We start from the raw sequence: 50,650 nt of genomic DNA, 5'->3' as shown, positions 1-50,650 counted from the left end.
GCCGGGGGAGCGCGGGCAGAGGAGCCGTCCACGAGTCGTCGCTGCCGGGCAGCCCCAGCGCGTGCGCCATCGCGGCGGCGATGCGCGCGTGGCCGAGCGGATTGGCGTGCAGCCGGTCGCTGCCCCACAGCCGTGCGTCGGTGATCGCCGTGTGCGCGAACGAGTCCACCACCAGGACGCCGTGGCGCGCGGCGGCGGCCACGATCCGGGCGTTCAGGTCGACCACCCGGGGCAGCAGCGGGCGGGCCAGCGGCACGAGCCTGCCGAAGTCCGGGAAGGTGACGGTGACGACGGTCGCGCCCGCGCCGGTGAGCGCGGCGAACATGTCCTCCAGCGCGCCCGCCACGGCGGTGGCGTCGAACCGGGGCCGGATCAGGTCGTTCATGCCCGCCATGACGGTCGCCAGGTCGGGCCGGAGCGCCAGGGCGGGGGCGAGTTGCTCGTCGCGGATCTGGGCGGCCAACCGGCCGCGCACGGCCAGGTTCGCGTACAGCAGGCCGGGCTCCTCGCGGGCGAGGTCCTCGGCGAGCCGGTCGGCCCAGCCGCGCAGGCCGCCGGCGTCGTCGCCGTCGCCCAGGCCCTCGGTCTGGCTGTCGCCCAGGGCGACGTAACGCGCATAACTCATCGGGGTTTCCTGTCGGTGCTCATCGCGGAGTCCTCTCGGCTCATGGCCCTGCGGGGGGTCGCCGGCGTGGTCGCGGGGGTGGGGTGGCGGCCTGGACGGTGGTCGGTGGGGCGGCGGCCTGGATGGTGGCGGGGGTGGTCGTCCGGGGGTGTTCGTCCGGGGGTGCTCTCAGGGTGCGGTGGAGGCGTGCTCAGTGGTGGAGGCGCGCTCGGTGAGGACGCGGGCGGCGGACACGCACCAGTCGCGCACCTCACGCTCCAACCGGCAGCCCGCCAGGCACGAAAGGTACGGGCCGACGCGGTCGCCGTGGCGCAGGAACTCCTCCTCGGCCGTGTCGCCCCGCAGGTGGCGCAGCGTCTGCTCGAACAGCTCCAGCTTGGCCGCGGCCTCCTCCGCCCGCTCGCGGAGCTGGGCGATCACGGGGGCCGGGTCGAGCCGGTCCACGGCGTGGACCTTGACGGTCAGGTCGTAGCGGATCAGCAGCGGCTTGCCGGGCGTGGCGGCGAAGGCGGCCAGCTCGCCGATCCCGGCCTCGGTGACCGTGAAGACCCTCTTGTTCGGGCGGCCCCGCTGCACGACCTCGCGCCCGCTGACCAGGCCGTCGGCCTCCAGCCTGGTCAGCTCGCCGTAGAGCTGCTGGGGGGCGGCGTACCAGAAGTTGGCGACGCCCACGTCGAAGATCTTGGCGAGCTGGTAGCCGCTGTACTCCCCGTCGAGCAGCGCCGCCAGGACGGCGTGTCGCAATGCCATCGGCTATCTCAGATGGTCATGTCGATGACTAGTCACGGACATGACTATAGGGAAGGCGCCGCCGGCACGCCAGGTCCTTGGCGCGTTCGGAATCCGGCGACGGTCTCCTCCTCAGGAAGGAGGCGTCAATCAAAGTTGACATACTTTGGTCGTCAATTTAGGTTGACGGGTGCGGAACGCCCGCGGCTGTTCGTTGGGCGCTTCAGGATGAATCGAGATGTGTCGTGAAAGGAGGCGTAGTGATCAAGGACCTGCTCGCCTACGTGCGCCCGCACCGGAAGATCCTTGTCATAGGCGCGTTAGTCGGCCTGGTCGGCTCGGTGGCGGGGCTGGCCATGCCGTTGCTGGCCAAGTACGTGGTGGACGCCTTCGGGAGTGGCGGGTCGATCGCCGGCCCGCTCATCGGGCTGACCGTGGCCGTCGTGGTCGGCGCCGTGGTGTCGGCCGGCGGCAACTACCTCATGGAGCGCACCGGCGAGGGCATCGTGCTCGACGCCCGGCGCGGGCTCGTCGACCGGATGCTCCGCCTCCGGGTGGCCGACGTGGACCGGCTCAAGCCCGGCGACCTGCTGTCACGGGTGACCGGCGACACGACGCTCCTGCGCTCCGTCCTGACCAACGGCATCGTGAACTCCATCGGCTCGGTCTTCATGCTCGTCGGAGCCGTGATCATGATGGCCGCCATGGACGGCGTGCTGCTGCTCGTCACGTTGCTCGTCATCGTCGTGGTCGGCGGCATGACGGGCCTGATCATGCCGAGGATCCAGCGGGCCCAGCAGGAGGCGCAGGCCGCCGTGGGCGACATGGGCGCCGTGCTCGACCGGGCGCTCCAGGCGTACCGGACGGTCAAGGCGAGCGGGGCGGAGGAGCGCGAGATCGCGGTCGTCGGTGACGCCGCCGAGCGCGCTCGCGACCGAGGGCTTCAGGTGGCCGGGTGGACCTCGCTGGCCGGGGTGGCCACGTGGATGGCCGTGCAACTCGCGTTCCTCAGCGTGCTCGCGGTGGGCGGCGCCCGGGTCGCGTCCGGGACACTGGAGATCTCCTCGCTGATCGCGTTCCTGCTGTACCTGTTCTACCTGGTGGCGCCGATCGGGCAGCTCGTCGAGGGGGCCGTCCAGCTCCAGCAGGGCCTGGCCGCGATGAAGCGCATCAAGGAGATCGAGAACCTGCCCGCCGAGCCGGTCGCCGTGCCGGCTCCCCCCGTGGCCGCCCCGGCGGCGGAGCCTGTCGGGGTGCGGTTCGAGGACGTGGCGTTCCGGTACGGCGAGGACCGGCCGGCCGTCCACGACGGAGTGACGTTCGAGGTGCCGGCCGGCGGCCTGACCGCGCTCGTCGGGCCGTCGGGGGCCGGCAAGTCCACGGTGTTCGCCCTGCTCGAACGCTTCTACGACCATCAGGCCGGGACCATCCTCGTCGGCGGGCGGGACATCCGCGACTGGCCGCTCGGCGAGCTGCGCGGCGCGTTCGGTTATGTCGAGCAGGACGCGCCCGTGCTCGCCGGCACCCTGCGGGAGAACCTGCTGTTCGCCGCCCCCGGCGCCGCCGAGGACGAGCTGTGGAGCGCGATCGCCCGCACCCGCCTCGACGACCTCGTGGCCCGGCTGCCCGAGGGGCTGGAGACCCCCGTCGGCCACCGCGGCGTGCTGCTGTCCGGCGGCGAGCGGCAGCGGGTCGCGATCGCGCGGGCGCTGCTGCGCAGGCCGCGGCTGCTCCTGCTGGACGAGGCCACCTCGCAGCTCGACGCGGTCAACGAGCTGCGGCTGCGCGAGGTCATCGCCGAGGTCGCCACCGAGACGACCGTGCTCGTCATCGCGCACCGGCTCTCGACGGTGACCAACGCCGGCCGCATCATCGTCATGGAGGGCGGCGGCGTACGGGCGTCCGGCACCCACGAGGAGCTGGTCGGCCACGACGACCTCTACCGGGAGCTGGCCGCCACCCAGTTCCTGGTGAGCTGACCCGTTGTGGGCAGCCCGTTGCAGGTGCGGACTCCGCTACCTGCAACGGGCCGCTGGACGGGGCTCGTTGTGGGTGCGGACTCCGCTACCTGCAACGAGCCGCTGAACGCGGCTCGTTGTGGGTGCGGACTCCGCTACCTGCAACGAGCCGCTGAACGCGGCTCGTTGTACCCTGCCAGAGACATATATGAATGCCTTCATTCAGGAGGTCGTATGACCCGGACCGTGCGCGCGCCGCGAGGCACCACGCTCACCGCGAAGGGGTGGCCGCAGGAGGCCGCCCTCCGGATGCTCCAGAACAACCTGGACCCGGAGGTGGCCGAGCACCCCGAGCAGCTGGTCGTCTACGGCGGCTCCGGCCGGGCGGCGCGCGACTGGCCCTCGTTCGACGCGCTGGTCAGGACGCTGACGACGTTGGAGGGCGACGAGACGCTGCTCGTCCAGTCCGGCCGGCCGGTCGGGGTGTTCCGCACGCACGAGTGGGCGCCGCGGGTCCTCATCGCCAACTCCAACCTGGTGCCCGACTGGGCGAACTGGGAGGAGTTCCGGCGGCTGGAGGCGGCCGGGCTCACCATGTACGGGCAGATGACCGCGGGCTCCTGGATCTACATCGGCACCCAGGGCATCCTGCAGGGCACGTACGAGACGTTCGCCGCGGTCGCCGAGAAGAGGTTCGGCGGGACGCTGGCCGGGACGGTCACGCTCACGGCGGGCCTCGGCGGCATGGGCGGCGCCCAGCCGCTCGCCGTCACCCTCAACGGCGGCGTCGCCATCTGCCTCGACTGCGACCCGCGCTCGGTGTCGCGCCGCATCGAGCACCGCTACCTCGACGTGCGGGCGTCGTCGCTGGACGAGGCGCTGCGCCTGGCCTACGAGGCGCGCGACGCCCGCCGGCCGCTGTCCATCGGGGTCGTCGCCAACGCCGCCGAGGCCGTCCCCGAGCTGCTGGCCCGCGGCGCCGAGATCGACATCGTCACCGACCAGACCTCGGCGCACGACCCGCTCATGTACCTGCCGCTCGGCGTGGCCTTCGAGGACATGGCCGCCGAGCGCGACAAGGACCCGGCCGCCTTCACCCGGCGCGCCCGCGAGTCGATGGCCCGGCATGTCGAGGCGATGGTCGGCTTCAAGGACGCCGGGGCCGAGGTGTTCGACTACGGCAACTCCATCCGGGGCGAGGCGCGGCTGGCCGGCTACGCGCGGGCCTTCGACTTCCCGGGCTTCGTGCCGGCCTACATCCGGCCGCTGTTCTGCGAGGGCAGGGGGCCGTTCCGGTGGGCGGCGCTGAGCGGCGACCCGGCCGACATCGCCGCCACCGACCGCGCCATCCTCGACCTGTTCCCCGACAACGAGCCGCTGGCGCGCTGGATCCGCGCCGCCGGGGAGAAGGTCAGCTTCCAGGGGCTGCCGGCGCGCATCTGCTGGCTCGGCTACGGCGAGCGGCACCTGGCGGGCGAGCGGTTCAACGACATGGTGGCCTCCGGGGAGCTCCAGGCGCCGGTCGTCATCGGCCGCGACCACCTCGACAGCGGGTCGGTCGCCTCGCCGTACCGGGAGACGGAGGCGATGGCGGACGGCTCGGACGCCATCGCCGACTGGCCGCTGCTGAACGCCATGCTGAACACCGCCTCCGGCGCGGCCTGGGTGTCGATCCACCACGGCGGCGGGGTCGGCATCGGGCGCTCGATCCACGCGGGCCAGGTCACGGTCGCGGACGGCACGGCCCTGGCGGGGGAGAAGCTCAACCGCGTGCTGACCAACGACCCCGGGACGGGCGTGATGCGGCACGTGGACGCGGGATACGAGGAGGCGGTCGAGGTGGCGCAGGCCCGGGGGGTGCGCGTCCCGATGCGGGAGTCGTGAAGGCGTCCCGGCGCGTGGCGGGCGGACGGCTCTGCGCCCGCGCCGGGCACCGCCGATCCGGTGACCTGGGATGAAGATGTGGCACCCGTGGTGTTAGAGGTGGCGTGGTGGGTGGATATCACGGGGCGATGGAGCTGCTGCTGGGCGGCCGGAGACTGTCGCCCGTGCAGCGCAGGATCGCCCACTACCTGTCCGAGCATCTCGACGAGGCCATCTTCCTGTCCAGCGTCGAGCTGGCCGAGCGGGCCGGGGTCAGCCAGCCGTCCGTGACCCGGTTCGCCATGGTGCTGGGGTTCGCCGGATACCCGGAGCTGCGGCAGGCGCTGCGGCCGATGGTGATGGGCGGCGCGGCCGAGGCGCCGCAGGGCAGCCTGCTGCGCGGCGCCATCGACAACGAGATCCGCAACCTCACCCTGCTGCGCGAGCGGCTGTCGTCGATGCCGTTGAAGGAGGCGGGGGAGGCGCTGGCCGCGACCGAGCCGCTGGTCGTCCTCGGGCTGCGCGTCTCCTCGGGGCTCGCCACCACGTTCGCCTACTACGCGCGCCGCATCCATCCCGACGTGCGGCTGCTGACCCACGGCGGTTCGGAGCTGGCCGACGGCCTGCACGCCGCCCGCCGGGCCGGGGCCGAGTGGGTGGTGGCGGTGCTGCTGCCCCGCTACCCCGTGGAGGCGGTCCAGGCGCTGGAGTACGCGGACAAGCTGGGCCTGCGGACGGCGGTCATCACCGACAAGCCGGGCGTCCCCGCCGAGATCGTGCTGGACGCCCCCGTGGGGGACCGGCTGGTGTTCGACTCCCACGCGGCGCCGCTGGCCCTGGCCATGGCCCTGGTGGAGGCCATGGCCGACGCGGCGCCGCTGCGCACCCAGGCGCGGCTGGAGGAGTACGAGCGGATGACCGACGAAACCGGGACGTTCGTCCAGGGCGACCTGCCGTAGGGATCCCGGTCAGCCGGCGATCGCCCGCAGGGAGCGTACGGACCAGGTGACGGTGAGCGCCGACAGCGCGAGCATGATGCCGAACGCGAGCGGGACCGACGGGTCGGTGAGGTGGCCGGCGAACAGCGCCCGCCCCGCCACCACCGGGTGGTACATCGGGTTGAACAGGGCCACCGTCCGCATCCACTCCGGGGCCAGCGTCATCGGCAGCAGCGCCCCCGACAGCAGCATGACGGGCAGGGCGAAGAACTGCATGGTCTGGGCCATGCCGTTCTCGTCACGCAGCGACAGCGCCAGGCCGTAGCCGATGCCGGAGGCGAACAGCCCGGTCAGGGCGATGAGCACCACCATGACGGCCAGGCCGGGCAGGTCGGCCCGCATGCCCATGGCGAGGGCGATGAGGATGACCGCGACGCACTGCGCCACCAGCACCACCCCGTCGCGCAGGGTACGGCCGAGCACGATCGACGGGCGCCAGGCGGGGCTGACCGCGATGCGCTCCAGCACGCCGCTGCGCAGCTCGTAGATCATGCCGTAGCCGACGCCGACCGCGCCGAACAGCGCGGTGATCACCAGCATGCCCGGCGTGAAGGAGGTCAGCGCGGCGGCCGTCGACCGCCGGGCGGAGCCGGCCACCAGGGGACCGAACAGCAGCAGGTACACGACCGGCTGGACGATGCCGAACAGCGGCCAGATCGGGTTACGGAAGGTGTTCCGCAGCTCGTAACCCAGGAAGAGCAGGGTGTGGCGGATCACGCGGCGGCTCCCGTGTCCCGGAGCGAGCGGCCGGTCCTGGCCAGGAAGACGTCGTCCAGGGTGGACCGGTCGAGCGCGATCGAGGCCAGGCCGAGGCCGTGCTCCTCCAGGTCGCGCAGCATGGCGGGCAGGGCGTGCTCGCCGTCGTCCACGTACACGCGCAGGACGTCGTCGTCCACGCGGGTCTCCCGGGCGTACGGCTTGAGCGCCTCGGCGGCCCGCCCAGGGTCGCTCACCCGCAGCGTCACCACGTCGCCCGACACCTCGCGCTTCAGCTCGGCCGGGGTGCCGTGGGCAACGATCAGGCCGTGGTCGACGATGGCGAGCCGGTCGCAGAGCGCGTCGGCCTCGTCCAGGTAGTGGGTGCTGAGCAGGACGCTCGTGCCGCGCTCGCGCAACTGGCGGATGCGGTCCCAGAGGTTGGCCCGGTTCTGCGGGTCGAGGCCGGTGGTGGGCTCGTCGAGGAAGAGCAGCGGCGGGCTGTGGACGAGGCCGAGCGCGATGGCCACCCGCCGCTTCTGGCCGCCCGACAGGGTGCGGGCGGGCCGGTCGGCCACCTCGGCGAGGTCGAACCGGTCCAGCACGCCGGCCGTCGCCTCGGCGGCGCGGGCGACCCCGTGGATGCGCGCGGCCATCGTGATCTGGGCCCGCGGCGTCGCGGTCTCCTCGACGCCGCCGGCCTGGCTGACGTAGCCCAGCCGGCCGCGCACCCGGCCGGGCTCCTTGAGCAGGTCGAACCCGGCGACCGTGGCGGTGCCGGCGTCGGGGGTGATCAGCGTGGCGAGCATCCTGATCGTGGTGGTCTTGCCGGCGCCGTTGGGGCCGAGGACGCCGAAGATCTCGCCGGTCTCGACGGCGAGGTCGACGCTGCGGACGGCCTCGACGGTCTGGGTGGCGCCTCGGCGGCCCCGGCTGGTGAAGGTCTTGCGTAAGCCGTGCGCGTCAATGATCATCTGATGTTTCCTCAAGGTAGTTCGTCGGCCTCCACCTGCGGGATCGCCTTCTCGGCCCAGGCGAGCTGGGCGGCGTACATGGCGGAGGTGAGGCGGAGGTTCTCGTCCACGTGCTGGGGCGCGCCGTAGCGCTGCTTGGCGCCGAAGATGTGCTCGATCATGGTGATGTTCGTCCGGAGCTGCTGGATCCTGCTGTGCAGGCCGTCGAGCAGCTCCTCCTTGCTGAGCCGGTCCATGAACGACAGCGCCACCTGGAACGGGTCGATGATCGGCTTGACCTCGTGCCAGGAGACGAGCAGTTGCCGGTGGAACTCCGTCCGGCCGGCCTCGGTGATCCGGTAGACGGCCTTGGCGCCCTTGGAACGGCCGCCGGTGCTCTCCGGCTCCGTCACGATCTCCAGCAGCCCTTCCTCCGCCATCTTGGCCAGGCCGTGGTAGATCGAGCCGAATGCCACGTTGGCCCAGGAGTCTGCGCCCATCACCTCCAGCCGCCTGCGGACCTGGTAACCGTTCATCGGCTCGTCGAGCAACGTGCCGAGGATGAGAATGCGGGTCGACGTCGACATGCTCAAGTTTGTGTTCAAATTTGAGCATCTGTCAAGGTCGTAAACTGCTCCGCATGACCGAACGACCAACGGCGCTGGTCACCGGCGCCTCCCGGGGCGTGGGCGAGGCCGTCGCCCGGGCGCTGGCACCCACGCACCACGTCCTGCTCGGCGGCCGCGACACCGAGGCCCTCGGCAGGCTGGCCGGCGAGCTGCCCGACGCGCGGCCCTGGCCCGTCGAGCTCACCGAGGTCGGCCCCGCCGACGTCGAGGGCGTGGAGCGGCTCGACCTGCTCGTCCACAGCGCCGGCATCGCCCTGCTCGGCCACGTCGCCGAGCTGCCCGCCGACGCCTGGCGCCGGACGATGGAGCTCAACGTCGTCGCGGTGGCCGAGCTGACCCGGCTGCTGCTGCCGGCGCTGCGGGCCGCCCGCGGCCACGTCGTCTGCGTCAACTCGGGCGCGGGGCAGCGCGCGAACCCCAACTGGGGCGCGTACGCGGCCAGCAAGTTCGCCCTGCGGGCCTTCGCCGACGCGCTGCGCCTGGAGGAGCAGGAGCTGCGGGTGACGACCGTCTACCCGGGCCGCGTCGACACCGACATGCAGCGCAGCGTGCGCGAGCAGGAGGGCGGCGCGTACGAGACGGACCGCTACCTGCGGGCCGACACCGTCGCGCGGGCCGTGCTGGCCGCCGTCAACGCCGGTCCCGACGCCCACCTGACCGAGATCACGCTGCGCCCGAGCGCCGGGCCCGTCACCTGATCCCCCTCCCGATCCGCTGAATGGCTTCATTCACTACAGTGGGGCCATGCTTGACGACCTCGCGCGCATCGGACGCGACCCCGCCACCAACGGATATGTCAGGGACGCCTGGTCGGCCGCCGACCTGGAGCTGCGCGCGTGGTTCCAGGGCGAGGCCGGCCGGCGCGGGCTCGACACGCGCGAGGACCGCAACGGCAACCTGTGGGCCTGGTGGGGCGACCCGTCACGCGCGCCGGGCGTCGTCACGGGCAGCCATCTCGACTCCGTACGGCAGGGCGGCGCCTTCGACGGCCCGCTCGGCGTGGTCTCCGCCTTCGCCGCGCTCGACCTGCTGCGAGAGCGCGGTGTGCGGCCCGCCAGGCCGCTGGGCGTCGCCTGCTTCACCGACGAGGAGGGCGCCCGGTTCGGCGTGCCGTGCGTCGGGTCACGCCTGCTGACCGGGGTGCTCGCGCCGGACCGGGCGCTCGGGCTCACCGACGACTCCGGCGACACGCTCGCGGACGTCCTCACCCGGGCCGGCCGCCGGCCCGGAGACCTGGGCAAGGACGACGAGACCCTCGCCACGGTCGGGACGTTCGTGGAGCTCCACGTCGAGCAGGGCCGGGGACTGGCCGGCACGGACAGCCCGGTGGGGGTGGCCAGTGCGATCTGGCCCCACGGCCGGTGGCGCTTCGACTTCCGCGGCCGGGCCGACCACGCGGGCACCACCCGGCTGGAGGACCGCGACGACCCGATGCTGCCGTTCGCCCGCATGGTGCTCGCCGCACGGGAGGCGGCCGGCCGGCACGGCGTCGTCGCGACCGTGGGCCGGGCCCGGATCTCGCCGGGCAACACCAACGCCGTCCCCGGGCTGGTGTCGGCCTGGCTCGACGCGCGCGGAGCGGAGGAGCCGGCCGTGCGCGCCCTGGTGGCGGAGCTGGCTGAGCAGGCGGGCGTGGCGGCCCGGGAGGAGTCGTGGACCCCGGTCGTGGACTTCGACACGCGCCTGCGCGACCGCCTGGCCGCCGTCGCCGGCCACGCCCTCGCCGGCCACGCCGGCGCGGAGGGGCCGCCGGTGCCGGTGCTTCCGACGGGGGCCGGGCACGACGCCGGCATCCTGGCCGCGGCGGGGGTGCCGACCGCGATGCTGTTCGTCCGCAACCCCACCGGCGTGTCCCACTCGCCCGAGGAGCACGCGGACCCGGCCGACTGCCAGGCCGGGGTGACCGCGCTCGCGAGCGTCCTGGAGGACCTGTGCCGCTGACGTACTGGTGCGAGCGCGCTTGGCTGCCCGAGGGCGTCACCGAGGGCGTGCTCGTCGAGATCGAGGGCGACCGCATCGCCCGGGTCACCCGCGGAGAGCCCGGAGGCGCCGAGCGGCTCGCCGGTCTCACCATCCCGGGCCTGGCCAACGCCCACTCCCACGCCTTCCACCGGGCGCTGCGCGGCGCCACCCAGACAGGGACGGGCGACTTCTGGACCTGGCGCGACCAGATGTACCAGGTGGCGGCCCGCCTCGACCCCGAGTCCTACCTCGACCTGGCCCGCGCCGTCTACGCCGAGATGGCGCTGGCCGGGATCACCTGCGTCGGGGAGTTCCACTACCTGCACCACGGGCCGGACGGGCGGCCGTACGACGAGCCCAACATCATGGGTCACGCGCTGGTCGAGGCGGCCCGCGAGGCCGGGCTGCGGATCGCGCTGCTCGACGCCTGCTATCTGACGGGCGGGTTCGGCGCGCCGCTGGCCGGGGCGCAGATCCGGTTCGGCGACGGCGACTCCGAGCGGTGGGCGGTCCGGGCCGAGGCCCTGGCCGCCGCCTACGCGGGGCGGCCCGACGTGGAGATCGGCGTCGCCGTCCACTCCGTGCGCGCGGTGCCGCCGGAGCACGTGCCGGTGGTCGCCGAGTTCTCCCACCGGCGTGCCGTCCCGCTGCACGCCCACGTCTCCGAGCAGCCCGCCGAGAACGCGGCGTGCGTCGAGATGTACGCCGCCACCCCCGTGCGGATCCTGCACGAGCACGGCGCGCTCGGCCCGCGCTCCACCGCCGTCCACGCCACCCACCTGACCGAGGTGGACGTCGAGCTGCTCGGCCGCTCCGGCACCCACGTCTGCATGTGCCCCACCACCGAGCGCGACCTCGCCGACGGCATCGGCCCCGCCCGCGCCCTGTGCGAGCGCGGCTCGCCGATCACCCTCGGCTCCGACAGCCACGCCGTGATCGACCTGTTCGAGGAGGCGCGGGCGGTGGAGCTGGACGAGCGGCTCGCCACCCACCGGCGCGGCCACTGGCGGGCCGACGAGCTGCTGACCGCCGCCACCGGCACGGGCCACACCTCGCTCGGGTTCCCCGACGCGGGGATGCTCGTCCCGGGCGCGTGGGCCGACCTGGTGTCGGTGCGCCTCGACTCGGTCCGCACGGCCGGCGCGGGCGGGGAGGCCGCGGTGGAGGCCGTCGTGTACGCGGCGACGGCGGCCGACGTCCACTCGGTGATCTCAGGAGGCCGCCGCGTGGTGAGCGAGGGCCGGCACGTGCTGGGCGACGTGGGCGCGATGCTGGCCCGCGCGATCGGCCGGGCGACGGGACGACCGTGATGACGAGAGCCGCCCCCCGCGGGGCCGCCAGGGGAGGCACACCATGACCACGACGCTGATCGACGGGATCGGGCTGCTCTACACGGCCGACCCCGAACGCGAGGAGATCGAGGACGCGGCGCTCGTCGCCGAGGAAGGCCGCGTCGTCTGGGTCGGCCCCGCGGCCCGCGCGCCCGAGGCCGACCGGCGTTTCGACGCCGGCGGCCGGTGCGTCGTCCCCGGGTTCGTCGACAGCCACGCGCACCTGGTCTTCGCCGGCGACCGGACCGCCGAGTTCGAGGCCCGCATGTCGGGCCGCCCGTACGCCGCGGGCGGCATCAGGACCACGGTCGAGGCCACCCGGAACGCCGGCGACGCCGAGCTGGCCACCCACGCCGCCGCCCTGGTGGCCGAGATGCTGGCGCAGGGCACGACCACGGTCGAGATCAAGAGCGGCTACGGCCTGAGCGTCGAGGACGAGCGGCGCTCGCTGGAGATCGCGACCGCGCTGACCGACGAGACGACGTTCCTCGGGGCGCACGTGGTGCCGGCCGGGACGTCGGCCGACGACTACGTGCGGCTGGTCACCGGGGAGATGCTGGCGGCCTGCGCGCCGTACGCGAAGTGGGTGGACGTCTTCTGCGACCGGGGAGCCTTCGACGGCGACCAGACGCGGGAGATCCTGCGCGCCGGGATCGCGGCCGGGCTCCAGGCCCGGGTCCACGCCGGGCAGCTCGGCCCCGGCCCTGGCGTGCGCATCGCCTGCGAGCTGGGCGCCGCCTCGGCCGACCACTGCACGCACCTCACCGACGAGGACGTGGACGCGCTCGCCTCCTCCGGCACGGTGGCGACGCTGCTGCCCGGGGCCGAGTTCTCCACCCGCTCGCCGTACCCCGACGCCCGGCGGCTCCTCGACGCCGGGGTGAGCGTCGCGCTGGCCACCGACTGCAACCCCGGCTCGTCGTTCACCTCCTCCATGCCGTTCTGCGTGGCGCTCGCCGTGCGGGAGATGGGGATGACGCCGCTGGAGGCGGTGCGCGCCGCGACGTACGGCGGGGCGCGCGCGCTGCGCCGCGCGGACGTAGGCTGGATCCGTCCCGGAGCGCGGGCCGACCTCGTCGTCCTCGACGCCCCCTCGTACGTACACCTCGCCTACCGGCCCGGCGTCCCCCTCGTTCACCAGGTGTTCCAGGCCGGTCTCCTCCTTGAGGAGGACCCGCAGAACCGTCCGCTGGTCGTATCCCTTTAGGGAATCTTTGCATCTCGCCGGACGTTGGCGGTTTATACACGCAGCTGCGGAACGAGGTGCCTGGGGATGGCAAGGCCTACGGGGAGTCGCACGCAGGAGCAGCACGTCGCCGAGCGCGATCTGCTGGGGACCTATCTGGCCGAGATCGGCCGGGTCCCGCTGCTCACGGCGGAGGAAGAGGTGGAGCTCGCCAAGCGCATCGAGGCGGGACTCTTCGCCGAGCAACTGCTCGACAGAGGGGGCTCGGAGCCGCGGATCGGGGACGCGGCGGACGAGGAGCTGGAGCGGCTGGCGGTGTCCGGCCGGCGGGCGAAGGACGAGTTCATCCAGGCCAACCTGCGGCTCGTGGTCGCGGTGGCGCGGAAGTACTCGGGACGGGGCATGCCACTGATCGACCTGGTCCAGGAGGGCAACCTGGGGCTGGTCCGGGCGGTGGAGAAGTTCGACTACAAGCGGGGCTACAAGTTCTCGACGTACGCCACGTGGTGGATCCGGCAGTCGGTGGGGCGGGCCATCCACGAGCAGGCGCGGCCGGTGCGGCTGCCCACGCACGCCGGTGAGCAGATGACCCGGCTGATGCGGGTGCGGCGCGACCTGCTCGCCGAGTTCGACGTCGAGCCGACCGACGACGACCTCGCCGGCATCCTGGAGCTGCCGATCGAGCGGGTGCGCGAGCTGCGCCGCTGGGCCTCCGACCCGGTGTCGCTGCAGCTCGGGGTGGGCGACGAGGACGAGACCGAGCTCGGCGACATGATCGCCGACGAGACGTGGGCCGACCCCGAGCAGCAGGCCATCGACATCCTGGAGCGCGAGCGGCTCGACGAGTGGCTGACCGGCCTGGAGGGCGACACGCGCGACATGCTGCGCTGGCGCTACGGGCTGGTCGACGGGCGCGAGCACACGCTGACGGAGGTGGGCGAGCGCTACGGCATCGGCCGCGACCGCGCCCGCCGCATCGAGCGCGACGCGCTGGCCCGCCTGCGCCGCATGGCCACCGCCGCCGCCTGACGCACCCCTTCACGGAGCGCGCCGACCGGCGCGCTCCAGGCGTCCTCAGGCGGTGGCGGGGCCGAGGATCCGGTGGAGGAAGTTTTCGACGGCCGCCTCGGCCGCCTGTGGCGCCTCGGGGTCGCCGTCGCGCGCCACCAGCAGCGCGCTCTCGTTGATGGCCGCCAGCAGCATGTGCGCGTGCAGGTCGGCGAACTCCTCCGGGACCGCCTTCGTCGCCTGCAGGGCCGCCTTCAGCATGCCGAACGCGTAGCGCTCCTCCATGGCCCGCCAGCGCTCCAAGCCCAGCACCGAGGGCGCGTCGATCAGCACGATGCGTCGCACGACGGGGTCGCCCGCCAGCCGCACCCACTCCAGGCACCCCGTCACCAGGGCCCGCCGTGGATCGTCGACGCCCCGCACCGACGCGATGATCGCCCGGCCCACCTCCGCCTCCACGGCCTCCAGCACCGCCTCGAACAGCGCGTCCTTGCCCGCGTAGTGGTGGTAGAGCGCGCCCCGGCTCAGGCCCGACTCGTGCAGCACGGCCTCGATCGAGGTGCCCTCGTAGCCGTGCTCGGCGAACAGGCGACGGGCGATGGCGACGACCCGTTCGCGCGTGGCGGCGCCGCGCTCTGCCCTGAGATTCATGCCTCCACTCTAGACATACCGACTCTTGGTCGGTTATTTTCCAGACCGACAGTCGGTATGTCTAGAGTGGAGGACACCATGGCCAAGGCCGCCGGGCTGACCTACGTGGACGAGGGCGACGGGCCCGTGACGCTGTTCCTGCACGGCGTGGGGACCGGCTCGCACCTGTGGCGCAACGTCATCGCCGAGCTGCGCGGCGAGCGCCGCTGCGTGGCGCCGGACCTGCCCGTGCACGGCGGCAGCGAGATCCGCGAGGACCTGTCGCTGCCGGCGCTCGCGGAGGCGATCGAGGAGTTCTGCGCGGAGCTGGGGCTCGGCGAGGTCGACCTGGTCGCCAACGACACGGGCGGCGCCGTCGCCCAGATCCTCGCCGTCCGGCACCCCGAACGGCTCCGTACGCTCACCCTGACCAACTGCGACGTCCACGAGGACACGCCGCCCCCGGCGTTCGTGCCCACGGTCGAGCTGGCCGCGCGCGGCGAGCTCGTGCCGCTCGTCGAGACGCTCCTCGGCCGGCCCGACCTGCTCTCGGTCACCGCGTACGGCGTGAGCTACGAGCATGTCGAGGACCCGGCGGCGGTCGTCGAGGCGTACCTGCGGCCGATCCTGTCCAAGCCCGGAGGAGGCGAGGCGTTCGAGCGGATGCTGACCTCGGTCGACGCCAAGGACATGATCGCCATCGAGCCGCTGCTGACCGTGCTGGCCATGCCCGCGCTCGTGGTGTGGGGGACCGGGGACGTCTTCTTCGACGTGAAGTGGGCGCGGTGGCTGCGCGACACGATCCCCGGCGTCCGCAAAGTGGTCGAGATCGAGGGCGGCCGGTTGTTCTTCCCCGAGGAGCGGGCGGCCGAGCTCGTCCCCCATCTGCGCGCGTTCTGGGAGTCGGAGGGCCGGGCGCCGCTCAGCGCTCGGGCGCGGGGGTGATCTGGAAGAAGGCCGCCTTCCACTCGCCGTCCGTGCGCACCAGCGCCGTCGTCGCGTAGACGCGCATCGTCCGCTCGGTGGTGCCGCCCACGAGCATGTCGATCTCGACCGTGCTCGTGTGGACCGCGCTGTCCTCGGTGAGCATCACGACCTTGTGGTCGGACTGGTCGGTGCGGGTGTACGGGTTCCGGTTCTCGGCGAACCCCTTGAGCGTGGCGTCGCGATCGGTCACCACGCCCCAGGGGGAGACGCTCACCACGTCGGCGGTGAGGAAACGGTCGTAGAAGGCGGCGTCGCCGTTCCTGTTCGCCTCCCACGCCTTCTCGGTCAGGGCGATCAGCTCTTCCATGGGGAATCTCCTCGGGTCGGGAGTACACCGGTTTAACCGGTGTCAGTGTTACAGTGCTGGAGTGGATGGCGCAAGCGGGACGACAGCGAGCGCGAGCGGGATGACGCTGACGGGCGGTGACGGGCAGCGGTTCCGGTTCGACGCGGGCACGCTCTGCCTGGAGTTCCTGCTCAGCGGGGCGGTGGAGCCGTGGGAGCAGTTGCGCGAGCCCGGGGATCTGGCGGCGTGGATCGCCCGGACGCGGCTCGGGATCGAGGGGCCGGTGGTGGCGGGGCCCGGCGACCTGCCGGCGGCCAGGCGGCTGCGGGCCGCGATCTGGCGGCTGGCCGTACGGGCCGCCGGCGCCGAGGGCCTCCCGGGCGTCCCGCCCCCGATCGAGGACCCGTACGACGAGGTGGCGGGGAAGGCGGGGGACGACCTTCAGGTGCTGAACGAGGCGGCCGCGGCGCCGCCACCCGCCCCGGTGATCGGGGGGAACCGGGAAAGGGGGTGGGCCTACCCCGTGACGGGGCCGCAGTTCCTGTCGGCGGTGGCCCGCGACGCGATCGAGCTGTTCAGCGGCCCCCGAGCCGGGCGGGTGCGGATGTGCGCGGGGGACAACTGCCACCTGATCTTCCTCGACACCTCGCGTCCCGGCGCCCGCCGGTGGTGCTCCATGAGCCGCTGCGGCAACCGCCAGAAGCTCCGCACGCGGCGCTCATAGGTCCACCGGCCGCGCAGGCTGGAGCGCCGCCGAGGCGGGACGGGACAAGCGGTCAGGCCAGGGGGGTCAGGTAGCGGTCGAGGTCGTCGAGGATCTTGCCGGCCGCCGTGACGCCGATGCCGAGCATCCAGATCTCGTCGTCCACGTTGTAGGCGTGTCCCGCCTTGACGGCCGCGAGGTTCTTCCACAGCGGGCCGCCCGTCACCGCCGCCTGGCTCTTGGCGGCCGCGTCGCCGTACGCGCTGTAGAAGACGGCGTCGGCGTCGGCCTGGGCGATGTTCTCCTGGCTGAGCTTGCCGAAGCGCTTGTCGGCCTGGCTCGCCAGCATCTGCGCCTCGGGCCGGGGGATGCCCGCATCGCCGACGACGATGCCGCTGAACGACTCCGGGCCGTACATGCGGATCTCCGTCGGCATGAAGCGGACGATGCTCACCTTCAGCGAGGTGAACTCGGCGCCCACCTTACGGGCCCGTGCCTCGTAGGCCGACAGCAGCTCGGCGGCCTTCTCCTTCTTGCCCAGCGCCTCGGCGTCGAGCAGGAAGTTCTGCTTCCAGGTGACGCCCACCTTCTCCGTGAACACCGTGGGCGCGATCTTGCTGAGCTTGTCGTAGAAGGCGGCCTGGCGGAACTTGGAGCCCAGGATCAGGTCCGGCTTCAGCGCCATGATCGCTTCGAGGTTGAGCTGCTGGAGCGTGCCGACCGGCTTGGTGGCCGACAGCGCGGACCCGAGGTACTTGGGCCACGCCTGGTTCTCGGCGGCCTGCGCCGCGCCCACCGGCGCCAGGCCGAGCGACACCATCGTGTCGAGCTTGTCGGTGTCGAGCACCACGACCCGCTTGGGCTCCGCGGGCACCTTGGTCTCGCCCATGGCGTGCTTGACGGTTCGGGTCGGGCCGGCCTCCTGCGGCGCCGTGGAGGTGCCGCAGGAGGCGAGGGCGAGAAGGGGGAGCAAGGCCGCGGCGGCCAGGCGGAGACGCATGGGCATTCCTTGATCGTTTAGGTAAGGCAAACCTAAGTGTAGTGGTCACCGCGCCCCAAATGCCGTGTGTGAAAAGGCCGAAACACCCTCGAAACACCACTGTGGCGAGATTCACGAACGCGAAACACACCTGGTCGAGCCATGAAACTCCGGACGAACACGCTGTGGCCACACGTCATATGTAAGGAGGGTCGCGTCGTGAAGATCGACAGCGGCACGACTGCCTGGATGCTCACGGCCACCGCGTTGGTGCTGCTGATGACTCCGGGCCTCGCGTTCTTCTACGGGGGCATGACCAGGGCCAAGAGTGTCCTGAACATGATGATGATGTCGTTCGTCGCCATCATCACAGTGACGATCGCCTGGGTGCTCTACGGGCACTCGCTGGCGTTCAGCGACAATTCGATGTCGTGGCTGAACCAGTTCGTCGGTGGCCTCGACCACGTCGGCCTGCAGAGCCTCGTCAACACGGCGACGAAGGGCGACGGCACGGGCATGCCCAGCCTGGTCTTCTCGGCCTTCCAGCTGACGTTCGCCATCATCACGGTCGCCCTGATCAGCGGCGCGATCGCGGACCGCGCGAAGTTCGGCGCCTGGGTGCTGTTCAGCTTCGTGTGGGCCACGATCGTGTACTTCCCCGTCGCCCACTGGGTCTGGGGCACCGGCTGGCTGAACACCCTCGGTATCGAGGACTTCGCCGGCGGCACGGTCGTCCACATCAACGCCGGCGCGGCGGCCCTCGCCCTCGCCCTGGTCCTCGGCAGGCGCAAGGGCTGGCGCAAGGAGCCCATGCGCCCGCACAACCTGACGCTGGTCCTGCTCGGCGCCGGTCTGCTGTGGTTCGGCTGGTTCGGCTTCAACGCCGGCTCCGAGCTCGCGGTGGACGGCACGGCCGGCCTGGCGTTCATGAACACGCAGATCGCCACCGCCGTCGCGGCCGGCGCCTGGCTCGTCGTGGAGAAGATGCGCGACGGCCACGCCACCAGCCTCGGCGTCGCCTCCGGCGCGGTCGCCGGCCTGGTGGCCATCACGCCCGCCTGTGGCTTCGTCGACCCGTGGGCCGCGCTGCTCATCGGCCTGATCGCCGGAGCGGTCTGCGCCTACGCCGTCGGCCTGAAGTACAAGCTCAACTACGACGACTCGCTCGACGTGGTCGGCGTCCACCTGGTGGGCGGCGTCATCGGCGCCGTCTCCCTGGGCTTCCTGGCCGCCTACCCCTTCCTTGAGCAGCAGAACAAGGGCCTGTTCTACGGCGGCGGCCTGACCCAGCTCGGCCTCCAGGTGCTCGGCCCGGTCGCTATCGGCGGCTACTCCTTCGTCGTCACCTGGGTGCTCGGCAAGATCATCGACAAGGTGATGGGCTTCCGGGTGCCGGAGGACCAGGAGGTCACCGGCATCGACATCACCACCCACGCCGAGACCGGCTACGACCTCGGCACCGTCCACGCCTCCGGCGTGGCATCCCCCAGCGGGCCCGCCGTCAGCCCGGCGCCTAAGAAGGTGGACGCATGAGACTCATCACCGCGGTCATCAAGCCCTTCAAGCTCGATGACGTGAAAGCCGCCCTGGAGCAGTTCGGCATCAAGGGCATGACGGTCAGCGAGGCCAGCGGCTACGGCCGGCAGCGCGGCCACACCGAGGTCTACCGGGGCGCCGAGTACCAGGTCGACCTGGTGCCCAAGGTCCGCCTGGAGGTGCTGGCGGACGAGGACGACGCCGAGGACGTGATCGACGTCATCGTCAAGGCCGCGCAGACCGGGAAGATCGGCGACGGCAAGGTCTGGTCGGTTCCCGTGGACACGGTCATCCGCGTCCGCACCGGCGAGCGCGGCCTGGACGCCCTCTAGGCACAGGCGGAAGGACCATCCGGCGTGGACGACGGCGTCCGCGCCGGATCGGCGAGGCATGGCAGATGGATCGGCAGCGAGACGAGGGCGTCCGGACGGAGCCCGGCGAGGGGACGTCTTGAGGGGAGAAGCTCGCTCGTACGCCGCGGCCCGCAAGGAGCGGGCCGCGGACACCGACCGCTGGCTGAAGGACCTCTTCCGAACGGCGAGCGACGGCGACAACGTCTCCCTGGTCGCCGTCGGCAGCCTGGGGCGCGGCGAGCTGGCTCCGGGCAGCGACCTCGATCTGGTGCTGCTGCACGGCGGCCGGGGCGACGTCGGCAGGGTGGCGGACCGCATCTGGTACCCGATCTGGGACTCCGGCATCGGCCTCGACCACTCGGTGCGGACCGTGGACGAGGCCGTGGCGGTGGCCCGGGACGACCTGAAGGCGGTCCTCGGCCTCATCCAGGCCCGGCACGTGGCCGGGGACCCGGAGCTGACCAGGAAGGTCAGGGAGTCGGTGCTGGCCGAGTGGCGGGCCGACTCCCGGCGCAGGCTCGGCGAGCTGCGTGAGGCGGCCGACAAGCGGGCCCAGGTCAGCGGCGAGGTCGCCTTCCTGCTGGAGCCCGACCTCAAGGACGGCCGCGGCGGGCTGCGCGACCTCCAGGCCATGCAGGCCGTGGCCGCGGCCTGGGTGGCCTCGGCCCCCGGTCCGCGGGCCCGCGAGGCGTACGAGTTCATCCTGGACGTGCGGCACGCGCTGCACGTCGTCACAGCCCGGGGCGCCGACCGGCTCGTCCTGCAGGAGCAGGAGGCCGTCGCCGGGCTGCTCGGCCTGCTCGACGCGGAGGCGCTGATGCGGCGGCTCGCGGAGGCGGGCCGGACGATCTCCCACGCGTTCGACGTGACCTGGCGCACGGTTGACAGGCTGGTGTCAGGGCCGGCGCCGCGCGGCCGGCGTCCGCTGGCCGACGGCGTGGTCGAGCACGGCGGCGAGGTGGTGCTGGCCCGGGGCGCCGACCCCCGCAAGGACCCCCTGCTGGTGCTGCGCGCGGCCGCCGCGGCGGCCGACTCCGGGCTGCCGCTGGCGCCCGCGACGGTGTCCGTCCTCGCAGCTCAGTCCCCTCCGCTGCCGGTCCCCTGGCCGGACGAGGCGCGCGACGCGCTGGTGTCGATCCTCGGCGCTGGCCGCGCCGCCGTGCCCGTGTGGGAGGAGCTCGACCAGGCGGGCATCCTTGTCAAGATGCTTCCTGACTGGGAGCGCGTGCGCCACCGCCCCCAGCGCAACCCGATCCACCGCTTCACCGTCGACCGGCACCTCATCGAGGCCGCCGCGAACGCCGCCGGCCACACCCGTGAGGTGTCCCGCCCCGACCTGCTGCTGATCGCGGCGCTGCTGCACGACATCGGCAAGGGCTGGCCCGGCGACCACTCGGCGACGGGTGAGGTCGTGGTGCGCGACATCGCCGCCCACATCGGCCTGCCGCCGGCGGACGTGGAGGTCCTGGCCACCGTGGTGCGCCACCACCTCCTGCTGCCGGAGACGGCGACCCGGCGCGACCTCGACGACCCCGTGACGATCGAGAAGGTCGCGGGCACGGTCGGCACGCGGGAGGTGCTGGACCTGCTGGCGGCGCTCGCGGTGGCCGACGGCCACGCCACCGGCCCGGCGGCCTGGAATGCCTGGAAGGCGGGTCTGGTCGCCGATCTCGTGCGCCGCGTCCGGTCGGTCCTGTCGGGCTCGCCGCCGCCCAAGGCGCCCACCCTGTCCCCGGAGCAGGCAGCCCTGGCCCGGCACGGCGGCGGAGCGGTCCGCGTCAACGGCGGCGCGGTCACGGTCGTCGCCCCGGATCGCATCGGCCTGCTGTGGAACGCGGCCGGGGTGCTGGCCGCCCATCGGCTGATCGTCCGCTCGGCCGCCTCGGCCTCCGCGGGATCCACCGCGGTGATCGAGTTCTCGGTGGTCCCCGAGTACGGGTCACCTCCGGACCCCGCCACGCTGGAAGCCGACCTCCGTCTCGTCCTTGCCGGCCGTCTTGACATCGAGCAACGGCTGGCCCGCCGGAGCCGGTACGTGAGGCCCTCTCGTGTTCCGGTCGCGCCACCCCGTGTGACCTTGGTGGACGACGCCTCGGCGACCGCCACGGTGGTGGAAGTCAGGGCCCATGACAGGCCGGGACTCCTGTGGCGCATCGGACGGGCGTTCGGTGAGTGTGGTCTTGACGTGAGAGCGGCTCGCGTGGAGACTCTCGGCGCGGAGGCGGTGGACGTCTTCTACGTGGTCGATCGCGCCGGACGTCCCCTCAGTGACGACGCGCAGCGGGGCCAGGTCCGCGATCTGGTGCTGGCGGCACTGCGCTGAACCACTCACGACGGGACTGGTCACATATGTAACGATTGCATCCGATTTGCGTAGGTAGTCCCATGCTGCGGATACCTTGTGGACGTCCTACGGCCCGTGGAGCGCGGGATTGATTGAGGGGTTGCGGAAGCAGTGACTACGGGGAACTCCGACAGCGGCCAGGCCGCCGGGCGGGGCCGCGAGGGGCGATCCCCATCGCCTCGGCTCGGGCTGCGCAACTGGCGCGTGAGATGGCGTCTGACCGCCCTCATCCTGGTTCCCACCGTCGTCTGCGTGGCGCTGGGGGGCGCCCGCGTGGTCGGTTCGATCCAGAGCATCAGCGACTACGAGCGCACCATCCGCGCCGCCGAGGACGCGGGCCACATCCGCGACCTCGTCCAGGCCGTGGGCCTGGAGCGGGACACGGGCGGCGGCTGGGTCGACGCCGGCAGGGCCCTGCGCAGGAAGCTCGCCAAGCCGTACGCCGAGCGCAAGGCCGCCGTCGACCAGCTCGTGAAGACCGTCCAGGCCGACATGAACGCCATGGACGACTCGTACGGCGTCCGCGTCCTCGACGTCGTCAAGCGGGCCCGGCTCGACATCCGCCAGCTGCCCCGCACCCGCGCCGAGGGCCAGCGCGACACCACGCGCTACAACACCCTGCTCGACACGCTGCTCCGCCTGCACGACGAGCTGAGCCTGCTCAGCGACGACTCGCAGATCATCGGCCAGTTCCGCGCGCTGGGCGCCATCGCGCGCGCCAAGGAGGAGATCTCCCGCCAGCGCGTCCAGCTCCTCAAGGGCTACTACAACCCGGGGAGCATGGACGCCAAGGAGGTCGAGCGGTTCATCGCCTCCAACGCCGCCCAGCGCTCCGACATCACCACCGTCGGCCAGGAGGCCGGCCCCCAGGTCGCCATCCGCCTGCAGAAGGCGCTGACCAGGCCGGAGTACTACAACACCGAGCTGATCAAGTCGCGCGCCATCACGCTGGCCAGCGGCAAGGAGCCGGGCGTCCGCATCCGGCAGAACCTGCTCGCCTCGACCGACCCCGGCAAGATCTCGGCCGCCGACCAGTGGTTCAGCGACAACGCCACCACGATCAGCGCCCTCCACACGGTGGAGGCCGAGATCAACAAGAAGCTGGCCCTGCGCGGCACCGAGCTGCGTGACGCCGAGGTGCGCAACGCGGTCATCGCCGGTGTCCTCATCCTCGCCCTCCTGCTGCTCGTCGCGCTGCTCACCGTCGCCATCGCGCGCTCCATGGTCACCCCGCTGCGCCGGCTGCGCACCGAGGCCCTGGAGATCGCCGGCTTCCGGCTGCCGGACGTGGTCCGCAAGCTGCGCCTCAACGGCGACGTGGTGCCGGAGGTACGGCCGATCGACGTCGAGGGCAGCGACGAGATCGGCGAGGTGGCCAAGGCCTTCGACCAGGTCCACCGGCAGGCCGTCCGGCTGGCGGGCGAGGAGGCCGAGCTGCGCGGCAACATCAGCTCGATGTTCGTCAACCTCTCGCGCCGCACCCAGACGCTGGTCGAGCGGCAGATCTCCCTCATCGACGGCCTGGAGAAGGGCGAGCAGGACGGCGGCCGGCTGGCCGACCTGTTCAAGCTCGACCACCTGGCCACCCGCATGCGGCGCAACTCCGAGAACCTCCTGGTCCTCGCCGGCCACGAGCCCTCCCGCCGGCGCAGCCAGCCGGCCAAGCTCGTGGACGTCGTGCGCGCCGCCCTGTCGGAGGTCGAGGGGTACGAGCGCGTCCAGGTGAAGGTCCACCGGGGCACCTCGGTGGTCGGCAGCGCCGCGAACGACCTCGTCCACCTCGTGGCCGAGCTGGTCGAGAACGCCCTGCAGTTCTCCCCGAGCAACGCCCAGGTCTCCGTGACGAGCAGCCTCATCGAGGGCGGCGGCGCGCTGTTGTCGGTGACCGACGCCGGCATCAGCATGACCGAGGACGAGCTGACCGAGGCCAACCGCCGCCTCGCCGAGCCGCCCGTCGTGGACGTGTCGGTCTCGCGGCGCATGGGCCTGTTCGTGGTCGGACGGCTGGCCCTGCGCCACGGCATCCGCGTCCAGCTCCGCAAGGGTGACGGCAACGGCCTGATCGCCATGGTGCTGCTGCCTCCGGCGCTCGTCGCCGACGGCTCCCAGCCGCCGCTGCCGCAGCGCCCCGCGTTCGCGGGCAGCGGCGACCCGGCCGGCGTCGCCCCGGCGGGCCGCGGGCCCGGCCTCGGCGGCTCCAGCCTGACCAGCCCTGGTCTGGCCGGTACGGGTCTCACCGGTCCTGGCCTGGCCGGTCCGGGGCTCGGCGGACCCGCTCTGGCGGGCAGTGGCGCCGGCGGACCGGGCGGGAGCGGGGCCGGCGGGCGGCACGGCACGCCCGCGCAGAACGGCTCCTTCCGCTCCTTCGGCAGCCTCGACTCCTTCGGCACCGCGGGCAACGGCACGGGCCGGCCCGGCGGGCCGCCCTTCACCGCCGACACCGACGGCGGCGCCCTGCGGCAGCCGTCGTACGACACCGGCGGCTTCCCCTCGTACCCGAGCCCCGACGCGCCCGGTGGCTTCCCGTCCCATCCCGGTCAGGAGGGCGCCGGCGGCTTCCCGTCGGCCCCGCCGGCCCCCGGCACCCGGGGACCCCGCAGGGAGGGCCTGCCCCGCAGGGAGGACCTCCCTGGCCGCGAGGACATGCCGAGCCGGGACCCCTTCCCCAGCCGGGAGCCCCTCCCCAGCCGCGACGCGTTCCCGAGCCGCGACGGATTTGCGAGCCGTGAGAGCTTCCCCAGCCGTGAGGGCTTCCCGGGAGCCGGAAGTGGTAATGGCGCGTTCCAGACGCCGCCGCCGGCACCGGCCGCCTCGGGGTACAGCACCGCTGACGTGCGCAGACCCGAGTCGCCGCCCTCGGTGGACGTGTCCCCGATGGACAAGGGCCAGGAGGAGTACCTGCCGATCTTCGCCTCGGTGGAGTCGGCCTGGTTCCGCCGCCCGCCGGGCGAGCAGGCGACCTCGGCGCCCGGCCGTGATGAGCACAACCCATCGCAAGCCGTAGTCTCTGGGGAGGAAGCGTGGCGAACGGCCGCGGACGCCGGTTGGCGTGCGGCGGCCGCGGCCAGCGACCCCAGTCTCGGCGGCATCACCGCCGCCGGGCTGCCCAAGCGCACCCCCAAGGCCAACCTGGTCCCAGGTACGGCCGGCTCGCAGGCCGCGCAGCCGCAACGGCAGCAGCGGCAGGCGCCGGCGCCACCGGTCTCCGCTGACCGGATGCGCAGCCGGATGGCCAGCTTCCAGCAGGGAGTGCGCCGGGGACGGGCGGAAGTACGCGAACAGGAGGAACAAGAGTGAGCGAGCGTCTTTCCAGGGAGGACGCGTGACGACGCTGAGCCATGAGGCGCATCGGTTCGACTGGCTGATCACGGACTTCGTGCGCAACACGCCGGGCGTGGCGCACGCGGTCGTCGTCTCGGCCGATGGTCTCTGCCTGGCGAGTTCCGAGGGCTTCCCGCCGGACCGTGCGGACCAGCTCGCGGCGGTGTCCGCCGGCCTGCTGAGCCTCACCGTGGGCGCGTCCCGCGTGTTCGAGGGCGGCTCCGTCACGCAGACGGTCGTCGAGATGCAGCGCGGGCTGCTCATCGTGATGGCGATCAGCGACGGCTCGGTGATCACCGTGCTGGCCGCGCCCGACTGCGACATGGGGCTGGTGGCGTACCAGATGACGCTGCTGGTCGACCGGGCGGGCCAGGCGCTGACGCCGGCCCTGCGCGCGGAGCTCCAGGCTGCCAGGACACGGTGAGGCGATGACACTGATGGGAGAGGGTCGTGTACGGCACTGACGGCAACGGGGACGACGAGCCCCTGTTCCGTCCGTACGCGGTGACCGGCGGCCGTTCGGAGCCTCGCTATCACCTCGCGATGGAGACGCTGATCTCGTCCATGTCCATACCGGACGACGAGATGGCCTTGCTGACTCCCGAGCAGGAGGCCATCATGCAGCTCTGCCGTACGTTCCGGTCGGTCGCCGAGATCTCGGCCTTGCTCCGGGTCCCGCTGGGCGTGGCGAGGGTGCTTGTGGCGGACATGTCCGACGAAGGGCTTGTCCGCCTGCACCAGCCACGCCTCAGCCAGGGACAGCCAGACCTCAACATGCTCGAAAGGGTGCTCAGTGGACTTCGCAGGCTCTAGCCCCGGCCTCACGTCGACGAAGATCGTCGTCGCGGGCGGGTTCGGCGTCGGCAAGACGACGTTCGTGGGGGCGGTGTCCGAGATCCTTCCGCTGACCACGGAAGCGGTGATGACCGACGCGTCCGCGGGCATCGACGACCTCGGCATGACCCCCAACAAGCAGACGACGACCGTGGCCATGGACTTCGGCCGCCTGTCGCTCGACCGCGACCTGATCCTGTACCTGTTCGGCACGCCCGGGCAGCACCGGTTCTGGTTCATGTGGGACGACCTCGTGCGCGGCGCCATCGGTGCCGTCGTGCTGCTCGACACGCGCCGGCTGGCCGACAGCTTCCCGGCGATCGACTACTTCGAGGAGGCGAAGCTGCCGTTCGTGGTCGGCGTCAACGGCTGGGACGGGCAGTTCCTGCACTCCGAGGACGAGGTGCGCGAGGCGCTGGCGCTGTCGCCGCACGTGCCGATCGTCCGTACGGACGCGCGTAACCGCGACTCGGTGAAGGCGACGCTGATCTCGCTGGTCGAGCACGTCGTACGGCTCCGCGCCGCGCCGGTCTCCTAGCCCACCGCCACGCCGGCCTTCCGGCCGGAAACCCCCCATTCACCTCCTATTTCACGACATTTCGGGAAATAGGAGGTGGGCGGGTCGTGATCGCCATTACGCTGCTAGGCCCTGTCCGATGGGGAGCCCGACGGGGGCTTCGATGGGGAGGGGAGTGGACCGTATGGTGTGGATCGCGCTCGCCGTCTCGGCCGTCGCCGTGGCCGTGGCGCTCACCTGGTGGCTGCGCCGTGATCGTTCCGCCGCTCAGGACGGCCCTGGAGGGGCCCAGGAGGCCCCTGGGCACGCGTGGGGCCCGGTGCTCGACGCGGAGGCCGGGACCGCGTTCACGGAGGGCCTGCGGGCCTTCCACGACGAGGCCGGCGCCCCGCTCCTGGAGATGGCCCAGGCCGTGATCGTCACCGCCGGGCCGCCCCGGGCCATCTCGCTCCATCCGCTGGCCGAGGCCTTCGCGGCCCGTGGCGAGGCGGCCCTGCACGACCCGGAGGGCACGGTCCGCGACCTCGTCGCCGAGCACGGCGCCGCGGAGGGGCCGGGCGTGCTCCACCTGCGCGCCGGCTGGCTGAGCGGAACGGCGGACGGCATGGACGGCCGGCGCTTCGCCGAGGCCGTCCGCGAGATCGTGTGCGCCCCGCCCTCGGCCGGCATCACCGCCTGGAAGGCCGAGGACGGGACCGGCCTCCTGCTCCTGACCGTGCGGGCCCCGGCCGGGGGCGACACAGCCGGTGACGCGGAGAACACCGTCATGATCGACCTGGCCCGGGTGCTGGACCGCTACCGGGAGGCGCGGGAGGAGCAGGCGGGCGCGCCCGTGGAGGCGCTGCTGCGCGCCGTCGTGTCCCACGTGGTCGCCGCCGGCGGCCCGGGGCTCACCTGGACCCGGCCGCCCACCGCCGGGCAGCACGAGGTCCTCCTGTCCGCCGCCACCGCCCCCGCGGCCCTGCGCTGACCCGGCGGCTCGGTCAGGGGGCGGACGCGCGGCGGGCCACCAGGGCCTCGATGCCGTCCAGGACGCGCTGGAGGCCGAACTCGAAGGCGCGCTCCGCGCTGTAGGCCGTCCCCATGGCCTCGCCCGCCGCCTGACCCACCCGGGTGGCCGTCGGGAAGCGGCTCGCGTCGGCGACGCGGTTGAGGAACGGCGCGTGCGCCGCCCACCACTGGGCATCGGACATGCCGGTCTCGCTCTCGGCCTGCGACGCCTCCACCGCGCCCCGGGCCGTGCCGTGGACGAACCCGGTCACCAGCGTGACCACCGCGTCCATCTCGACGTCCGTCAGCCCGATCCCGTCGACGGCGCGCAGCTCGTGGTCGTACTTGGCCGTGCCGTTGGGCCCGAGCACCGGGCGGCTGGTCGCCACCTGGGCCAGCCAGGGGTGGCGCAGGTAGAGCGTCCAGTTCTGGCGGGCGATGTGCTCCAGCCGCTCCCGCCACCCGCCGGGCAGGTCCTCGGACCGGTCGATCTCGCCGTACACGGTGTCGAGCATGACGTCGAACAGCTCCGGCTTGCCCGGCACGTACGTGTACAGCGACATCGTCCCGACGCCCAGCCGCTCGGCCACGCGGCGCATGGACAGCGCCTGGAGCCCCTCGGCGTCCGCCACCTCGATGGCGGCCCGCACGATCCGGTCCACGCTCAGGTCGGGCTTGCCCTTGCGGCTGGCGCGCTCGCTGGTCCGCCACAGCAGCGCGAGGCTGCGCGCGGGGTCACCCCTGCCGACGTACTCGGTCGTCACCCTCCGTACGGTACACCGTACGTTAACGGACGCTCCGGAGACCCCACCGCCGGAGTGAGGGTGGCGGCGGTGGAACGGGACGGGCTCCGTCGGCAGCGGGTCGCGGCCGAGGACGAGGCCGGCGGCCCTCTCGGCGACGGTCAGGAGGCCGCGGCCCACCAGCGGGCGGCGACGATCTCGGCGACCAGCGTCTCGGTCAGCAGCGCGACCTCGGGGTCGTCGTCGTGCCGGTAGCGGATCGACGCCGCGGCCCCCGGCACGTCGCCGCCCACCGCCAGCACCGTCGAGCCGCGCTGCCGCACCCAGTCCATGGCCTGCTCGTCGTAGCGGGAGCCCGGGAAGAGCAGGGCGCGGTAGTCGAGGGTCTTGGTCAGGTACACGTCCACGTGCGCCCAGTCCCCGGTCTCGCAGGCGTCGGCGGGGCGGCGCGGGCCCTCGCGGACCATGAGCGCCGACTGCTCGGCCGACGACAGCCGCTCGGCGGGGGCGACGGCGTAGACGCCGTGCGGGCCCTCCAGCAGCTCCAGCGCCACGGGCAGCCATTCCTTCCTGCGGTCCAGCAGGTCGGCCGTGGCCTCGGCGGCGCGGCGGACGAGGGCGGGCAGGTCGCGGGAGGTGCCGGTGAGGCGCGACTCCAGTGCGAGCAGGAGCGCCAGCGTGTGCTGGAACGTGCGGCAGGAGACGCCGCCGCGCTCCTCGCCCGCCCGCATCGGCACCACCAGGCCGGCGCCCTCGGTCACGGCGGAGCCGGGGGCGTTGGTGAGGGCCGCGAGGAACACCTCGGTGCCGGTGTAGCGGGCGAGCGCGTCGAGGGTCTCCCGGCTGCCGCCCGTGGCCGAGATCGGCACGACCAGCGTGCCGGGGGTGGCGGGGTAGGTGGCGGCGGCCGAGGCGTAGTCGGCGTAGGCGTCGATCCCGGCGGCGCGCAGCCGGAGGGCGGCCACGCCGGCGGCGTAACGGGAGCTGCCCATGCCGAGGAACAGCACCCGCTCGACGTCGCCCGGCAGGCCCTCGAACGGGTCGCCGGCGGCCAGCTCGCCGGCCAGCGCCTCCAGGGCGGCGGGCTTGGCCTCCAGGTCGGCCAGGAACAGCTCGGGGTTCAACGGATCTCCAGGTGATGCTCGGAAGGGTCGGGTCTCGCGGATGTCACGGACGCCGCGTGGGAGCGGCGTCCGCCGGGTGTCTCGGGCGCCGCCTGGGCGGGGTGGTCGTGGGAGGTCATGGGTACCAGGTGCGCAGGACGCCCATCGGGGCGTAGCGCCAGCGCGGCAGGTGGCGGGCCGCGTAGACGAGCTCCCGGCACTCCTGCTCGATCTCGAACGGCCGCAGCAGCGTCTCGTCGAGCAGCTCCGGCCGTCCGCGCTCGGCCAGGCGGAGGCGGTAGGCGGCCAGCATGGCGTCGCGGGCCTCGCGGGCCCAGCGGGCGGCGGCCGCGGGCGGCGTGCCGCGCCTCCTGACGGCGACCTGGGCGACGTGTTCGAGGCTGGTGGCGAGCTGGGCGACGTCGCGGGCGGCAGGCTGGTACGGCTCGGCGCCGGTCACGGTCGGGTTGCCGTCGAAGTCGATCACGGCGTAGCCGTCACGCCAGCGGAGGATCTGGCCCACGTGCAGGTCACCGTGGATGCGGATCAGCGGCGCGGAGCCGGCGGGCCGGTGCAGGGGCTCCAGCTCGCGGCGCAGATCGGCCTCCCGCGCGGCCAGCCACGCGCCGTCCTCGCCGCCGGTCAGCTCCAGCGCCTCCCGCAGCGCCCCTTCAGCCCGCGCCCCGTACCCGGCCGCCGGACCGCGAGACGCCTCGGGCACGGGTCCGGCCGCCGGACCGCGAGACGCCTCGGGCACGGGTCCGGCCAGGTCCGCGGGACGGAGGGCGGACGGGTCGCCGGGGTGGAAGGTGGACAGGGCCGTGTGCAGGTCGGCGGTCAGGCGGCCGAGGTCCGCCGCGAACGCGGCGCGTCCCGCCTCGGCCTCGTCCACGCACCACTCCCACCCGTCGCGCGCCCCCGGCAAGTAGCCGGTCACGAGTGCCAGCAGCAGCACCTGGCCGGACTTTTCGTGAAGAGTCAGGGCGGCGAACGGCGGAGCGATCTCCCGAAAACCGGTCGCGGCCAGGTGTGCGAGGACGTCAGGGGCGGGATGCGGCATCGGTGCCGGGGGTGTCAGCCACTTGACGACGACCCGATCACTCACCACCACCGAATAGTTTGTCTGATCGACGTGCTCTCCGAAGTCGCGTTCGACCGGGACCCCGGTGTCGGCGGCGGCTTCGCGGTGCGAGAGGCTGGGCAGCGGGCCGAGCCGGCGTACGGCGAAGGGTGCGGGCACGTCGTCCGCCAACGACGCGACGAGCGCAGCTGTGAGGCCGCGGTCCCGCTGGGTGAGGGGATTCTCACCCACCGAGATCAACCGGTCCCATATTGAATCGGGATTCAACAGCATGACCAAACTTCCAGGTGGCAATGTCCGCAAAAGTCTTGCTCATGTTGATTTCTGCTGCAACACTCCTGCTCTGGTCTGCCGTGTCCGTTGGTCGCGCGACCCCTCGTCCCTTGTCATCAGAAGGAGTAGCGGCCTTGTCCCGATTCCGGTTCACCCGTCGTCTTCCGGCCGTCGTAGCGGTGGCCGGCCTCGCGCTCGCCGTGGCGGCGTGCGGTGGTGAGTCGTCGAGCAGCGGCGCGGGTTCGGCGGCGAAAGCAGAGGCCGACCAGCTCAACCCCAACGCGGACCTGAGCAAGCAGTCGCTCACCGTCACGGTGTGGGACGGCTACACGCCGGAGGAGCTGCCCGTCAAGGTCAAGGAGAAGCTCAAGGTCACCGACCTGAAGGTCACCCTGCACGCCACCAACGAAGAGGCGATGACCAAGCTCACCGCCGGCGGCGACAGCGGCATCGACGTGGCCTTCGTGTCCGGCCAGTACGCCCAGGCACTCAACGAGCAGGGCCTGCTGGAGCCGATCCACCCCGAGCTGATCCCCAACCTGTCGAACCTCTACCCCGAGGCCACCCAGCTCTCCTACGACAAGGGCAACAAGTACTCCGTGCCCTACACCTGGGGCACGACCGGCATCTGCTACCGCAGCGACCTGGTGAAGGCCGAGCCGAAGAGCTGGAACGACATCCTCAACCCGCCGTCCTGGGCCGACAAGAAGGTCACCATGATGACCACCGAGCGCTGGCTGGCGCTGCCCGCGCTCAAGTCGCTCGGCTACTCGGTCAACACCGACAAGGACGACGAGATCGCGAAGGCCAAGGAGCTGCTCCTCAAGGCCAAGCCGCACCTGCTCAACTACGACGACACCACGTTCGGCGACAAGCTGAAGAGCGGCGAGGCCGTCATGGTCGAGGCGTGGGACGGCTGGTGCCCGACGACCGACGAGAAGCAGAACATCAAGTTCGCCGTGCCGAAGGAGGGCAGCGACCTCTGGGTGGACACCATGGTGATCATGAAGTCCTCCAAGAACAAGGAGGCCGCGCACGCCCTCATCAACTACATCCTCGACCCCGAGATCCACAGCTGGGCGGCCGAGAACATCAACTACAAGGTGCCCAACAAGGCCGCCATGGACAAGGTGAACCCGCCCAAGGGCTCCCTGCTCGGCATCAAGCCCGCCGAGCTGCTCAACGGCGAGTCGATCATCGACCTGGGTCAGGCGTCGACCAAGTACACGCGCCTGTCGACCGAGGTCACGGCGCAGTGACGCAGTGATGTCCCCGGTCAGGACCCGGCCGGCGACCGCCCTCAGGGGCCGGCGCCGGCTGGGCGCGTTCGTCTTCCTCACCCCCGGCCTCGCCTATCTCGTCGTGCTGCTGCTGGTGCCGCTGGCGCTGGTGCTGAGCTACGTCTTCTTCCAGCGCGGCCGCTTCGGCGGGGTCGTCTACGAGTTCACCACCGAGAACTTCTCCCGCCTGATCGACCCGCTCTACCTGCGGGTGCTCGGCCAGTCGCTGGAGATCGCGGCGCTGGCCACGCTCATAGCGCTCGCCCTCGGCTACCCCACGGCCTACCTGATCGCCCGGCTGCCGCGGAAGTGGAAGACGGTCGCGCTCGTCGCGATCGTGCTCCCGTTCTGGACGAACTTCATCATCCGCATGTACGCCTGGATCATCCTGCTCAACGGCCCCGGCCTGGTGAACTCGGCTCTGAAGAGCCTCGGCCTCGGCCCGTTCGAGCTGCTCTACAACAAGGGCGCCATCGTCGTCGGCCTGGTCTACTCGTACCTGCCGCTGATGGTGCTGCCGCTGTACGCGGCCATCGAGAAGCTCGACCCGCAGCTCCGCGAGGCGTCGGCGAACCTCGGCGCGTCCCGGCTGACCACCTTCCGCAAGGTGACGCTGCCGCTGACCGTGCCGGGGGTGATGACGGGGTGCCTGTTCGTGTTCGTGCCGAGCTTCGGCAACTTCGTCATCCCGGAGATGCTGGGCGGCGGCAAGTCGATCATGGTGGGCAACCTGATCCGCACGGAGTTCCTCAAGGCGCGTGACTGGCCGTTCGGCTCCGCGCTGACGCTCGCGCTGGTCGCGGTGCTCATCGTGCTGCTCCTGGTGCAGGCATGGGCGGCGCGCCGTGCGTAGGTCGAGGCTCCTGTACGTCCCGTTCTGGGTGACGATCGTCTTCCTGTACGCGCCGATCGCCGTGGTCGTCGCGATGTCGTTCAACTCCGGCAAGTCGGCCTACACCTACGAGGGCTTCAGCCTCAAGTGGTACGGCGTGCTGGCCCAGGACCAGCGGGTCCTCGACGGCCTGCTGAACACGCTGATCGTGGCGGCGGGCTCCACCGTGATCGCCACGGTGCTCGGCACGCTGCTGGCCGTCGGCCTGGCCCGGCACACCCGCTCCCGCACGCTGGACGCGGTCGCGCTCATGCCGGCCGTCCTGCCGGACCTCGTGCTCGCGATCGGCCTGCTGCTCTTCTACGGTCTGATTCAACTCACGCTGGGCCTGTACTCGGTGATCCTCGCGCACGGTGTGTTCGCGATGGCGTTCGTCGCGGCGGTGGTCCGCACCCGCCTGACGAACACCGACACGTCGCTGGAGGAGGCCTCGCGCGACCTCGGCGCGGGACCGGTCACCACCTTCATGAGGGTCACGCTCCCGCAGCTCACCCCGGGCATCGTGGCGGGCGCGATGCTGGCGTTCACGTTGTCGCTCGACGAGTTCGTGATCGCCTTCTTCACGATCGGCAACCTCCAGCAGACGCTGCCGATCGTCATCTACTCGATGATCCGGTTCGGGGTGACCCCCGAGATCAACGCGCTCGGCGCGATCCTCCTGCTGGTGAGCTTCACCGCGGTGATCGCGGGCCAGCGCATGACCAAGATCGGCGAAGCACGTGCTCAAGATTGACGGCATCACCCGTAGGTTCGGCCAGGTCACCGCGCTGGACGGCGTGTCCCTGGAGATCGGGCAGGGCGAGTTCTTCGCGCTGCTCGGCCCCTCCGGCTGCGGCAAGACGACGCTGCTGCGCATCATCGCGGGGTTCGAGACGCCCGACGACGGCACGGTGACGCTCGACGGCGACGACCTGCTCGCGCTGCCGCCGAACCGGCGGCCGATCAGCCTCATGTTCCAGTCGTACGCGCTGTTCCCGCACATGACCGTGGCCAAGAACGTGGCCTACGGCCTGGAGCGGGAGAAGCTGCCCCGCGAGGAGATCCGGCGGCGCGTCGGCGAGGTGCTGGAGACCGTGGGCCTGTCGGCGCACGGCGACCGCAAGCCGGCGCAGCTGTCCGGCGGCCAGCGCCAACGCGTCGCCCTGGCCCGTTCCATCGTCAAGCGGCCCCGCCTGCTGCTGCTCGACGAGCCCCTGTCGGCGCTGGACAAGAAGGTCCGCGCCGACATGCAGCTGGAGCTGAAGCGGCTGCAGCACGAGGTCGGCATCACGTTCGTGGTCGTCACGCACGACCAGGAGGAGGCCATGTCGCTGGCGGACCGGATCGCGGTCTTCGACAGCGGCAGCGTCCGCCAGGTGGACGAGCCGGTCGCCCTCTACGAGCGGCCGCGCAGCCCGTTCGTCGCGGGCTTCGTCGGCGCCAACAACCTGTTCCGCGGAACGGCCCGCACGGGCGGGGTGGACGCGGGCGAGCTTGGGGAGCTGGCCGGGACCCCGCTGGAGGAGCTGGAGGAGGGCGCCGCCGCGCTGCTGTGCGTCCGGCCCGAGCAGATCGTCCTCCACCGGTCCGGCGACCCGGCCGACGGGAACGCCGGCGACGCCGAGTCCGGGGAGCCCGTCGAGGCGCTTGAGGGCAGCGTGCTGGACGTCAGCTTCTACGGGGGCGTCTCGCACCTCTCGGTGGAGGTGCCGGGCCACGCCAAGCCGGTGCTGGTGGCCGTGCAGGGCGCCAGCGCCGTGCAGCCGGGCGCCAAGGTGCGGCTCGGCTGGGACGCCGGTGACGCCGTCGTCATCCCCGCCACGCCATGACCGCCCCACGGAGAACCGTCCCCCGGAGAACCGGCCACCCCGGAACCGGCTCCATCGCGACGGGCTCAGTGCACCAGGTCGTTGCCCGTCGCCGTGCGCGCGTAGGACAGGATCAGCTCGGCCGCCTCCTCGGGGCCGATCACCGGGTGCCTGGCCGTGATGCGGTAGCCGTAGGCGTCCTCCAGGGCCACCAGGTTGCGTGCCAGCGACTGCGAGTCGCCGCTCAGCCGGAACACCCCGAGCGCGGAGCCGGTGTCCAGGATCGACTGGTACATCGACACCTGCCGGTCGTACAGGGAGGTGAGCAGCACCCCGTAGACCCGGTTGCGGCCGGCGGCGCCGCCGAGCTCGTTGAGCAGGCGCACGTCGGGGTCGAGCGGCCCGGTGGGCAGCCCGGAGCGGATCGTCATGACGAGCTTCTTGACCGGGTCGGTCACGGTGGAGAGCCGGCGCAGCCGCTGCTCGTAGAAGCGCTCCATCCCGGCGTGCTGCGCCTCGACCAGCAGCTCGCTGAGGTCGGGGTAGTGGTAGAGCACGGCGCCCGAGGTCAGGCCCGCCTCCTCGGCGACGTGCGAGAGCTGGACGCCGTCGATGCCGTGGCGGATGATGGCGCGGCGCGCCGCCTCGATCAGGTCGATGCGCCGGTCGGTGCGGCTCTTGCGCTGGGCCATGCTCACCACCTCGTTCCCCCGAGCTGTTCGCCTCCCATTCAGGAAGCCGTGACCATAGTGCCTTGAAGTTGACCTCTACGCTAGATGAGTATTTGAATTCACGTTCAACTAGTTCGCCCCCTCCGGAGTAACGTGATGTCTCTCACGATCCTGTTCATGCCAGAAAGCGCCTACGGGCCCACCAACAACTGCATCGGCATCGGCGACATCCTGCGCCGCCGCGGCCACCGCGTCGTCTTCGCCGCGGAGGCCTCCTGGAAGGGCAAGCTGGAGGCCCTCGGCTTCGAGGAGGACCTGGTCGACCTCGCGCCGCCGGCCGAGGAGGAGCAGGACGCGGGTCAGTTCTGGAAGGACTTCATCCGCGAGACCGCGCCCGAGTACCGCAAGAGCACGCTGGAGCAGCTGGAGACGGTCACCAAGCCGATCTGGGAGTCGCTCATCGACGGCGTGAAGTACTGCGAGCCGCGCCTCAAGGAGATCATCGAGCGCGTCCAGCCGGACGTCATCGTCGAGGACAACGTCATCACGTTCCCGGCCCTGCTCACCGCGGGCCGCAAGTTCGTCCGCATCGTCTCCTGCAACCCGCTGGAGGTGCGCGGCGAGAACGTCGCGCCGGTCTTCTCCGGCCTGCCCGCGGACGACCGCGGCGAATGGGACGCCTTCCGGGCGGAGTACGAGCGCACCCACCGCGAGCTGTGGAGCGCCTTCAACGAGTGGAGCGTCGAGCAGGGCACCGAGCCGCTGCCCGACCTCGACTTCATCCACGAGGGCGACCTGAACCTCTACGTCTTCCCGGAGATCCTCGACTACACGGCCGAGCGTCCGCTGGGCCCCACGTGGCACCGGCTCGACTCGTCCGTCCGGGAGACCGACGAGCCGTTCGAGCTGCCCTTCCCGCGCGGCGAGGGCGCGCTGGTCTACTTCTCGCTGGGCTCGCTCGGCTCCTCCGACGTGGAGCTGATGCAGCGGGTGATCGACGTGCTGGCCACCACGCCGCACCAGTTCATCGTCTCCAAGGGCCCGCTGCACGAGGAGATCAAGCTGGCCGACAACATGTGGGGCGCCGAGTTCGTGCCGCAGACGAAGATCATCCCGCTCTGCGACCTGGTCATCACCCACGGCGGCAACAACACCACCACCGAGGCGCTGCACTTCGGCAAGCCGATGATCCTCCTGCCGCTGTTCTGGGACCAGTACGACAACGCCCAGCGCGTCCACGAGCTCGGTTACGGCGTCCGGCTGTCCACCTACGCCTTCGGCGACGAGGAGCTGACGGGCGCGCTCGACCGCCTGCTCGGCGACACCGAGCTGCGCGCCCGGCTGGAGGCCGCGGGCGAGGAGATCCGCCGCCGCGACGGCCTGCGCAAGGCGGCCGACCTCATCGAGCGGCTCGGCCAGGAATAACGACCGGCCAGGAATAACGACCGGCCAGAAATAACGGCTCGGCCAGGAACGACGACCGGCAAGCAGTAACGGCCGGTCGGGAACAACGACCGGCCAGGAACAACGGCCGGTCAGGAGTAACGGCCGGTCAGGAACGACCGGCCAGGAACAGGAACCATGCGCGAACTGATCAACCCGGCGACCGGCGCCCCCACGGACCGCGTCCCGGACACCTCCGTCGAGAACGTGGCGCGGATCGTGGGCGAGGCCCGCGCCGCCTTCGCCGAGTGGGCCGAGGCGACCCCGGCGGAGCGCGCGCGGCTGCTGTTGCGCGTGGCGGACCTGGTCGAGGCCGACGCCGACGAGCTGACCCGGCTGGAGGTGGAGGACACCGGCAAGCCGGCCGCCGTCGTACGCGACGGCGAGCTGCCGTTCGCGGTGGACAACCTGCGCTTCTTCGCGGGGGCGGCCCGCTCGCTGGAGGGCACGGGCGCCGGGGTGTTCAGCCGCGGCTACACCTCGATCATGGTGCGCCGGCCCGTCGGCGTCGTCGGGTCGATCGCGCCGTGGAACTTCCCGCTGGTCATGGCCGTCTGGAAGCTCGGCCCGGCCATCGCCGCGGGCAACGCGGTGGTGATCAAGCCCGCCCCGCAGACGCCGCGCTCCACGCTGCGGCTGGCCGAGCTGTTCGCCCAGGCGGGCGCGCCGCGCGGCCTGGTGCAGGTCGTCACGGGCGACGCCGAGGTGGGGGAGGCGCTCGTCACCGACCCGGGCGTGGACATGGTCAGCGTCACGGGTTCCACCGAGACGGGCCGGGCCGTCATGACGGGCGCGGCCCGGACGCTCAAGCGGGTGCACCTGGAGCTCGGCGGCAAGGCGCCCGCGCTGGTGTTCGACGACGCAGACCTGGCCGCGATGGCGACCGGCGTGGCGATGGGCGCGACGTACAACACGGGCCAGGACTGCACGGCGGCCACGCGTGTCTACGTCGACCGGCGCGTCCACGACGAGGCGGTGGAGGCGATCCGGGCGACTCTTGCCGAAATCGTGACCGGAGATCCGTGGGACCCCGCCACCGACATCGGACCGCTGATCTCGGCGGCGCACCGCGACCGCGTGCACGGGTTCGTGCAGCGTGCGGGCGGTCGGGTGCTCCACGGCGGCGCTCCCGCCGAGGGTTCCGGGTTCTACTACCCGCCGACTCTGGTGACCGGGGTAGATCAGAAGAGCGATATCGTACAAGGAGAACTTTTCGGCCCCGTCCTCGTGGTCCTCCCCTTCGACGGCGAGGACGAGGCCGTCCGGCTCGCCAACGACACGCGCTACGGCCTGGCCTCCTCGGTGTGGTCGCGCGACGTCGCCCGGGCGATGCGGGTCTCGCACCGTCTCGACGTGGGCGTGACATGGGTGAACGACCACCTGCCCATCGCCAGCGAGGCTCCGCACGGCGGGGTCAAGGGCAGCGGGTTCGGCAAGGACATGAGCCAGGAGGCGGTGCAGGAATACTCGGTGACCCGTCACCTGATGGTCAAGCACGCGGCGCCGGCGGAGCGAGACTCGTTCCGGCCCGCCTGAGAAAGACGCGCGGTGATATGCGACTCCAACGGCACGTCTGGTCGCATTTGATGGGATATGTCCGGTTGGCTGATCTGGTACGGGTTGTGTTCCAATTACCCAGCCCGCACGAATCCCATGCGCCCCAAGCGTGTCAGGTTTATCGAGCACGTACGGCGAGAGGTTGCGAGAGTCAGTGAGGACCGATAACCCCAGGCACACCAGGCCGGAGGAGTACGCAGGCGGCCGGTTCCGGCTGGGGAACTGGCGTGTGCGCACCAGGCTGGTCGCGCTGATCCTCATCCCCACCGTCGTCGGCGTGCTCCTCGCCGGTGTCCAGCTGGCCAACTCGATCGCCACCAGCGCCGAGTACCGCCGGCTCACCCAGATCGCGGAGCTGGTGCAGACCGTCGGCGCGATGTCCGACGAACTCGGCAAGGAGCGGACGCTCACGGCGTGGTACATCGCCGAGGGCCGCCGCGCCTCCCGCCGCGCCCAGCTCAACACCCAGCGTGACGCCGTCAACGCCGTCCGCAAGCGCGTGCTGGCGGCCGTGGGGGCGCTCGACGCCACCCACTCGCCACGCACCCTGGAGGAGGCCGGTGAGATCCGCCGCTGGCTGACCGGCCTCGACGGCCTGCGCCAGTCGATCGTCCAGACCGGCAGCGCGCCGCCCCGAGCCGCCCTGCGCACGTTCAGCTCGATGATCGAGGTCATGGGCAAGCTCCAGGACGAGCTGGCCGGCGGCACCCAGGACGACGCCTTCGGCTCGGACGTCGTCACCCTCGGAGCGCTGCAGAGGGCCAAGGAAGAGGTCTCCCGCCAGCAGGGCATCCTCGTCGTCGCGCTCGTGGAGCGGAAGCTCGACTACGACGACCTGTCCGACTTCCTCGGCTCCTGGAACCGGCAGCAGGCCGAGCTCGCCACCTTCGAGGAGGAGGCGGGCACCGCGGACCTCCAGGCCTACCGCAAGAACATGCGGGGCCTGCAGATCGACCGTGCCGACGCCATGCGCCAGCGGGCGCTCGCCCAGCTGCGCGAGTACAAGACGATCCGCGACCTCGACATCACCGCCACCCCGCGCCGCGAGCTCAACCTGTGGCACGAGAGCACCTCGCTCCAGGTCAGCGGCCTGCGTAAGGTCGAGGACGGCCTGACCACCCGCGTCGTGACCGAGGCCCGGGACCTGAGCGACTCCGAGCAGCGCAGCGCCGTCATCTCCGGCGCGATGATCCTCGTCCTGCTGCTCCTCGTCCTGGTCTTCACCACCCGCGTGGCCGGCTCGCTGGTGCGCCCGCTGCGCCGCCTGCGCGCCGAGGCGCTCCAGGTGGCCACCACCCGGCTGCCCGAGACCGTCCGCGCGCTGCGCGAGTCGGGCGACGGCGCGGCGCTGCCCGAGGTCCCCTCGATCGGCGTCAACACCCGTGACGAGATCGGGGAAGTGGCCCGGGCCTTCGACGAGGTCCACCGCGAGGCGATCAGGCTGGCCGGCGACGAGGCCAAGCTGCGTGCCAACGTCAACTCCATGTTCGTCAACCTCTCCCGCCGCAGCCAGACGCTGGTCGAACGGCAGCTCCAGCTCATCGAGGGCCTGGAGCAGGGTGAGGAGGACGAGAACCGGCTCGCCAACCTGTTCCGGCTCGACCACCTGGCCACCCGCATGCGGCGCAACAGCGAGAACCTCCTGGTCCTCGCCGGCCAGGAGGCCGCGCGCAAGTGGAGCGAGCCGGTGCCGCTGGTCGACGTCGCCCGCGCCTCGCTGTCCGAGGTCGAGAACTACGAGCGGGTCCAGATTCAGATCCCCTCCGGCGTGCAGATCGCCGGTCCGGCCGTCACCGACGCCGTCCACCTGCTGGCCGAGCTGATCGAGAACGCCATCTCCTTCTCCCCGCGCGAGAGCAAGGTGCAGGTCACCAGCGCCCCGATGGACGGCGGGGTGCTCGTGACCATCAGCGACCTGGGCATCGGCATGTCGGCCGACGAGCTGGCCGAGGCCAACTGGCGCCTGGCCAACCCGCCGGTGGTGGACGTCGCCGTCTCCCGCCGCATGGGCCTGTTCGTGGTCGGCCGCCTGGCGCTGCGCCACGGCGTGGGCGTCCAGCTCCGGATGCGCGAGACCGGTGGCCTGAGCGCCCTGGTCATGCTGCCGAACACGCTGATCGTGGGCGCGCAGGGCGCGCCCGGCGTACCGCAGCAGCGCGGCCAGTACGACGCGTTCACCGACTTCGACCCGAGCATGTTCGGCCAGGCGCCGTTCGAGGAGGCCGCCTCCAACGGCCACGGCAACGGCACCTACGCCTCGCCGGCCGCCCTCGCCGACCCTCGCGACGACGCCCCGGTCGACACGCAGTGGCCCGGCTCGCTGCCCGCCCCCGGCACCGGCAACTGGCCCTCGTTCGCCGAGGAGCAGCCGCGCCAGGACGAGCAGCGCTGGCCGGCGTTCGGCGAGGAGCAGCCGGCCGCCGCCGCCCAGGAGGACCGCTGGCCGTCGTTCGCCGACCCGGCGGCGCCCGCCCAGGACGTGCCCAACTGGCCGTCGTTCGCGACCGAGCCGCCTCCGCCGGGCGCGGCGCAGGACGAGCCGCGCTGGCCGTCGTTCGGCGAGCAGCCGGCCTCGTCGCTGTTCACCCCCGCCGAGCCGGCCCGGTCGCCCTACGCCGACGAGCCGCCCCGTTCGCCCTACGGCGACGAGCCCGCCCGCCCGTCCTTCGGCGAGGAGATCCGCTACGGCGACGACCTCCGCTCGCCTTATGGCGACGAGCCCGCGCGCTCTCCCTACGGTGACGAGCCGTCCCGTGCGCCGTTCGGTGAGGAGCAGCGCTGGCCCTCCTTCGCCGAGACGGTCAAGCCGGCCGACGCCTTCGCCCCCAACGGGCAGCACGGCTTCGACCCGTTCGGCCCGGGGGAGTACTCCTCGCAGGATCTGACCGGCCCGCTGCCCGTGGTGCGCAGCTCGCCGATGGAGCCGCCGAGCGAGGAGTTCCTGCCCATCTTCTCCTCGGTGGGCTCCGACTGGTTCCGCAAGCCCGACCCCGAGGTGCTCAGGCCCCGCGAGCCGGAGCCCGACCAGGAGTCGGAGACGGCCGTCCAGCCCGCGGTGCGGCTCGACAGCCCGCCGCCGCTCCCGCAGCGCGGCGCGCAGTTCGGCGTGCAGGACGGCGCGCAGGAAAGCCTCAGCCCTTCCGGCCTGCCCCGGCGCCGCCCCGGCGAGTCGGGCGCGGGCGCCGCGTGGTCCTCACCGGCCGACAGCGGCTTCCAGGCCGCGCAGGCCGCCGCCGAGCCCGCGCAGGGCGGCGTGACGTCCTCGGGCCTGCCCCGGCGCGTGCCCAAGGCCAACCTGGTGCCCGGTACGGCGAGCCTGGCCGAGCCCCAGGCCACGTCACCGGCGCCGCAGATCTCTCCCGACAGGTTGCGGAGCCGGCTCTCCAGCTTCCAGCAGGGTGTTCGACAAGGCCGCGCGTTCACCCGCGGAGAAGAGAACGAGGAGGAGAAATGAGAGAACTGAGCCAGGGAGCGCGTGGCATCAGCTGGCTGATCACTGACTTCGTCAACAACGTGCCAGGGGTCGCGCACACCGTCGTGGTCTCGTCGGACGGTCTGCCGCTGGCGTTCTCCGAGGGTTTCCCGAAGGACCGGGCGGACCAGCTCGCCGCGGTCGCCTCGGGTGTCATCAGCCTGACGCAGGGTGCTGCCCGTGTCTTCGAGGGCGGCCTGGTGACCCAGACCGTCATCGAGATGCAGCGCGGTCTGTTGATGATCATGTCGATCAGCGATGGCTCCTGCCTGGCCGTGCTCGCTGCGCCCGATTGTGACATGGGCCTGGTGGCCTACCAGATGACGCTGCTCGTCGAGCGCGCGGGTCAGGTGCTCACGCCTGCCGTACGTGCCGAACTGCAGGCGGCCCGCCCCCGCTAAGGGCGGTGACAGGAGAACATGGTGTCAGGTCAGGGTTGGGCTGGTGATAGCACTCCGCCGCATCCGGCGGCTCCACGTCCGCAGAAGCCGAGCTCTCTGGTGCGGCCATATGCCGTGACCGGAGGGCGCACGGCGCCGCGGATGAAGTTCGCCATGGAGGCGCTGGTGTCCTCCGTGACGTCGGAATACCAAGACATATCTCTGCTGAGTCCGGAGTATCAGGCGATCATTCAACTGACCCGGAACGTCAGGTCGGTTGCTGAGATCTCGGCCCTCTTACGACAGCCTTTGGGTGTGGTCCGGGTGCTGATCGCCGACATGGCGTCCGAAGGCCTGATCCGCGTGCACCAGCCTGCGCTGGACGCGGGAAAGCCGGACCTCAACTTGCTCGAAAGGGTGCTCAGTGGACTTCGCAGGCTCTAGCGCCGGGCTGACCTCGACGAAGATCGTCGTGGCCGGCGGATTCGGCGTGGGCAAGACGACGTTCGTGGGTGCGGTCTCGGAGATCCTTCCGCTCACCACGGAGGCGGTGATGACGGACGCGTCGGCAGGGGTCGACGACGTCTCGCTCACCCCGAACAAGACCACCACGACCGTCGCCATGGACTTCGGCCGCGTCTCGCTGGACCGGGACCTCATCCTCTACCTGTTCGGCACGCCCGGACAGCACAGGTTCTGGTTCATGTGGGACGACCTGGTGCGCGGTGCGATCGGGGCCGTGGTGCTCGCGGACACGCGGCGCCTGGCCGACAGCTTCCCCGCCATCGACTACTTCGAGGAGGCGAAGCTGCCGTTCGTCATCGGCATCAACGGCTGGGACGGGCAGTTCGCCCACCAGGACGACGAGATCCGCGAGGCGCTGTCGCTGAACGCGCACACGCCGATCGTCCGCCTGGACGCCCGGGTGCGCGATTCGGTGAAGAGCACGCTCATCACGCTGGTGGAGCACGCGCTGACGCGCCACTCCCACCTGCCCGCCTGACGCCTGGCGCGGCACACGCCCGCACGACGAACGCCGCCGGACCATCGGTCCGGCGGCGTTCGTAGTCGTCCGCCCCGTTCAGGTGGCGGGATCGTTCAGGTGACGGGATCGAGGAGCTGGGCCGCGAGGGTGTCGTGGACCCAGTCGCGATAGTGGCCGCACGTCCAGGCGCGGTCGCGAACCAGCAGCAGGTACAGCTCAGGGCTCAGCAACGCGAACAGCAGATCTGCGGCGCGGTCACGGTGATGCCGGTCCGGGCGCCGGGTTTGCCGAGCAGCGCCTCGGCGGTGGCGTGCTGGACGGTGCGGCGGTTGGCGAGAGCGCGCTGCCACAGCTCGTCTAGCTCGGGCTCGACGCCCGCGGCGGTGCGCAGCACGTCCGTGATCGGGGCGGTGGGCGCACGTGCCCTGTGATCCGTTGCCCGACGAGCTGATCAAGCGGGCGGCCGCGGCGGGTGTCCGGGTGGTCGGCACCCTGGACACCCTCTCGCGTACGACAGGGGTGTTCACGAACGCGGTACGCCTGGTGGAGGCGGGCGTGCGCCTGCTGTACGGCACGGACCTCGCGCATCCGGACGTGCCATGGGGATCGACGCGTTCGAGCTGCAGCTGATGCAGCACGTCGGGCGCGGCACGGTGTCGGCCGCGGAGGTGCTCTCGGCCGCCACGGCACGAGCCGGCGAGCACCTGGGCCTGGCTCCGCTCGGCCGGCTGGTCGCGGGTGCGCCCGCGGACCTCATCGCGGTGGAAGGCGACCCGCTCGAACGGTTCAAACTGCTGGAGTACCCCGTCCTGGTGATGTCAGGGGGACGGTTGGTGGTCGATCCGCCGGCGGGCGGGTAGGGGCGGTCAGGCGGAGGCGGGGACGTCCACCCCGCGCACCAGGCGGCCGACCTCGCCGCGCAGGCGCACGAAGTCGGGGTTCTCGCGGGTGGTGATCTGGTCGCGGGGCCCCGGCAGGTCCACCCGGAGGTCGCCCACCACGTGCGCGGGCGCCTTGGACAGCACCACAACCCGGTCGCCGACGTACACGCTCTCGTCGATGTCGTGGGTGATGAGCACGATCGTCATCCGGTGGTGGCCGCGCACCTTGAGGACCAGGTCCTCCAGGTCCTCACGGGTCTGGGCGTCCACCGAGCCGAACGGCTCGTCCATGAGCATCAGGCTGGGCCGGTAGGCCAGCGCGCGGGCGATCGCGACGCGCTGCTGCATGCCGCCGGACAGCTGGAACGGGTACTTCTGGGCGGCGCCGAGCAGGCCCACCGACTCCAGCGCCTCCTGCGCCGCCTCCCGCCGCGCCCGCTTGTCCATGTCCCGGCGCCGCAGCGGCAGCGCCACGTTCTCGGCCACCGACATCCAGGGGAACAGGGAGCGGCTGTAGTCCTGGAAGACCACGGCCAGGTTGTCGGGCGTCTGGCGCACCAGCTTGCCGTCGACCCGGATCTCGCCGCCCGTGGGAGTGATCAGCCCGGCGATGGAGCGGAGCAGCGTGGACTTGCCGCATCCGGAGGGACCCACGATGCACAGCAGCTCGCCCTCGGCGACGCTCAGCTTGAGCCCTTCGATCGCGCGGTGCTCGTTGGGGCTGCCGGGACCGTAAACGTGCGTGAGGTTGTCTATCTCGAGCAAGTGACGTCCTAGGACAGGCGAAGCCGGGAGATACCAGGCTGACTCTACCGAAGTCAGTGATCGTTGGACATGAAGATGACCATTCCGGCAGGGCCGGGCTCAGGCCACCGGCCGGCGGACGAAACGCCCCAGGGGACGGCCGACGATCTTGCCGGTGTCCAGCACGTGGTGACCCCGCACGAACGTGTCGGTGACCTTCGCGGTCAGCTCGAACCCCTCGAACGGCGTGTACTCCTGGGCCGAGTCCGAGTCGGCCGCCCGCACGGTCCAGGTGGCGTCCGGGTCCACCAGGCAGATGTCGGCGTCGAAGCCCGGCGCGATCGTGCCCTTGGTGCGCAGGCCGTACCGGCGGGCGGGGTTCCATGAGGTGAGCGCGGCGATGCGCCCCCATGGCAGGCCCCGCCGGCGGCCCTCGGTGATGAGGCCGGGCAGCAGGTACTCGGCGCCGCCGAAGCCGGCCTTGGCCAGGAACACGTCCTCGGCGGGCGCGCCGAACTTCAGCTCCTCCCGGCAGCAGGCGTGGTCGCTGACGACCCAGTCCACCGTGCCGTCGAGCACGTGCTCCCACAGCGCCTCGACGTCCTCGCGCGGCCTGATCGGCGGGTTGACCTTGGCGCCGATGCCGCTCGCCGTCTCGATGTCGGCCAGCAGGTGCCCGATCGTGACCTCGCGGCGGAAGTCGATGTGGGGGAACGTCCTGGCCATCCGCACCGCCGCGTCCAGGGCCTTGCGGGAGGACAGGTGCAGCAGGTTGACGTTGCCCAGGCCGGTCTCGTGGGCCAGGTAGGAGGCGATGAACACGGCCAGCCCCTCGGAGTGGGGCGGTCGCGAGGCGCTGTAGGCGGCCAGGCCGCTCAGGTCCCCCGCCTCCTCCACCAGCCGCGTGTACGCCGTCATGATCTCGGCCGTCTCGCAGTGCAGCGACAGCGAGATCTCGCTGGCCAGCTCGGGGAACCGCTCCCGGGCCGCCTGCACGCCCCGCATGACGAACTCGAAGTGGGCGTAGTCGTAACGCTCGCCCTCGGGCAGCATGAGGAACGCGCTCTGGTCGGCCGAGCGCCCGTGCAGGCCGTGCCCGCCGTAGAACATGAAGATCTTGAACGACGGCACGCCGAACCGCTCGACCAGGTCGGGCAGCTCCTCGATGTGGCCCCGCGACATCGGCGCCAGGTGGAACCCGTAGTCGATGTAGGCCCGGCCCTCGGCCCGGGCCAGCACCTCGGGGAAGAAGTCCGCGTACGCGCCGCCCCGGTTGAGGTAGTACTGCCCGGTACGCATGTAGGTCAGGGCCGTCGTCACCCCGCCCTGGGCGGAGGCGCGGCTCTCCGAGCCGGCGTCCTCGTCCAGCGGGTTGTAGATCCCCCAGTGCTGGTGGGCGTCCACGACGCCGGGGAACGCGAGCCGCCCCGCGCCCTCGATCACCTCCGGGACGCCCTCGGTGGGCAGGCCGGGCGTGACCTGGTCGACGCGGCCCCCGGTCACGGCGATGTCGGCCATGACGGGCTCGCTCCGGTCATGCGTCACGACCCGCACGTTCTTCAGCAGCAGGTCTGTCACATCCGCCTCCTAGACGGTACGGCGGGCGCCCCGGTGCCAGGTCAGCACGCGGCGCTCCGCCATGAGGAACAGGGAGTTGAGGACGTAGCCGAGCACCCCGAGCACCACCACGCCGGCCCACAGCCCGGCCATGTCGGCGTTGTTGCCGGCCACGCTCAGCAGGTAGCCGATGCCGTCGGTGCTGCCCTTCAGCTCGGAGATCACCATGAGGATGAGCGCCAGCGAGACGCTCAGCCGCAGCCCCGCGAAGATCTTCGGGGCGGCGGAGGGCAGGATGATCCGGAACAGTCGCAGGCGGGCGGGCACGCCGAAGACGGTGGCGGTCTCCAGCTGGAGCGCGTCCACGTTGCGTGCCCCGTCGATGGAGTTGAGCAGGATCGGCCAGACGACGCCGAACACGATGGTCGCCACCTGCACCTGGGTGCCCATGGTGAACAGCACCAGGAAGACGGGGAGCATCGCGGGCGGCGGCACGGCCCGGCCGAACTCCACGAGCGGGTCGACGTAGTCGGCCAGCCAGGCCACCCGGCCGATCGCCACGCCGAGCGCGACCCCGGCCACCACGGCGATGCTCCACGAGCCGACGACCCGGACGAGGCTGGGCACGAAGTTGTCCACCGCCTCGTCGGTCAGCAGGTACGGGCCGGAGAACCACCGCTCGTACATCCAGGAGGCGATCCGGCTCGGCGCGGGCAGGTACGGGCTGGCCTGGGACCGGGCCAGCAGCTCCCAGCCGAGCAGGACCACGGGCACCAGCCAGAGCCGCCGTACGATGGTCGCGATCATACGTGCCGCCACCTGAACAGGCGCCGCTCCGCGCGGAGGAGCAGCGTGTTGACGACGAGCCCGACCAGCCCGGCCCACATGAGGGTCGCGATCACGTCGACCATCGCGTCGGCGCCGATGCCGGTGCTCGCCTGGATGAGGAAGGCGCCGATGCCGCCGGCGCCGCCCACGACGTACTCCACGCTGATGGCCAGGATGAGCGTGACGGAGGCCGCCAGCCGGATGCCGGTGAAGATGAACGGCGCCGCGCTCGGCAGGCTGACCCGCAGGATGACCGCGCCGGAGCCGAAGCCGAACGAGCGCAGCGTCTCGGTGGCCACCGGGTCGACGTCGCGGACGCCGTACAGGGTGTTGATGAGGATCGGCCAGGAGGCGGCGTAGACGATGAGCGCCACCTTGGCGTTGATCTCGGGCTGGAAGAAGAACAGGGCGAGCGGGATCAGCGCGACCGACGGGATCGGCCGCAGGAACTCGACGATCGCCCGGGTCATCTCCTCCACCACGGGGACGGTGCCGAGCAGCAGGCCGATCGGGACCGCGACGAGCACGGCCAGCGGAAGGCCCACGACCGCGGCGGTGAGGGTGGAGGCCAGGTCGGTCAGGAACGCGGGGTCGGCGCCGAGCCCCGCCGCCCGCGCCAGGGACGTCGAGGCGGCCGGCAGCCAGGAGACGAGGCCGGTGCGGCCGGCCAGCTCCCAGAGCAGGAGGAAGACCGCCACGCCGGCGACGTGGCGGAGGAGTCTTCCGAGCCGGGCGCGGGAGGGGGTGGTGCGCTCCGCCCGCGCCAGGGTGGCCGTGGACGTCATCCCTGGGAGGTGACGATCATCGGCGCGACGTCGATCTTGGCCTTGATGAAGCCGTACTCCTGCATGAGGTCCGCGACCCGCTGGATGCGCTGGGCGCTCAGCGTGGTCGGGTAGTTGCCGAGGTTGATGGTGGCCGCGGTGGCGGCGGGGATCTTGGTGAAGGTGGGCAGGATCTTGGTGACGGCGCTGCGGTCGGTGGCGGCGATGTTCTGGGCCTTGGCCATCGCGCGCTGGAAGGCGGCCATCGTCTTGGGGTTGCTGCTCACCCACTTCTCGGTCGCCGCCCAGCCGGTGATCGGCAGGCTCTCCGTGGGGCCGGACATGGTGTCGACCAGCATCGTCGCGCCGAGCTTGTTCTTGGCCTCGCTGACGTAGGGGTCGGTCATCCAGACCGCGTCCACGTCGCCCTTCTCCAGCGCCTGCAGCCAGTTCGTGGTGGGCACCTCGACGTACTGGATGTCCTTGCCGGGGCTCGGGTCAAGGCCGGCGATCTTCAGGTGCGGGTTCATGGTGAGCACGCCGAGGCCCTTGAGCGCGTTCACGCCGATCTTCTTGCCCTTGAGGTCGGCGACCTTCTTGATGGGGGAGTCGCGCCCCACCATGATCCCGAAGGCGCCGGTGGCGCCCTGGTAGGAGTCCGCGATGTACCTGAACTTCTCCAGGCCCTCACTCTGGATCGTCAGGATGGTGGCATAGCTGCCGAGGACCACGTCCATGCTGCCGTTGGACAGCTTGGGCAGCACGGCCTGGGGGGCCTGGATGGCCTCGGTCTTCACGTTGAGCCCCTGCTCCTTGAAGAAGCCTCGCTCGATGGCGATGAACAGGGGGGCGGAGTCGGCTCCCGGGTACTGCCCGATGAGCAGGTCGGTCTTCTCCAGCCCGTTGGCGTTGCTCCCACCTCCGGGTTTGGCCTCCGGGCTGGAGCAACTCGTCATGGCAAGGGTGGCCACCAGTCCGATCAGGGCGATGCGCCCTGCCGCAGCGAGCCTCATGTCGCGTCTCCTTTGAACGGGGGTGGCCGACACTCGACACACCCCAAAGCGCAGGCAACCCTTGCGCATGGTCCCCCGATTCTGGAAATTATCAATATATATGGCAGAAAAATGATCACACTGGTTTTCTGGAGCTATGTCCAGATATAGGTGATGATATGGCTGGCGTTCACCGGGGACGTGTGTCTACTGTCTGGACGTGGAGACATATACAAGATGATCGACTTGCCGGTGTGGCCACACCGGCGGCCGATTTATCTGTTGTACATAAATAGGTTTTCGGACCACGGGTGCCGGGGGCGGCACACGGTTAGCACGGGCACGAATTTGATCTCTTGCACCAGGCCATCCAAGGAGAGGTTGCGGAGGCCAGTGAGAAAGACATTGCCCCCTGCGAACGGCGATTCCGGCTTACCTGCTGAGGCGTCCGCCTTTCCGTCATCCCATGCGAGGACAGGGCCGCCGGCCCAGCCCGGGCATGCCAGGGGCCCGGGCGGCATCGTGCGCAACTGGCGGGTGCGCACCAAGCTGCTGGTACTGATCGTCATCCCCACCGTCGCGGCGCTGGCGTTGGGCGGCCTGCGGGTCGCGTCCTCCGTCACCAGCGCCTCCGAGTACGAGCGCGTCTACCAGACGGCCGTCCTGGCCGGAAAGCTGACCGAGCTGGCCCACGAGACCGAGCTGGAACGCGATCTCACCGCCACCTTCGTCGCCCAGGACCGCAGGGGTGACCGCAATGCCATCACCGCCCAGTACTCCGCCGTGGACCGGCTCGTCGCCGAGGCGCGGCCCGACGTCACCGCGCTCGGCGCCTCCGACAGCCCCCTGCGGGCCGAGGCCGTGCGGGTCAGGAACCGTTTCGACGAGCTGGCCAACTCCCGCCGGACCGCGGTCGAGTCCCGGCTGAACGTCTCCTCCGTCATCGAGCTGTACGACCAGTCGATCTCCGACTTCCTCGCCCTCAACGACACCATCGACCAGGGCGCGGCGGACAAGGAGCTCACCGACACCGTCGCCGGGTTCGCCGCGTTGTCGCGGGCCAAGCAGTACGTCTCCCGGCAGCGGGCGCTGCTCGTCTCGGCGCTGGCCGTCGGCCGCTTCAGCCAGGACGAGCTGGACGACTTCATCGCCGCCCGGGCCCAGCGCAACAGCGAGCTCGCCGCGTTCCGGGCACAGGTGCCGCTGGCGCTGCGCCAGGCGTACGACGACACGGTCAGCGGCCAGGCCGTCGACCGGGCCGAGCTGATCCAGGCCCGCGCCCTGGCACTCCAGGACGCCGGGCAGCCGCTCACCGACCGGGGTCTCGACCTCGCCAGCGACGGGCAGGCGTGGTTCACCGCGGTCACCGAGACCATCGACGGCATGCGCCAGGTCGAGCAGCGGGTCGCCGACTCGATCATGCTGCGCAGTCGTACCGTGCAGGTCGCCGAGCAGCAGGGCGCGATGATCTTCGCGATCGCGATCGCCGTGCTCCTGGTGCTCGTGCTGATCGTCACCGTGCTGATGGCACGTTCCCTCAGCGGCCCGCTGCGCCGGCTCCGGCGCGAGGCGCTGCTGATCGCCGGCCGCCGCCTGCCCGAAACGGTCCAGCGGCTGCGGGACTCGGACACGTCCGGATCGGCGGCGGCCCTGGCCGAGGTGGAGCCGATCGGCGTGGTCGGCGACGACGAGATCGGCGAGGTCGCGCGGGCGTTCGATGAGGTGCATCGTGAGGCGGTGCGGTTGGCGGGTGAGGAGTCGCGGCTGCGCAGCAATGTGAATGCGATGTTCGTGAACCT

49 protein-coding genes are annotated in these 50,650 nt (G+C 71.7%); 31 read left to right on the top strand and 18 right to left on the bottom strand.

What is annotated here, in order from left to right:
* Both ABZS51_RS29250 and ABZS51_RS29245 read right to left on the bottom strand, forming a co-directional pair.
* Nucleotides 1-625 (bottom strand): SGNH/GDSL hydrolase family protein (locus ABZS51_RS29250; protein ID WP_355447489.1); only part of this gene is annotated, 625 nt, incomplete at its 3' end.
* Between the two features lie 168 nt (nt 626-793).
* Nucleotides 794-1,375, bottom strand: a complete 582-nt coding sequence (locus tag ABZS51_RS29245) for a PadR family transcriptional regulator (RefSeq protein WP_355447486.1) — start codon at nt 1,373-1,375, stop codon at nt 794-796.
* Between the two features lie 239 nt (nt 1,376-1,614).
* Between ABZS51_RS29245 and ABZS51_RS29240 the strand changes: the two genes are divergently transcribed.
* The 3 genes from ABZS51_RS29240 to ABZS51_RS29230 all read left to right on the top strand — a co-directional run bounded on the left by ABZS51_RS29240 (nt 1,615) and on the right by ABZS51_RS29230 (nt 6,134).
* Complete coding sequence (locus ABZS51_RS29240; protein WP_355447483.1) at nt 1,615-3,333, top strand: ABC transporter ATP-binding protein; 1,719 nt, start codon at nt 1,615-1,617, stop codon at nt 3,331-3,333.
* Between the two features lie 213 nt (nt 3,334-3,546).
* A complete protein-coding gene (gene hutU, locus ABZS51_RS29235; RefSeq protein WP_355447480.1) occupies nt 3,547-5,196 on the top strand; it encodes a urocanate hydratase in 1,650 nt (549 codons plus the stop codon).
* A gap of 107 nt (nt 5,197-5,303) precedes the next feature.
* Complete coding sequence (locus ABZS51_RS29230) at nt 5,304-6,134, top strand: MurR/RpiR family transcriptional regulator (protein WP_355447477.1); 831 nt, start codon at nt 5,304-5,306, stop codon at nt 6,132-6,134.
* Between the two features lie 9 nt (nt 6,135-6,143).
* Here the strand turns inward: ABZS51_RS29230 and ABZS51_RS29225 are convergent, their stop codons facing one another.
* The 3 genes from ABZS51_RS29225 to ABZS51_RS29215 are packed head-to-tail and all read right to left on the bottom strand — an operon-like array spanning nt 6,144 to nt 8,409.
* Nucleotides 6,144-6,890, bottom strand: a complete 747-nt coding sequence (locus ABZS51_RS29225) for an ABC transporter permease (RefSeq protein ID WP_355447474.1) — start codon at nt 6,888-6,890, stop codon at nt 6,144-6,146.
* Entirely contained in the window at nt 6,887-7,843 is a 957-nt protein-coding gene (locus ABZS51_RS29220) for an ATP-binding cassette domain-containing protein (RefSeq protein ID WP_355447471.1), read from the bottom strand. The genes ABZS51_RS29225 and ABZS51_RS29220 overlap by 4 nt, the downstream gene beginning before the upstream one ends.
* 11 nt (nt 7,844-7,854) lie before the next feature.
* Nucleotides 7,855-8,409: a PadR family transcriptional regulator gene (locus ABZS51_RS29215; protein ID WP_355447468.1), complete on the bottom strand. Its 555-nt coding sequence runs from the start codon at nt 8,407-8,409 to the stop codon at nt 7,855-7,857.
* Between the two features lie 53 nt (nt 8,410-8,462).
* On the opposite strand from ABZS51_RS29215, the gene ABZS51_RS29210 reads away from it, so the two are divergent.
* The 5 genes from ABZS51_RS29210 (at nt 8,463) to ABZS51_RS29190 (ending at nt 13,959) form a co-directional block, all read left to right on the top strand.
* Nucleotides 8,463-9,149 (top strand): SDR family oxidoreductase, encoded by a 687-nt coding sequence (locus ABZS51_RS29210; protein ID WP_355447465.1) that lies wholly within the window; start codon nt 8,463-8,465, stop codon nt 9,147-9,149.
* Nucleotides 9,150-9,195: 46 nt separating this feature from the next.
* Nucleotides 9,196-10,392 (top strand): allantoate amidohydrolase, encoded by a 1,197-nt coding sequence (locus tag ABZS51_RS29205; protein WP_355447462.1) that lies wholly within the window; start codon nt 9,196-9,198, stop codon nt 10,390-10,392.
* Nucleotides 10,383-11,723, top strand: a complete 1,341-nt coding sequence (locus ABZS51_RS29200) for a formimidoylglutamate deiminase (RefSeq protein ID WP_355447459.1) — start codon at nt 10,383-10,385, stop codon at nt 11,721-11,723. The genes ABZS51_RS29205 and ABZS51_RS29200 overlap by 10 nt, the downstream gene beginning before the upstream one ends.
* 43 nt (nt 11,724-11,766) lie before the next feature.
* The gene (hutI, locus tag ABZS51_RS29195) at nt 11,767-12,951 is read left to right on the top strand and encodes an imidazolonepropionase (protein ID WP_355447456.1); all 1,185 of its coding nucleotides are present in this window, start codon (nt 11,767-11,769) and stop codon (nt 12,949-12,951) included.
* A 66-nt stretch (nt 12,952-13,017) separates the two neighbouring features.
* Nucleotides 13,018-13,959, top strand: coding sequence for a sigma-70 family RNA polymerase sigma factor (locus ABZS51_RS29190; protein WP_310710675.1), 942 nt, complete (start codon nt 13,018-13,020; stop codon nt 13,957-13,959).
* A 45-nt stretch (nt 13,960-14,004) separates the two neighbouring features.
* Here the strand turns inward: ABZS51_RS29190 and ABZS51_RS29185 are convergent, their stop codons facing one another.
* Nucleotides 14,005-14,589: a TetR/AcrR family transcriptional regulator gene (locus ABZS51_RS29185; RefSeq protein WP_355447452.1), complete on the bottom strand. Its 585-nt coding sequence runs from the start codon at nt 14,587-14,589 to the stop codon at nt 14,005-14,007.
* A 57-nt stretch (nt 14,590-14,646) separates the two neighbouring features.
* Between ABZS51_RS29185 and ABZS51_RS29180 the strand changes: the two genes are divergently transcribed.
* Nucleotides 14,647-15,513 (top strand): alpha/beta hydrolase, encoded by an 867-nt coding sequence (locus ABZS51_RS29180; protein ID WP_355447449.1) that lies wholly within the window; start codon nt 14,647-14,649, stop codon nt 15,511-15,513.
* Here the strand turns inward: ABZS51_RS29180 and ABZS51_RS29175 are convergent.
* Nucleotides 15,491-15,862 (bottom strand): nuclear transport factor 2 family protein, encoded by a 372-nt coding sequence (locus ABZS51_RS29175; protein ID WP_310710678.1) that lies wholly within the window; start codon nt 15,860-15,862, stop codon nt 15,491-15,493. The genes ABZS51_RS29180 and ABZS51_RS29175 overlap by 23 nt on opposite strands.
* Nucleotides 15,863-15,923: 61 nt before the next feature.
* Here ABZS51_RS29175 and ABZS51_RS29170 point away from each other — a divergent pair, with 61 nt between their 5' ends.
* Nucleotides 15,924-16,565, top strand: coding sequence for an ABATE domain-containing protein (locus tag ABZS51_RS29170; RefSeq protein ID WP_355447445.1), 642 nt, complete (start codon nt 15,924-15,926; stop codon nt 16,563-16,565).
* Nucleotides 16,566-16,617: 52 nt separating this feature from the next.
* On the opposite strand, the gene ABZS51_RS29165 is transcribed toward ABZS51_RS29170, so the two are convergent.
* Nucleotides 16,618-17,544: an iron-siderophore ABC transporter substrate-binding protein gene (locus ABZS51_RS29165; protein WP_355447442.1), complete on the bottom strand. Its 927-nt coding sequence runs from the start codon at nt 17,542-17,544 to the stop codon at nt 16,618-16,620.
* A gap of 198 nt (nt 17,545-17,742) precedes the next feature.
* On the opposite strand from ABZS51_RS29165, the gene ABZS51_RS29160 reads away from it, so the two are divergent.
* The 8 genes from ABZS51_RS29160 to ABZS51_RS29125 all read left to right on the top strand — a co-directional run bounded on the left by ABZS51_RS29160 (nt 17,743) and on the right by ABZS51_RS29125 (nt 27,398).
* The gene (locus ABZS51_RS29160; RefSeq protein ID WP_355447439.1) at nt 17,743-19,056 is read left to right on the top strand and encodes an ammonium transporter; all 1,314 of its coding nucleotides are present in this window, start codon (nt 17,743-17,745) and stop codon (nt 19,054-19,056) included.
* A complete protein-coding gene (locus tag ABZS51_RS29155; protein WP_355447436.1) occupies nt 19,053-19,391 on the top strand; it encodes a P-II family nitrogen regulator in 339 nt (112 codons plus the stop codon). Before ABZS51_RS29160 ends, ABZS51_RS29155 begins: the two co-directional genes overlap by 4 nt.
* 118 nt (nt 19,392-19,509) lie before the next feature.
* Nucleotides 19,510-21,735 carry a [protein-PII] uridylyltransferase gene (locus tag ABZS51_RS29150; protein WP_310710683.1) on the top strand — a complete coding sequence of 742 codons (2,226 nt, stop codon included), beginning with the start codon at nt 19,510-19,512 and terminating at the stop codon, nt 21,733-21,735.
* A 225-nt stretch (nt 21,736-21,960) separates the two neighbouring features.
* Nucleotides 21,961-25,053, top strand: coding sequence for a nitrate- and nitrite sensing domain-containing protein (locus ABZS51_RS29145; RefSeq protein WP_355447432.1), 3,093 nt, complete (start codon nt 21,961-21,963; stop codon nt 25,051-25,053).
* Nucleotides 25,054-25,078: 25 nt separating this feature from the next.
* On the top strand, nt 25,079-25,501 hold the full coding sequence (locus ABZS51_RS29140) for a roadblock/LC7 domain-containing protein (RefSeq protein WP_175595573.1): 423 nt from the start codon (nt 25,079-25,081) through the stop codon (nt 25,499-25,501).
* Nucleotides 25,502-25,527: 26 nt separating this feature from the next.
* A complete protein-coding gene (locus ABZS51_RS29135) occupies nt 25,528-25,890 on the top strand; it encodes a DUF742 domain-containing protein (RefSeq protein WP_310710685.1) in 363 nt (120 codons plus the stop codon).
* Complete coding sequence (locus ABZS51_RS29130; RefSeq protein ID WP_310710686.1) at nt 25,871-26,449, top strand: ATP/GTP-binding protein; 579 nt, start codon at nt 25,871-25,873, stop codon at nt 26,447-26,449. The genes ABZS51_RS29135 and ABZS51_RS29130 overlap by 20 nt, the downstream gene beginning before the upstream one ends.
* Before the next feature lie 163 nt (nt 26,450-26,612).
* Nucleotides 26,613-27,398 (top strand): hypothetical protein, encoded by a 786-nt coding sequence (locus ABZS51_RS29125; RefSeq protein ID WP_355447427.1) that lies wholly within the window; start codon nt 26,613-26,615, stop codon nt 27,396-27,398.
* A 13-nt stretch (nt 27,399-27,411) separates the two neighbouring features.
* On the opposite strand, the gene ABZS51_RS29120 is transcribed toward ABZS51_RS29125, so the two are convergent.
* The 3 genes from ABZS51_RS29120 to ABZS51_RS29110 form a co-directional block, all read right to left on the bottom strand.
* Nucleotides 27,412-28,182 (bottom strand): TetR/AcrR family transcriptional regulator, encoded by a 771-nt coding sequence (locus tag ABZS51_RS29120; protein WP_310710688.1) that lies wholly within the window; start codon nt 28,180-28,182, stop codon nt 27,412-27,414.
* 140 nt (nt 28,183-28,322) lie between these two features.
* Complete coding sequence (locus ABZS51_RS29115) at nt 28,323-29,285, bottom strand: SIS domain-containing protein (protein WP_355447425.1); 963 nt, start codon at nt 29,283-29,285, stop codon at nt 28,323-28,325.
* Nucleotides 29,286-29,400: 115 nt separating this feature from the next.
* The gene (locus ABZS51_RS29110) at nt 29,401-30,576 is read right to left on the bottom strand and encodes a hypothetical protein (protein WP_355447422.1); all 1,176 of its coding nucleotides are present in this window, start codon (nt 30,574-30,576) and stop codon (nt 29,401-29,403) included.
* A gap of 176 nt (nt 30,577-30,752) precedes the next feature.
* Here ABZS51_RS29110 and ABZS51_RS29105 point away from each other — a divergent pair, with 176 nt between their 5' ends.
* Genes ABZS51_RS29105 through ABZS51_RS29090 form a run of 4 tightly spaced genes read left to right on the top strand, consistent with a single transcriptional unit; the run spans nt 30,753 to nt 34,598 of the window.
* On the top strand, nt 30,753-31,877 hold the full coding sequence (locus ABZS51_RS29105) for a spermidine/putrescine ABC transporter substrate-binding protein (RefSeq protein ID WP_355447419.1): 1,125 nt from the start codon (nt 30,753-30,755) through the stop codon (nt 31,875-31,877).
* A gap of 7 nt (nt 31,878-31,884) precedes the next feature.
* Nucleotides 31,885-32,751, top strand: a complete 867-nt coding sequence (locus tag ABZS51_RS29100; RefSeq protein ID WP_310710692.1) for an ABC transporter permease — start codon at nt 31,885-31,887, stop codon at nt 32,749-32,751.
* Complete coding sequence (locus ABZS51_RS29095; protein WP_355447416.1) at nt 32,744-33,523, top strand: ABC transporter permease; 780 nt, start codon at nt 32,744-32,746, stop codon at nt 33,521-33,523. The genes ABZS51_RS29100 and ABZS51_RS29095 overlap by 8 nt, the downstream gene beginning before the upstream one ends.
* The gene (locus tag ABZS51_RS29090) at nt 33,510-34,598 is read left to right on the top strand and encodes an ABC transporter ATP-binding protein (protein WP_355447413.1); all 1,089 of its coding nucleotides are present in this window, start codon (nt 33,510-33,512) and stop codon (nt 34,596-34,598) included. The genes ABZS51_RS29095 and ABZS51_RS29090 overlap by 14 nt, the downstream gene beginning before the upstream one ends.
* 65 nt (nt 34,599-34,663) lie before the next feature.
* Here ABZS51_RS29090 and ABZS51_RS29085 read toward each other — a convergent pair whose 3' ends face one another.
* Nucleotides 34,664-35,269 (bottom strand): helix-turn-helix domain-containing protein, encoded by a 606-nt coding sequence (locus ABZS51_RS29085; RefSeq protein WP_310710695.1) that lies wholly within the window; start codon nt 35,267-35,269, stop codon nt 34,664-34,666.
* A gap of 156 nt (nt 35,270-35,425) precedes the next feature.
* Here ABZS51_RS29085 and ABZS51_RS29080 point away from each other — a divergent pair, with 156 nt between their 5' ends.
* The 6 genes from ABZS51_RS29080 (at nt 35,426) to ABZS51_RS29055 (ending at nt 43,103) form a co-directional block, all read left to right on the top strand.
* A complete protein-coding gene (locus ABZS51_RS29080) occupies nt 35,426-36,673 on the top strand; it encodes a glycosyltransferase (protein ID WP_355447410.1) in 1,248 nt (415 codons plus the stop codon).
* A 156-nt stretch (nt 36,674-36,829) separates the two neighbouring features.
* Nucleotides 36,830-38,227 (top strand): aminobutyraldehyde dehydrogenase, encoded by a 1,398-nt coding sequence (locus ABZS51_RS29075; RefSeq protein WP_310710697.1) that lies wholly within the window; start codon nt 36,830-36,832, stop codon nt 38,225-38,227.
* A 250-nt stretch (nt 38,228-38,477) separates the two neighbouring features.
* On the top strand, nt 38,478-41,702 hold the full coding sequence (locus tag ABZS51_RS29070; protein ID WP_355447407.1) for a nitrate- and nitrite sensing domain-containing protein: 3,225 nt from the start codon (nt 38,478-38,480) through the stop codon (nt 41,700-41,702).
* Between the two features lie 5 nt (nt 41,703-41,707).
* Entirely contained in the window at nt 41,708-42,121 is a 414-nt protein-coding gene (locus ABZS51_RS29065) for a roadblock/LC7 domain-containing protein (RefSeq protein WP_198654238.1), read from the top strand.
* An 18-nt stretch (nt 42,122-42,139) separates the two neighbouring features.
* Nucleotides 42,140-42,544 (top strand): DUF742 domain-containing protein, encoded by a 405-nt coding sequence (locus ABZS51_RS29060; RefSeq protein ID WP_055507219.1) that lies wholly within the window; start codon nt 42,140-42,142, stop codon nt 42,542-42,544.
* A gap of 7 nt (nt 42,545-42,551) precedes the next feature.
* Nucleotides 42,552-43,103: an ATP/GTP-binding protein gene (locus tag ABZS51_RS29055; protein WP_310710786.1), complete on the top strand. Its 552-nt coding sequence runs from the start codon at nt 42,552-42,554 to the stop codon at nt 43,101-43,103.
* Between the two features lie 205 nt (nt 43,104-43,308).
* On the opposite strand, the gene ABZS51_RS29050 is transcribed toward ABZS51_RS29055, so the two are convergent.
* The gene (locus tag ABZS51_RS29050; protein ID WP_355447404.1) at nt 43,309-43,479 is read right to left on the bottom strand and encodes a hypothetical protein; all 171 of its coding nucleotides are present in this window, start codon (nt 43,477-43,479) and stop codon (nt 43,309-43,311) included.
* A gap of 26 nt (nt 43,480-43,505) precedes the next feature.
* On the opposite strand from ABZS51_RS29050, the gene ABZS51_RS29045 reads away from it, so the two are divergent.
* Nucleotides 43,506-43,715: a hypothetical protein gene (locus ABZS51_RS29045; protein WP_355447401.1), complete on the top strand. Its 210-nt coding sequence runs from the start codon at nt 43,506-43,508 to the stop codon at nt 43,713-43,715.
* Nucleotides 43,685-43,945, top strand: coding sequence for an amidohydrolase family protein (locus ABZS51_RS29040; RefSeq protein WP_355447398.1), 261 nt, complete (start codon nt 43,685-43,687; stop codon nt 43,943-43,945). The genes ABZS51_RS29045 and ABZS51_RS29040 overlap by 31 nt, the downstream gene beginning before the upstream one ends.
* Before the next feature lie 6 nt (nt 43,946-43,951).
* Here the strand turns inward: ABZS51_RS29040 and ABZS51_RS29035 are convergent, their stop codons facing one another.
* The 5 genes from ABZS51_RS29035 to ABZS51_RS29015 form a co-directional block, all read right to left on the bottom strand.
* Nucleotides 43,952-44,731 carry an ABC transporter ATP-binding protein gene (locus tag ABZS51_RS29035; RefSeq protein WP_310710699.1) on the bottom strand — a complete coding sequence of 260 codons (780 nt, stop codon included), beginning with the start codon at nt 44,729-44,731 and terminating at the stop codon, nt 43,952-43,954.
* A 99-nt stretch (nt 44,732-44,830) separates the two neighbouring features.
* On the bottom strand, nt 44,831-46,288 hold the full coding sequence (locus ABZS51_RS29030; protein WP_355447394.1) for a dihydroorotase family protein: 1,458 nt from the start codon (nt 46,286-46,288) through the stop codon (nt 44,831-44,833).
* A 9-nt stretch (nt 46,289-46,297) separates the two neighbouring features.
* Nucleotides 46,298-47,074, bottom strand: coding sequence for an ABC transporter permease (locus ABZS51_RS29025; protein WP_310710701.1), 777 nt, complete (start codon nt 47,072-47,074; stop codon nt 46,298-46,300).
* Nucleotides 47,071-47,880, bottom strand: a complete 810-nt coding sequence (locus ABZS51_RS29020; RefSeq protein ID WP_310710702.1) for an ABC transporter permease subunit — start codon at nt 47,878-47,880, stop codon at nt 47,071-47,073. The genes ABZS51_RS29025 and ABZS51_RS29020 overlap by 4 nt, the downstream gene beginning before the upstream one ends.
* Complete coding sequence (locus tag ABZS51_RS29015; RefSeq protein WP_355447391.1) at nt 47,877-48,872, bottom strand: ABC transporter substrate-binding protein; 996 nt, start codon at nt 48,870-48,872, stop codon at nt 47,877-47,879. Before ABZS51_RS29015 ends, ABZS51_RS29020 begins: the two co-directional genes overlap by 4 nt.
* Nucleotides 48,873-49,373: 501 nt before the next feature.
* On the opposite strand from ABZS51_RS29015, the gene ABZS51_RS29010 reads away from it, so the two are divergent.
* On the top strand, nt 49,374-50,650 hold a 1,277-nt coding region (locus ABZS51_RS29010; RefSeq protein WP_355447388.1), incomplete at its 3' end, for a nitrate- and nitrite sensing domain-containing protein.

Source organism: Nonomuraea sp. NPDC005501 (assembly GCF_040605905.1).
Lineage (GTDB): Bacteria > Actinomycetota > Actinomycetes > Streptosporangiales > Streptosporangiaceae > Nonomuraea.
Note: the sequence above shows the minus strand (reverse complement) of the source record. Positions and strands in the feature narration are given on the sequence as shown.

Excerpts from the sequence above, each read along its gene's own strand:
- ABZS51_RS29245 (WP_355447486.1), bottom strand. The coding sequence starts at position 1,375 with ATGGCATTGCGACACGCCGTCCTGGCGGCGCTGCTCGACGGGGAGTAC.
- hutU (WP_355447480.1), top strand. The coding sequence starts at position 3,547 with ATGACCCGGACCGTGCGCGCGCCGCGAGGCACCACGCTCACCGCGAAG.
- ABZS51_RS29220 (WP_355447471.1), bottom strand. The coding sequence starts at position 7,843 with ATGATCATTGACGCGCACGGCTTACGCAAGACCTTCACCAGCCGGGGC.
- ABZS51_RS29215 (WP_355447468.1), bottom strand. The coding sequence starts at position 8,409 with ATGTCGACGTCGACCCGCATTCTCATCCTCGGCACGTTGCTCGACGAG.
- ABZS51_RS29210 (WP_355447465.1), top strand. The coding sequence starts at position 8,463 with ATGACCGAACGACCAACGGCGCTGGTCACCGGCGCCTCCCGGGGCGTG.
- ABZS51_RS29205 (WP_355447462.1), top strand. The coding sequence starts at position 9,196 with ATGCTTGACGACCTCGCGCGCATCGGACGCGACCCCGCCACCAACGGA.
- hutI (WP_355447456.1), top strand. The coding sequence starts at position 11,767 with ATGACCACGACGCTGATCGACGGGATCGGGCTGCTCTACACGGCCGAC.
- ABZS51_RS29190 (WP_310710675.1), top strand. The coding sequence starts at position 13,018 with ATGGCAAGGCCTACGGGGAGTCGCACGCAGGAGCAGCACGTCGCCGAG.
- ABZS51_RS29185 (WP_355447452.1), bottom strand. The coding sequence starts at position 14,589 with ATGAATCTCAGGGCAGAGCGCGGCGCCGCCACGCGCGAACGGGTCGTC.
- ABZS51_RS29180 (WP_355447449.1), top strand. The coding sequence starts at position 14,647 with ATGTCTAGAGTGGAGGACACCATGGCCAAGGCCGCCGGGCTGACCTAC.
- ABZS51_RS29175 (WP_310710678.1), bottom strand. The coding sequence starts at position 15,862 with ATGGAAGAGCTGATCGCCCTGACCGAGAAGGCGTGGGAGGCGAACAGG.
- ABZS51_RS29165 (WP_355447442.1), bottom strand. The coding sequence starts at position 17,544 with ATGCGTCTCCGCCTGGCCGCCGCGGCCTTGCTCCCCCTTCTCGCCCTC.
- ABZS51_RS29155 (WP_355447436.1), top strand. The coding sequence starts at position 19,053 with ATGAGACTCATCACCGCGGTCATCAAGCCCTTCAAGCTCGATGACGTG.
- ABZS51_RS29125 (WP_355447427.1), top strand. The coding sequence starts at position 26,613 with ATGGTGTGGATCGCGCTCGCCGTCTCGGCCGTCGCCGTGGCCGTGGCG.
- ABZS51_RS29100 (WP_310710692.1), top strand. The coding sequence starts at position 31,885 with ATGTCCCCGGTCAGGACCCGGCCGGCGACCGCCCTCAGGGGCCGGCGC.
- ABZS51_RS29085 (WP_310710695.1), bottom strand. The coding sequence starts at position 35,269 with ATGGCCCAGCGCAAGAGCCGCACCGACCGGCGCATCGACCTGATCGAG.
- ABZS51_RS29080 (WP_355447410.1), top strand. The coding sequence starts at position 35,426 with ATGCCAGAAAGCGCCTACGGGCCCACCAACAACTGCATCGGCATCGGC.
- ABZS51_RS29075 (WP_310710697.1), top strand. The coding sequence starts at position 36,830 with ATGCGCGAACTGATCAACCCGGCGACCGGCGCCCCCACGGACCGCGTC.
- ABZS51_RS29060 (WP_055507219.1), top strand. The coding sequence starts at position 42,140 with ATGGTGTCAGGTCAGGGTTGGGCTGGTGATAGCACTCCGCCGCATCCG.
- ABZS51_RS29040 (WP_355447398.1), top strand. The coding sequence starts at position 43,685 with ATGGGGATCGACGCGTTCGAGCTGCAGCTGATGCAGCACGTCGGGCGC.
- ABZS51_RS29025 (WP_310710701.1), bottom strand. The coding sequence starts at position 47,074 with ATGATCGCGACCATCGTACGGCGGCTCTGGCTGGTGCCCGTGGTCCTG.
- ABZS51_RS29020 (WP_310710702.1), bottom strand. The coding sequence starts at position 47,880 with ATGACGTCCACGGCCACCCTGGCGCGGGCGGAGCGCACCACCCCCTCC.
- ABZS51_RS29015 (WP_355447391.1), bottom strand. The coding sequence starts at position 48,872 with ATGAGGCTCGCTGCGGCAGGGCGCATCGCCCTGATCGGACTGGTGGCC.